Below are 56,155 nucleotides of genomic sequence, written 5' to 3' on the forward strand. Positions count from 1 at the left end.
CCGGGCTGGACACCGCCGCCGGTTCCGCCCGCCGGGCCCGAGGTCGGTCAGGCGCCGGCCGGGGCGCCGCCGAAGCCGGTCGACCCGCTGTGGGCCAACGGGCAGCCGCAGGTCTGGGACGAAGGCTGGCAGCACTGGGGGGTGTGGCTCAACGGCGTGTTCGTGCCCACCTACTGATCGCGCAGCCGCGGCCCCCGCAGAACCGATGGGTTCTGCGGGGGCCGCGCCGCGTTCGCCGTCCCGGTCCGGGGATCAGGCCCCGAGCACCCGCTGGATGTCGGGCTTCATCGCGTTGAGCTGGGAACCCCAGTAGCCCCACCCGTGGGTGCCGTTGGCGGGGAAGTTGAAGACGCCGTTCGTCCCGCCGGCCGCCTGATAGGCACGCTGGAAGTTCCGGTTGCTGTCCAGCGTGATCGCTTCGAGCACCTGGCCAGGCACATCGCCGCCGCCGCCGAGCTCTCCCGGCCGACCGGTGCCGCAGTACACCCAGATCCGGGTGCCGTTGGCCACCAGCTTCCCGACGTTGAGGGTCGGGTCGTTACGCTTCCACGCCGGGCCTCCGCCGAAGCCCCACATCGCCGTCGAGCTGAAGCCGCCCGCGTCGCGCATCGCGATGCTGACCAGCAGCGGCCACAGCCCCTCGGACAGGTTCAGGTAGCCCGACAGTGACGCGGCGTAACTGAACTGTCCCGGGTGGTAGGCGGCCAGGATCAGCGCCGCACTGCCCGACATCGACAGGCCGACCACGGCGTTGCCGGTGGGGGAGATGCCCTTGGTGGCGGCCAGGTACGCCGGCAGCTCGGAGGTCAGGAAGGTCTCCCACTGGTAGTTGTAGGTGGTGCCGTTGCCGACGGCCGGGCCCTGCCAGTTGGTGTAGAAGCTCGACATGCCGCCCACGGGCATGACCACCGACAACCCCGACTCGAAGAACGTCTCGAACGCCGCGGTGTCGATGTCCCACCCGCTGTTGTCGTCGCGGGCCCGCAGTCCATCGAGCAGGTAGACCGCTTTCGGGCCACCACCCTGGAACCTGACGGGGATGTCGCGGCCCATGGCCGCCGACGGCACCATCAGCGTCTCGACCGGCAGACCGGGGCGCGAGTACGCCGCGGCTGTCGCCGACCCTCCAGCCACCGCGATCAGACCGGACAGAAGCAGTGTTATCAATGCGCTGACCGACAGTCGTCGGGCTGCATTTCGTACCGGTTGCATTCGTTACCGCCGTCCTCTCGGCGCCCGGAGGCGCGCGTGCCTGGTCGAGCACGACCGTGTTGGCCTCTTACTTACCCACACCGCCGGTGCCCATACCGCTACTTCGTCATGTGACGATTCGGCGTTACGTCCGTGCTGTTTCGGCTGGCGAGAGACGGGCATTAGCCTCGTCGTGATGAGCCGGAGTCGTCCCAGAGTGTTGATCATCGGCGGGGGGTTCGGCGGATTGTTCTGCGCCCGCCGGCTGGCCCGCAGTGCGGTGGACGTCATCATGCTGGATCGTTCGGCGGGGCACCTGTTCCAGCCGCTGCTCTATCAGTGCGCGACGGGGACGCTGAGCATCGCGCACATCAGTCGCCCCCTGCGCGAGGAGTTCGCCCGGTACCCCAACATCAGGACGCTGCTCGGCAAGGCGGTCGAGATCGACCCCGACCGCCGGGTGGTGACCGCGATGAGACCGGACGAGTCCACGTTCACGCTCGACTACGACGTGCTCGTCGTCGCCGCCGGCATGCAGCAGTCCTACTTCGGCAAGCGTCATTTCGCGGAGTGGGCGCCAGGGATGAAGACCCTCGACGACGCGCTGGGCATCCGGCAGCGGATCTTCACCGCCTTCGAGATCGCCGAGACCCTGCCACCCGGCCCCGAGCGGGACGCGTGGCTGACCTTCGCCGTCTCCGGTGGTGGCCCCACCGGTGTCGAGCTGGCCGGCCAGATCCGGGAGATGGCGACCCGGACGCTGGCCAACGAGTTCCACAGCATCGAACCGGAGGAGGCCCGGGTGCTGTTGTTCGACGGCGGGGACCGGGTCCTCAAGACCTTCGCCCCCGACCTGTCGGAGAGGGCCGCGCAGGCCCTGCAGAAACTCGGGGTCGAGATCCGTCTCGGCGTCCACGTCACCGATGTGCGCCGCGAAGGGGTCACCGTCACCCCCAAATCCGGTGCTGCCGCACAGGATTACGCGGCGCGCACCGTCTTCTGGACCGCAGGCGTCGAGGCGGTGCCGTTCGCGCGACATCTGGCGCAGGTGTGCGGGGTGGAGACCGACCGAGCCGGCCGGCTGGCGGTCGCACCCGACCTGTCCGTGCCCGGATACCCCGAGATCTTCGTCGTCGGCGACCTCGTGGGCCGCGACAATCTGCCCGGGGTCGCCGAGAACGCCATGCAGGGCGGTCTGCACGCCGCGGCGTGTATCCGCCGCGACCTCGCCGGCCGGCCCCGCCGCAAGTACACCTACCGTGACCTGGGGTCGGCGGCCTACATCAGCCGCGGGAACGCGTTGCTTCAGGTCGGTCCACTCAAAGTGTCCGGCTTCGCCGGCTGGATCGCATGGGGCCTGCTGCACATCGCGTTCCTGACCGGCGTGGGCAACCGGATCAGCACCGTGACAACGTGGTTGGCCACCATCGCGCGCTCCGGCCGCTATCACCGGGCGTTCATGCTCGGAAGCGCGAGCACCCCGGAACAACGCTATACGTGGTCGAGCCGGGAGGACCTGCCGACGCCGCAACCCGGCCGAGGTTCGAACAACGGCAGACCGGGCATACCTGGGCGCATGACCATTTCCCCGGAGGACGTGCGGCGGCTCCTCGACTCCGACGACGGCGCCACGCTGGTGCTGATCGAGGGACGTGCCGAGGTGATCACCGACGACCAGAAGGACAGCGACGCCTACCGTGGTGCGCTCGAGGTGATCACCCGCCAGGAACTGCTCGATCGCATCGGTGGGGACGGCGGGCTCAGCGACGACCGGTTGGCCGCCCAGGCTGCCTCGCTGGACACGGCGGTCAACGAACTGGGCGGCTGACAGCAGCCGGTCACCCCTGGCCGGCGCGCCACTTGTCGAGCACTCGGCGGTCCCGCTTGGTCGGCCGACCGGCACCACGGTCACGGACCGCGACAGGAATGGACGGGACCGCGGGCGGCGGTGGAGTCCGGTCCAGGTAGCAGGTCACCGCGTCGGCAGCACCGACGCGCTTCTGGATGATCCGGGAGACCTCGACGATGCGGGTGTGCTCGCCGACCCTGGCGCGCACCTCGTCACCGGGGGAGACCGTAGTGGACGGCTTGGCCGGTTTGCCGTTGACCTTCACCTGCCCGCCTCGGCACGCCGACGCGGCGTCGGGACGGGTCTTGGTGAGCCGGACCGCCCACAACCAGCGGTCCACGCGCGTGGACTCCATGGGTCCATCTTGGACTACGGCTCTGTGGCGCCAGACCCTGTACCGAGGCCGGCGTATGGGCTTGGATGAGGTCAGAGTTGCCTGACCGGCGGCATTTCCAAGATGAGGACGTTCCCATGCTCGGAGACCTGACCCCCGACGAGATCGAACGGCTCCTCGAGGATGAGGTTCTCGGACGTATCGGCTGCCTCAGCGGTGGCCGGCCCTATGTGGTGCCGGTGTGTTACGCCTACCTCGACGGATGCGTGTACGGGCACACCGCCAGAGGTGCCAAATGGCAGGCGATGCGCGCCGAGCCGTCGGTGTGCTTCGAGGTCGAACACGTCGACGATCTGTCGTCGTGGCGCAGCGTCATCGCCTGGGGTGTCTTCGAAGAGCTCGACGGCGCTGACGCCGAACGCGGGATGCAACTTCTGGTCGACCGGATCCTGCCCCTTCTGCACACCCCCGCCACGCCACAGCCGCGACCGCACAGCAGCACCGCGACGGCGACGGTCTACCGGATCCGGTTGGGGGAGAAAACCGGCCGGTTCGAGAATCACTCGGCCAATCCACATCCGTCGGCGGCGCCGTCCTGACCGGTCTCAGCCGACTTCGACCGGGACGGCCATCTCCCGGCCGCCGGCACGTGCGGCGCCGGTGCCCGCGGCGACCACCGCGATGATGCCGAGCACGCCCACCGGGCCGGGATTCTGGTCGAGGAGCAGGAAGCCGACCAGCAGCGCGAAGGCGGGTTCGAGGCTCATCAGGATGCCGAAGGTGGCGGTGGTCAGCCTGCGCAGTGCCAGCAGTTCCAGCACGTAGGGCAGCACCGGCAGCAGCAGCGCCATCCCGAGCCCGATCAGCAGCACCTCCGGGGTCAGCTTCGAGAACGCGGCGCTGTCGACGAAGAAGCAGGCCACCAGGCCGGCGATCGGCATGGACACGGCCAACCCGTTGACGCCGGCGACCTCGTCGCCGACCCGCTGGGTGAGCAGGATGTAGAGCGCCCAGCAGACGCCGGCCGCTGTCGCCAGCAGCGCGCCCGTGGGATCGATGCCGCCGCTGAAGGGTTCACTGAGCAGCACCACACCGACGGCGGCCAGCGCGGGCCACAGATACCGGTGCCTGCCCCGGCCGTGCATGATCGCCAGCACCAACGGGCCCAGGAACTCCAGCGCGGTGGCGGTACCCAGCGCCAACCGGTCCAGCGAGGCCATGAAGAACAACGTGATGGCCGCGCTGACACAGCCGAGCACGACACACATCCCGAACGTGCGCCACGTGAACGCCGACGGGCGGGGCCGCACCACCACCAGCAGCAGGATGCCGGCCAGCGAGAGCCGCAGCCATGCGGTGCCGTCGGAACCGATCTGATCGATCAGGCCGATCGCGACGACCAGGCCCAGCTGGATCGAGATCTGGGCCGCGATGGCCATCAGCACACCGGTGCGGGCGGGATCGGAATTCACCTCTGCATTGGACGGTACGAACCGGCGTCTCGCGTACCCGGGCGGCAAACTGATTCCGTGTTGAGATAAACCCGTCAGCGGCGTCGGACCCCGGTGACTGCCGAGGGTGGCAACCGGCCGGCGCGGGAGTGACCGCTGAGTCGGTCTCCGTCGACGGACACCTCGAACTCAAGCCGTAGACGCATCGGTCTGGACACCGTCTGCTGCCAGGTCACCCGGCCTGCGTCGGCGACGATGCCGGTGAGCGGCATCGTCTCCCGTTGGCCGGTGGCCGTGCCGCTGAGCGTGCCGTCGCGCTCGACGAACGAGTAGAGGATCTTCAGCGAGCCGATCGGGGTCTTGATGGCGACGTCCCAGTCACCCGCGATGGCCGGTGTCACCATGCTTCCGGCTCCCGGCCGCCGCCGCCGCTCCAGACCGTGCCGCGGCGCTCGAAAGCAAACATCTGCTCGACGGCCAGGGCGATGCGCGAGCCGTACGTGCGCTCCAGGAGGTGCAGTGCGAGATCCAGGCCAGAGGTCACACCCCCGGCAGTGACGAGGTCGCCGTCGTCGACGACCCGGGCCGCCACGGGCACCGCGCCGGCGGCTTCCAGCATCTCGACACCGAGGTGGTGGGTGTTTGCCGGCCTGCCCTCGAGCAGACCCGCCATCGCCAGCGCCAGCGAGCCGCCGCACACGGCCGCCACCGTCACCTCAGGATTGGCCAGCGCCGCCCGCATCAGCGGGACCGCCGCGGTCTCGCCGAAGCGTGCCAGTAGAACCGGGATCGTGTCGATCTCGTCCGGGTCTCCCGCCAGCGGGCCGCTGGCTCCGGGGACGATCACGTACCCGGCCTTGGCCGGGTCCAGACCGGCGGTGGCCTGCAGTGTCAGGCCGCGGGAGCCGCTGACGACCGTGCGGGGCCCCTCCGCGGTGACCAGTTCGACGTCGAGTTCACCCCCGACATAGTCGCTGCCGGCGACAAGGACCTCGTACGGGGCGATGACGTCGAGCGGGTCGAACCCGTCGAACAGAACGATTTGTGCGTGCATGTCCTCATCGTCTGCGACGCCCGGCGGTCTCCGACAGTGGCTGTCGGGTCACCATCCGCTGTGATCTGGCCACGAAATCGGTTCATACGGCCTGCTTTTCGCGGAAGGTGTTGCGATAGGTCTGCGGCGCGACCCCACTGAGCCGGCGGAACTGTTCCCGGAAGTTGGCAGGGGAGGCGAAGCCCACGTCTCGGCCGATGCGTTCGATCCCGCGCGGGGAGCGTTCGAGGAGTTCCTGGGCATGGCGGATACGCACCCCGGTGAGCCACTGCATCGGTGTCTGACCGACCTCGGCCTGGAATCGGCGGTTCAGGGTGCGCACGCTCATCGCGGCGTGGTCGGCGATGTCGGCCAGGGTCAGGTCGCGGTGGGCATTTCCCTCGATCCAGGCCAGCACCCCGTCCAGTTCCGTTCTGTGCCCGATCCCGTTGGTCGGCAGGGTGTTCCGGACGATGAACTGTGTCTGGCCACCGCTGCGGTGCAGCGGCGCCACCGCGATGCGGGCCGCAGTGGCCGCCGCGGCGGCGCCGTGATCCTGTTGGACCATGTGCAGGCACAGGTCAAGCCCGGCCGACGCTCCCGCCGAGGTCAGGATCTGACCTTCGTCGGCGTAGAGCACGTCGGCATCGAGGTGGACCTGCGGGTAGCCCTCTCGGAACAGGTCGGCGGCCATCCAGTGGGTGGTGGCCCGCTTACCGTCGAGCAGTCCGGCCGCGGCCAGGATGAACGCGCCGGTGCAGATCGACGCGATTCTGGTTCCCCTGACGTAAGCGGCCTGCAGCGCACGAATCACCGGCAACGGGACCTCGGCCGCGGCGTCGTTGCGTCCGGGCACGATCACGGTGTCCGCATCGGCCAGCCCCTCCAGGCCGTGATCGGTGCCGATACGCAGCGGACCGGCGGACACCAACTGCTCACTACCGCATACCATTACGCGATACGCGTTGTCCCCGTTGGCCAGCGAGACCCGACCGAACACCTCCACCGGGACACTGAGGTCGAATGCGATCACGTCGGGCACCGCCAGGATGGCCACCTTGTGCATGTGCGGACCTTAACAGCGGCTGTTCACCGGACGGTCGCCCCACGGGGAGCCCTCCACCACGTCCCAGAAGGTGACCGCCGGGCCGTTGAGCAGTTCGTGGATGTGCGCGGGAAAGGAGAACGGGGGCGCCTTCATCGGGTTGGCCTGAATGTCGCGTCCGATCCGCTCGGCGATGGCGTATCCGAGGTCGTGACGCGGCCAGCGCGCGTGCACCCGGTCGACGAAACCCTGCGGCAGCGCCGCTTTCGCGGCACCGTCGATGTCCAGCGTGATCCCGTGAAAGGACACCGCCGGCACCGGCCCGAAGCGGTCGGCGATCCCGAGGCTGGTGTGCAGCGCAATGGCCTGCCATACCGGGGTGGTCCGCTCTTCGCTCACACCGTGCTCACGCAGGAACGTCGCTGCGGCGTCGGCACCGTCCACCTCGAAGCGCTGATCGCCCCGTCCGAAGTCGGTGATGCCGAGGTCGTGCAGGAGGCAGCTGAGGAAGACCAGCTCCTCGTCGTAGTGGACACCTGCCCGCAATCCCTGCGCCGCGGCCAGTTCCCGCCCGTACAGGAAGCTGCGGACACAGTGGTTGGCCAGGAACGCCGGCGACTCGTCCATCACCAGTTGCATTGCCGCAGTGCAGATATCAGAGTCGGGCAGGTTCCATTGCGCAGCATCGTCAGCCATGCGCTCACAGTGCCGGACTGCGAGCGTGGCCGATAGTGGCCAGATGGACATGAACCGCCACGATCTGGCCACACATGCGAATTTGACCGCACGCATCATTCCGCTATCGTGACGATACGTACCGTATCGATAGAAGAAGAGGGAAATGATGAAGGGCTATCTCGACAAGGACCTGCAGGGCAAGGTCGCGATCGTCACCGGCGCCGCGAGCGGCATCGGGCGCGCCACCACGCGACTGTTCACCGACTACGGCATGTCGGTGGTCGCCGAGGACCTGAATCCCGACGTCGAGCGGGAATTCGCCGACATCGAGTCGGTTCAGGCACTCGTCGGCGACGTCGGGGAGGAGCGCACCGCCGTGAACGCCGTGAACACGGCGCTCGACCGGTTCGGGCGGGTGGACATTCTGGTCAACAACGCCGGCACGATCGTCAACAAGCCCGTGGTGGACACGACTCTCGACGACTGGAACCGGATTCTGTCCACCAACGTGACGGGGGCGTTCCTGCACACCCGCGAGGCCATGAAGGCGATGATCCCGCACGGCTCGGGTTCGATCGTGAACATCGGCTCGTATGCGTGCTTCCAGGCGTTCCCGACGATCTCGGCCTACGCCGCATCCAAGGGCGCGCTGGCACAACTGACGCGCACCGCCGCGCTCGAGGGAATCGACCACGGCATTCGGGTCAACGCGATCGGCGTCGGCGACACGGTCACCAACATCCTCGGCGATCCCGGCGCGCTCAGCGAGCACGGGAAGGGCGCACCGATCGGCCGGGCAGCGGACCCGCGGGAAATCGCCGACGCGGTAGCGTTTCTCGCGTCCGGGCTGGCGGCCTACGCCGTCGGCGCGGTATGGATGCTCGACGGCGGCATGAGTGTGGCCGTGCCGAACTGACAGAGGGAAGGCCGATGGAAGCCGAAGCCAAGGGTGCCAGCCCGACGGTCCGCCCACGCGGCGCGGCGGTGACCGGATCCATCCTGCGCTGCGCGCGGGAACTGATCGCGCAGCAGGGATTGGACTCGCTGACCGCCGAGGCCGTGGCCGCCCGTGCCGGCGTCGGCAAGACGACGGTGTACCGGCGGTGGCCCAACGTCTGGGCACTGGTGGTGGACGCGTTCCTGGAGGACGTGAGCGAGCTGGCGCCCATCCGGGAGCAGGCCAGCGTGCGCGAGAGCTTCCGGTCCTCGATGCGCTTGTTGGCCAAGGCTTATCGAGGCCCGACCGGCGAGTTGCTCCGGGCGGTCATCGGCCGCGCCCAGGTGGACAACGTGCTGCGGGAGGAGGTCCGCAACCGATGGGTGGAGCCTCGCCGCGAAGCGGCGCGCGCGCTTGTCCGGCGGGGCATCGTCAGCGGTGAACTGCGCAGCGACCTCGACCCCGACGTCTTCCTCGACACCCTCTACGGACCGATCTATCACCGGTTCCTGGTTCCGTACCGCAGCGCGAGCCTGTCCGACACGTATGTCGACCGAGTCGTGGACCAGGTGTTCTCCGGGGCTCAGCGCGTGGCGTCAGCCGGTGACTTCGAGGATCTTGATCGCGAAGATGAGTGAGTCGCCGGGCAGGATGCCCGCGCCGGGCTGCCCGTCGGGGTAGCCGTCGGCGGAGGTCATCGCGACCGCGACGGTCGACCCGACATTCTGGCCGGCGATGGCCTTCTGGAACCCGGGCACGACGCCGTCGAGCGGGAATGCCACCGGGGCGCCGCGCAGGTAACTGCTGTCGAACACGGATCCGTCGCGACCGTTCACGCCCATGTAGCAGACCGACACCGTCGCGGTGTCCGCGACGACGGGTCCGCCGCCGGGCTGCAGGGTGTGCACCTGGGTCTCGGTGACGCTGAACGGCGGCGTGACGGTGACCAGGGGCGCCGCAGTGTCGGTCGACCCGGTGACGGCGACGCTGCCGGTCGCACCGGACAGAGTCCACTCGGGTGTGGCGGCGGCGTCGGGCAGCGCCGTCGGGCAGCCGGGCGCCTGCGCCCCGGAGGAGGGCACCACGCTGGAGCCGCACGCAGACAGGGTCAGTGCGGAGGCCGCGGCACCGACGGCGAGGACGATCGACGGACGCAGGCGAAGGGAAGTCACCGTCGTCACGCTACCGTTTGCGTGCCGGCACGCTGGACGCGGCACCGGCGGCCTGTCATTCGCCCAGTGCCGCACAGACTTTCCGCAGCAGAGTGGTCAGGGTCTCGCGTTCGGCCGGGGTGAGCCCCGCGATCAGCTGTTCGTCGTCGGCCAGGCGGCGGGGCATCTCGTCGTCCACGACTGCTCGACCGTCGTCGGTCAGCGCCAGCAGGACCACCCGCCCGTCGCGTTCCGACCTGTGCCGGACGAGCAGGCCACGCCGGACGAGGCTCTCGGCGATCTTGGTGATCGACGCCCCGCTGAGCATCGTGGTGGACACGACCTCGCTGGCGCGTAGCGGCCGATCGGCACGCGCCAGGGCACTGAGGACGCCGAACTCCGAGCGTGTGATGCCGTGCTGTTCCAGGTCGAGGTCGAGCCGGTGGTTGCAGATCGACGCGATGCGCTGCACTCTGCCGAGCACGTCGATGGGGGAGGTGTCGAGGTGGGGGCGTGTTTGCGCCCACTCACTCCGGACCCGATCCACGGTGTCGGCGATCGGCGTCTCGTCGGATCGGCTGGTCATGGCGGGAGCCTACCCGCATTTAGTTCACTAGTAAATTAGTGATAAAGTTTTTTCGGTGCGTGCCTCCTTCCTTTCCCGACGGTTCAGCGATGGATACGCGGCGTTGACCCACGCGGCGTCGCCGACGGGGTGGCGTGGGGCGCTGCGGATCGATACACACCGCGTGGGCCTCGCGGTCCCGCTACGTGTCGGCGCGGCGGCGATGTTCGTGTTCGTCGCCGGCGGCCTGGCGGGGCAGCGCGATGTCGCCGGCTTTGCAGCGCTGGGCGCACTGATCGCCGCGTTCTGCAGACCTGATCCCTACCCGGTGCGCGCTGGACGACTGGCCGTCCTCGGGGCCGGCATCACCGCGTCGATCGGCATCGGCGCCGCACTGGGTGTCGGCGGGAGCGGCGTGCTGGTCGAGACCGCGACGATATCGGTGCTCGCCGGGGTTGCGGCATACCTGATGTGGGCCCTGCACATCGTGGGTCCGGGCGCGGTGGTCTTCGTCTTCGGTGCAGCGGGTGCGCAGGCCTTCGCGCACGACGGTGGAGACGCGATCCGGGCGGTGACCTCGACGGCCACCGGAGCCGTGATCGGCGCGATCGCTTCACTCGCCCCGTGGCTGCTTCAGGCACTGCGACGCGAGGGCGCCGAACCCGCTCCACCACAGCGGGAATCGTTGTGGACCACGCTGACCCGGGCACCGCATCGCACGCTGGCGTCGAGGAGCCTGCGGATCACGGTCGCAGGCGCTGCCGCCGCGGCGCTCGCGATGGGCCTCGGATTCGAGCATCCGCTGTGGGCCACGATGGGCGCGGTGGCCACCATGCAGGGCGTGGGTTACCACCTCACGGTGCACCGGGGCGTGCAGCGCCTGCTCGGCAATGTCGGTGGCGCCGCGCTGGCGGCGGGCCTGTTGGCCCTGCCGCTGGGATACTGGGGCGCGGTCGCGGCGATCGTCGTCTTCCAGACCGCCGCCGAGATCGCCTCGACGGTGAACTATGCGCTCACGTCGCTGGCGGTGACGCCGATGGCGTTGCTGCTCACCGGACTTCAGGCCGGGCTGGCGCCGGCGGTGGCGGTGGACCGCGTGCTCGACACCGCCGTCGGCATCGTGACCGGCATCGTCATCGCCGCGGTCACTATCAGCGGATCCGACGCGGGGCGCCTGCGGACGACCCCGACCGGCAGCTGACCGGTACGGTTCAGTCCCGCCACGACGGTCAACACTGACGGTCATGGTGACATCCGAGGACTCCGAGGTGGCGGCCGGTTCGAGGTGGGCCACGGCGGCGGGGGTCATCGTCACGGCGGCCGTCGGCGTGGCGGGCCTGACCTGGGCGAAGTGGGTGCCGTATGTGGGTAAGGCATTCGACGCTGCTCGTACCCATGAGTGGGCGGGCTCGGACATCCTGACGGCGGGTGGGGTCGCGGCCGGCGACGCTCCCAGCTGGCACGCGGCGACGACGTTCTTCCACGCCTATGTCGGCGCGGTCTGGCCCGCACTGCTGGTGGCGCTGCTGCTCAGTGCGTGTGTGCAGGCGTTCATCCCGCGCAGTTGGCTGCCGCGGCTACTCAACCGCTCAAATCCGTTCGCCAGTGCGGCCAGTGGCGGGGCGGTGAGTACGCCGTCGATGATGTGCGCGTGCTGCGCGGCTCCCGTGGCGGTGTCGTTGCGCCGCGGAGGCGTCAATCAGGCGGCCGCAGTGGCGTATTGGCTGGGCAACCCGCTGCTCAACCCGGCGGTGTTGGTGTTTCTCGCCCTGGTCGCACCCTGGCAGTGGACCGCGACCAGGGTGCTCGTCGGTGTGGCGGCGGTCGTCGGCGGATCCGCGCTCGTGGCTCTGGTGACACGACAGCGCGACGACGGCGCGCCGCCGGAGCCCGCACCCGTCGACCCGGGCAGCGACGCCGGAGGCGTGGCACGCTTCGGCACCGCACTCGTCCGGCTGTGCGTCGTGTTGGTCCCGGAGTATCTGGTGATGGTGCTGGTGATCGGCGCCGGACGCGGATGGCTGCTCACGCTGATCGAGCCGTCGAATCGGGGCGTGCTGATCGTCGTGGTCGCGGCGGTACTCGGCACCCTGATGGTGATCCCGACGGCGGGGGAGATCCCCATCCTGCACGGGCTAGCGCTGCTCGGCGTCTCGTCAGGTGTGTTGGGTGCACTGCTGATCACCTTGCCGGCCGTCAGTCTTCCCGGTATCGCCATGGTGGCGCGCAGCTTCGGCTGGCGCACGACCACGGCCACCGCAGCGATGATCATGGTCGCCGGGCTGGCCGGAGCGACGCTTCTCAGCGTGATCCGAACTCCCCGTTAGACGTATTCCTTGACAGGAATATGTCAGCGGTTTAAGTTCGGCGGTATGCAGTCCACGGTCTTCGCGGCGCTCGGTGAGCCGAGCCGTCTCAGGATGGTCGAGTTGCTGCGCACCGGGCCGCTGTCGGTCGGGGAGATCGCCGACAAATTGGACATTCGTCAGCCGCAGGTCAGTAAACACCTTCGGGTACTGGGCGAGTCGGGGATCGTCACCGCGGAAGCACAGGCCCGGCAGCGGATCTACCACCTCACCGCGGAGCCGTTCGAGCAGATCGCCCAGTGGGTCGAGTCCTTCGAGACCCTCTGGGACGTCCGCCTGGACTCCTTGGGCAGCTACCTCGAATCGCTCAATGACAGCAATGACGCTGTGCCGCAGAGTGAATGACACGCACAGCCACAGACAGACAGATCGGAGATCACCATGCTCTTGCAGATGCTGAAACCCAAGAACCTCAACTTCGAACGCACCTACCGCGCGCCGGTCGACACGGTGTGGCGGGCGTGGACCGATCCCGAGATGCTGCGGCAATGGTGGGGTCCGGAGAAGACAGTCGTGCCCGAGTGCCGCGTCGATCTGCGCGTCGGGGGTGAGATCTACATCGTCATGGAGGCCGGTGAAGAGATGGGCAAGTACCAGGGCACCCGCTGGCCCATGGCAGGCACGTTCACCCGCATCGATACCGGCACCGGGTTGACCTATGACGCCCGCTCGTGGACCGAGGGCGAAGAAGCGGGCTCCACGATCCAGCACACCAACGACGTCACACTGACCGAGCACGACGGCAACACCACAGTGCGGCTTCGCGTAACCATCACCAAGATCGGCCCGAAGGCGAAGCTGGCCGCATTCGGCATGAAATGGGGCTACAAGGCACAGCTCGACAAGCTCGAGAAGTACCTCGCCGGCACCTCCTGACCACCGGCAACGCTCACAAGCGTGGGCGGGCGCCATCCAGGAACAGGGCGACCAGCCGGCTCACCCCGTCGGAGGCGGGCGTCCGATTCCTCGACCCGTCGACCAGCAGGCCGGCGATGTGGCCGATGTGCAGGCAGGGCGAACACCACATCGGGCTGATTCGTACATCCTGCGCAACCTCAGCGCATCGAGTAGCGGATCGGTAGGTGCTTGAGGCCCCCGACAAAGGTGGTGGCCAAGAACTCGGGCCTGCCCGCCAACTCGATGTGGTCCAACCGGGGGATCAACCGACTGAAAAGACTATTCATCTCCATGCGCGCCAGCGGCGCGCCCAGGCAGAAGTGGACGCCTCTACCGAAGCCAAGGTGTCTATTCGGTACGCGGCCAACGTCGAACCGGAACGGATCGTCGAAGACCTCCTCGTCGCGGTTGCCGGACGCGTATGCCAAATACACCGATTCTCCCTTGGCTATCGGGATTCCGCGAACCATCGTGTCGGCGGCCGCGGTCCGCATGAACTCCTTGACCGGCGTGGACCATCGGATCATCTCCTCAACGGCGGTGCCCATCAGCCCCGGGTCACTCTGGAGCCGGGCCAGCTCGCCGGGGTTTTCGATCAATGCCAGCAGGCCGCCGCTCAGGGCGGCCTTGGTGGTGTCGTGGCCGGCGACGGCGATGAGTAGGTAGTAGGACGCGGCGTCAGCGTCCGACAGCAGCGCGCCGTCGATGCGCGCGTTGGCGATCGCCGATGCCATGTCCCCGGTCGGAGTTCTTCGTCGCGACAGCGTCAGCTCGGAAAAGTACTGGAAGAAGTCGGCGATGATCGCTACTCGTCCCTGAGGATTGTTGTTGCGTCGGTACTCGGCATCGTCCCCGCCGACCATCTCCCTGGTCAGTCGGAGCATGCGGGGGAAGTCGCGCTCAGGGATGCCGAGCAGCGACATGATCACGTAGAGAGGGAAATTGACCGCGATGTCGGGGACAAAGTCGCACTCGGGGCCGATGTCGTGCATGCGGTCAACGTAGCGTGCGGCGAGCGTGTCGACGCGCTCCTCGAGGTCACGCAGGGCCTTCGGTCGGAACCAGTCGGCGGCGATCGCCCGCATCTTGCGATGGCTCCGACCGTCCATACGCATCAGTGTGCGAAGACCGATGCCGGCCTCGAGGTCAGCTGCAGCGAGATCGTCCTCCTGGCTGGCGGCCAGTACGGCGCGGGATGAGGAAATGAACAGGTCGCTGTCGCGTTCGATACCACTGATGTCAGCGTGTTTGGTGACCGCCCAGAACGGCCGGTACGGCGCCTTGTCGACCCACGCCACGGGGCGCTTGTCCCGCAGGTGAGTCAGCGCCGCGTGCAGGCGGTCCTCGTCGGCGTACGCCGTGGGATCTGCGAACACGTCGGCGACGGCGCCAGTGGCATAACTCTTCATCCAAACTCCTCTGTCGAATTCATATCTGGTTGCGGATCGATCGCCACCGCAACACTGGCCTGGCGCTGTTCTGCCACACCGGTTATGCGTAGATCGCCTTGACGTGCATGTAGTTATCCATTGCGGTAGGGCCCAACTCGCGTCCAATCCCACTGCTGCGCACGCCACCGAACGGTGCTCCGATATCGGGTTGGTAGCGGTTGACGCCGACGGTGCCGGTCCGGATCCGGCGGGCGACGGCCTTGCCTCGGTCTGGATCGGAGGTCCAAACGGTCCCACCGAGCCCGTAGGCCGAGTCGTTGGCGATGCGCACGGCGTCGTCGATGTCGGTATAGCCGATGACCGACAGGACCGGCCCAAAGATCTCCTCCTGCGCGATCGTCGCGCTATTGTCCACATCAGCGAAAAGTGTTGGCTGAACGAACCATCCGCTCTCATAGTCTCCGGAGTTTCCGCCTGCGACACACCGCGCCCCTTCGTGTATGCCCTTCTCGATGTAGCGCTGGACCCGGTCACGGTGTGCGCTAGAGACCATGGGTCCGATCTGAGTAGCGGGATCGAGTGCGTCTCCCACCTGAAGCGATGAGATTAAGGCGGCAAGAGTGTCGATGACCTCGGAATAACGACTTGCGGGGGCGAGGATGCGCGTGCACAGGAAGCAGGTTTGACCGTTGTTCAGCAGCATCGCTTCGAAGAGTCGCTCGCCGATCACGGAAAGGTCGAGGTCGGCATCGTCAAGAATGATTGCTGCCGACTTTCCCCCCAATTCCAGAGTGACCGGTCGGAAAAGGCGACCACACACCTGGCCGATCTGGCGTCCGATCTCTGTCGAGCCCGTGAACGCCACCTTGTCTACGTCGGGATGCTCGACGAGGTGAGCACTCGCCTCGGCGCTACCACCCACGACATTGACCACACCCGGTGGAATATCGGTTGCCGAAACGGCTTCCGCGAAGGTGTAGCTGTCGAGCAGCGTCTGAGGGGAAGGTTTGAGCACCACGGTGCAACCCGCGGCAAGCGCTGGGGCGTACTTGAACGCAGCGAGGGATTGCGGATAGTTCCATGGCACGATGGCCGCTACGACTCCCATCGGTTCGCTCCGGACCAACGTGGTCCCGCTCATCAAATGAGGCTGCGCGGTCTCAAAATCGCTATTGCGCAGGGTCCTCGCGTAATAGCGCAGTATCAGAGGGGGTGTGACCGCCTCTACATTGCGTGAGAAAGTGATTGGCATCCCGTTCTGTGACGAGACACGGCGCGAAAGTTCATCGGCGCGTGCCGCCAGTTCATCGGCCAACTGTTCGAGAGCAGCGGCCCGCCGCGCCGGTTCCCAACTGGACCACCCCTGGGCATCGTCGAATGCAGCGCGAGCGGAGGCGACCGCGGCATCCACGTCACGTGGACCGGCGGACGGCACCACCCCCACGGCTTCCTCGGTGCTGGGGGACACCAGTGCGATGGTCTCATTGGACGAAGGCTTCATCCAGCCACCGCCGATGAAAAGCGAGTCGTAGGAGAACATTTTGCTCCATTCTTACGAGCGGGACAGAACCCGGGATGTTCCGGTGGATCCCTGCGGACTGCGGGACACCGTCAGGTGATGCTCAGGGTGGACCCGAGGGACCCTCCGTAGAAGAGAGTGTCGCCGCGTCTCGATGTATTACCGCCGCGTGCGTTCCCGCACAACGACGTCCGACGCCCGCGGGTCAGGGGCGGGTGGGGTAAGAAGAGATTTCGCCTCACGTCGTAAGATCCGCAGGGCCACGGCTGCAAAGGGTTCGAATCCCGGTCGTTGAGGCCTCACCGACCTACAGCGATATCACGGGGGCCAAAGGCAGCGATGTCGTGGTCAGAGACTCCGCCCTTCCGCTGGTCCTCATCTGATCGCGGCCTCGAATGCGAGACCAACTGAACGAGCTCGACGACACAAGGCATGTTCTGGCACGCGTGACCCTTTGAACGGGTGCAGCGGCCGGATCCCCGATTCGACAACTGGCGCTACGACGCCGGCGATCAGGGATGCCGGCGCGCGCCGACGTCGAAACGAACAGGAGAACAACAATGGACAGCGCCAATCATTCCGTTGATGTGGCAGGTGGGGGAGAACAGGATGTCGCGGCGTCAAACACACCGACAGGTCAGGATCGGAGCCGCGGCTCGGTCGAGCAACGCTTCAGCGCCGAAGCCATACCCGTACGCGAGGACCTTTTGCGGATCGCCTTCCGCTACACCGGGAACACCTATGACGCGGAGGTCCTCATCCAGGAGACCTACCTCAGAGCGTGGACAAGCTTCTCATCGTTCGAATCCGGAACAAACGTCCTGGCCTGGATGGCGCGAATCATGAGGCACATCTGGATCGACATGCATCGACGGGCGACGCGGCGGCCGCAGGAAACGCTCGTCGGATCCTGGGACGGGCATGCGGCTCACGGTGTGGACGTTGCGCAATCCGCAGAAGCAGTCGCGCTGCAACGCCATGGGGACGATTCGCTCAAGGAGTGCATCGCTGGGCTACCGAGGAGCTTTCAGACGGTCGTCTTCTACGCGGATGTCTGCCAATATCCCATCAGCGAAGTTGCTGCGATCGAGCGCATTCCGGTGGGTACAGCGGCGTCGCGCCTTCATCGGGCACGCAGGCATCTGCGCTCACAGCTCACCTCGAATGGTGACGTCGTTGTTTCCGATGTGCCCGGCGACAGCCGCGGGGGTGCGGGCACGGCTCCGACGCACCACGTCGGGGTCCATGCCACGTCCTGATCGACGCAGAAGACTTCAGTTCTCACCCAGAACCACGCCTACGCAACGCCATTGGCAGGGATGATGCCGCCAGGCCGTCAGCCGCCGGCAATGAAGTTCGGTCAATGAGTCTCGGCGGACGAAGCTGCCACCCGGCTACCACAAAGAACACCAGGTTGACCCGCCCCGCGCGTCAGCCTCAACGTCGCGGAGCGGGTCGTCCTCAGGTACGACTTAAAGCCTGTGCGCATCCTTGAGCAGTTCAGCTGCGCGCTCGCCAATGACCACGCAAGGTGCCATGGTGTTACCGGTGGTGATGCGGGGCATGATCGAACCATCGGCGATGCGCAGCCGATCCACTCCATGCACCCTCAGTTGGCCGTCGACTACCGACATCTCGTCGCGCCCCATTTTGGCGGTGCATGTCTGGTGCCAGTAGGTAGAGGTAGCGTCTCGGATGAACCGTTCAAGTTCCCGGCCCTTCAAGTTCCCTGGCATCACCTCGCGTTTAACGAACGAACGTAGCGGGGCAGCGTAGGCGATCTCGCGAGATAGTTCCACGCCGGCCACCGCGGCGGCCATGTCGGCGGGAGCGGACAACATGTTGGGGTCGATGCGAACGGGGTCGGTCGGATCGGCGCCAGTCAAGCGCACGCTACCTCGACTCTCTGGCCGCACAACGCCTACGCCTAATGTCCACCCGTTCTCGGGGAGACCGAATTGCGCGGCGGCTTCCGGACTGGCCATCGCGCGCTCGATTTGGCAGGTCTGAATATCTGGCGTGTCGAGAGCCGGATCGCTCTTCCAGAAGTAGACGGCCTCTCCCGCGTTATTGCGGGGCACCACCGGTTCCGGCGACTCCCACACTGAAGCTACGGCAGGATGGTCCTGCATATTCTGGCCCACACCGGGAAGGTGTCGGACGGGAGTGATACCGAGGCGACTCAGTTCAGGGCAATCACCGATGCCGGAAAGCATCAATACCTTTGGCGTCTGGACGGCGCCGAGAGACAGGACGACCTCCGAACCGGCCCGGATCCGGTGCGTCGTGCCTCGGTAGCGGAACTCCACGCCGATTGCACAACTATTCTTCAGCGTCACCCGCGTCACGAGGGCATGGGTCAGCACGGTGAGGTTGGGCCGGTCCATGTACGGGTAGGTGTACGAACGGAATACCGATTGCCGTAGACCATCACAGACGCGAATCTCAGCGAGCGACGCTCCACCCCCGCCCTCCATGATCCTTCCGTTCTGGCTGTCGAACGTTGGCAAACCCACCTCCGCCGCGGCAGCCACGAGCGCGGGAGCTACCGGGTGTGGGTCCGGTGCCGGCTGTACGTACACGACGCCGCCGGTACCGCGACGTTCGGGATCAGGCGCGCCGCGCCAGTCCTCGACCCGCCGATAAATATCGAGCACCGCGTCGTATCCCCAGGCTTCGTCGCCCGCCTCAGAGGCAAAGTAGTCCCAGTCGTTCTTGTGCCCACGTGCCCACATCATCACGTTGATACTCGAGCCGCCACCAAGAACCTTTCCCATGTTCATCGGAATCGACCGGCCGTTGAGGTTGGGGCTGGGTTCGGCGGTGTAGTTCCAGTCCGTCGCGCTGCCGATGTTCAGAGGCCACAAATGCGCCTGCGAGACAGCTTCCACATCATCGTCACGGCCTGCTTCGAGTAGCAACACACTCACAGTTGGGTCTTCGGCGAGGCGACGGGCCACCACCGAGCCTGAAGACCCTGATCCACAGACGATAAAGTCATACTGCGCCTTCAATGCTGAGCGCAGTTTGGCCTGATTGACCCGGATACGTTGTGCCAATCCTCGATCCGCCGAACGGGCACTGATCCCGAAGATCTCGCGTTCCGGTATCAAGCCACCGGTGCGCGGGTCTTCTACTCCTCTGTTGTCAGCCATACCGTTCCACTCCTCGCGATAGCTCTCTCGGTGCTTACATGCCGGAACACGATGGCGCCGTAATGCGCTGTACCTCTGACGTTTTCATCAGGACATCCCGCTTCTTGGCGTCGTCGACTGTTGAGTTCTTACCGACCGCGCCGGCGAGTCGTCATCCCGCCGACGGGAGCCAGGCAGGTCTCACCTACTGCCTTTTGAACCGGTCCGCGGCTGCGCCGCTCGATAGGCTCGGATCGTTCGATCTCCTTGCCGTTATCCCGTTTCGGTGCCCCTTTGCCTCTTGCGATGGCGATCGCCACCAAAGGAACGATCGGGCGATCCCAGTTGAACCACTTTCAGTTCGGTGAGGTCTTTGACGTGGCGCACGCCGTTGCGATCGCCGGGCACAACTAGACGGGGCTGTTCAAGTGGTGTGCCGTCCTCGGCCCAGGCAATGAGCGCTGGTGACGGAGTGTCCTCCGCTAGCACCTCGGTCCACGCGAGAGTTGCGGCGTATCCGTCGGCACCGGTTGCCACGACTGCAATGGTCAAGAACGGATGCGACCTGCCATCGACGCCGCGCGGATTTGCCGTGAACAGCAACGACTCCACGGTGGCTCCGATGTAAACATGGCGCCGCGTTCCGCCATCTGTCGCGACTGTGACCGGCTGCGTGTGGTGCTGGTAGCTCTTTAGGGTGGCAACGCTGAGCGTCATGGGCGTGTAGACGTCGCCGGATATCCGCACCTCGCCGGGGGTTCGGCCGGCAGGGCTGGCGGGAGAGTCGGCGCCATTCCCTCCCGCGCATCCGACGACGAGCGCGAACGCCGTCATCAGTACCGAAAGATGCCTGCGGCGGCGCCTTCTTTGTGAACGAGTTACGCAACGCATCGCGCGCCTTACGCCGTTACCGCTCACGTGACGGTCCACGGACGTGGCAGCCTTGTCAGAGAACATTTCGCTCCAATTCTTGAGTGATCACAGTCGATGTGCCTTCCGCTGGATTCGCAGACTGTGCCGACGAATCCTTCGGCGGACAGCAGAACTCGGGCTACGTGGGTCCGGGCCTGTCCGCTGGCTGAGTGTCGCCGGCAGTCGATGTATTACCGTCCCCGAGTCCCACGCAGCCCTGCATTTTTCGCGGCCCGAATGCCGCTGGAAGCCAGAGTGTGCCGGCGCAGCCGTTGACATACGCCCAGGCCGTCCAATATATTGCATATCGAACTGACGTTCACAGGTCCGAAAATGGGCGATAGTTCACCTTTGATCAGCGCCCAACACACGTGGGCTTCTGATAGCGATGCGCGTCAATCGGTGGTTCGCACCCGTCTACAACGCCCGCAGGCGAGACGACCGGGTGAGAAGCGAAGGGGTTCAGAGGCAATGAGTAGCCACCTACCTACAGAGCGCCGCGACGGCGACTCAGTGAAATGGTTGCAAGAGCTCTTGGACCAGAGCTGCCCCGGGCACCGCTCCGCCGTGACGCGGATGCATGAGTTCTTGTTCACCGCCGCCCGTCGCGAGCTGTATCGCAGAAGTGGGACCTTCACCGGCAAGGAGGTCAATGACCTCGCCCATCAAGTGGCAGCGGATGCGCTGTTGGCATTATTGGCGAAGCTGCCCAGCTTCCGAGGCGAAAGTCGGCTCACCACGTGGGCATACACGTTTGCTGCCCTCGAGTTGTCGAACAAGCTCAAGTGCCGTCGTCGCCATTCGTGGACACCCCGCGCGCCGATGGACCGCGACGACTGGGACAACTTTCCCGACCGGGTCCACCACAATCCGAGCCGTTACGCGGAGGCTCGCGAGATGATGACAGCGGTGACACAGGCGGTGACAACCGAGCTCACAGACCGGCAGCGGGACGTGTTCATCGAAGCCGTAGTCGAGGGAAAGCCGCCGAACGTCGTTGCTGACAAGTACGGAATGTCACGAAACACCCTGTACAAAACCATCTTCGACTCGCGCCGTAAGATCCGCAGATTCCTGGCAGCGAACGGATTCGACGTCGATGGTCCCGCGCTGACCGACCCACGTTGAGCTCAGTGGGGTGCACGGCGCACCCGCGTGGCCGCACGGCGATATGCGCCGCGGTAATTCGCGCCGAGATCTGAGCCTCCCGGCGGTTGCGCGATCGGGGGAGCAGCATAGGCGTGGGTGAATGGATAAGCCGGCTCGCCCAATGCTACTTCGTGAGGTAGTCGTGCACTATCCCTCTCCATCCCAGCATGAAGTCCATGTGGGTGAATGTTGCGCTCAGGACCTCCTTGACGTGAAGGGCCCGTCCTGTATCGAGAGTTATCCGATTGTCTGCGAAAGTGATGTGTGCGCCTCGGCAGTCATGAACGTCATAGTTGTCCGACGTTTCGAGCGGTTGGCCCGCCAGCTGCAATACGTCCCATCCCGGGCCGTCGGCCTTCGGAATCGCCTTGAGGACGAAGGCAACTTCCTCGACCATTCTGGCCAAGGCCGTGGGTTCAGCCGGCGCGCCGCCCTTGACGATATCGGCGTTGACGATGTCAATCCCGTGACGCCTGACCTGGATCGCCACCGCCTCGTCGAAGTCGCCATTGACAGTGAATTCGCCTTCTCGCTTTGGCATTCCGAGGAGATGGTGACCCGCCATGATGGGGGAAACAGCGCTCTCTGGTGCGGCGCTGCCCAGGAACATCTGGATCACGTAATGCCCGGTGACCTTTCGCGCTGGTGTTCTCAGCATCGCCGGCGTCCCGATGGTGAGTTCGTTGTAGGGCCTGATGTTGCTTTCGGGCGCCGCGAACTTGTTGAAACCGATGGTCACAACATCTTCGAAGCCGGGTAGGGGATGGAGGTCTTGAGGCAGGATGCCCTTCAAGTCGCGTGCGTCGACACGAATCGACGCGGTATACATGCGTGCGTCTTGGAACATATAGGGCGGCAATGGATACGCAGATGTAACCTCAGCGGGATCTGAATTTGAGCTTCGCCTTGTCTTGTCTCCTGCAACACTTTGTCATCTCTTCCCAGTCAGCATGGTTTCGATTGAGTAATGCTGCGGCCCAGTAGATTCGTAGGTCGCCGCGTCAGCTCCCCGTAGTGTGAGTCGCCGTACAAGTTCAGTGTGGCCGGCTCGGGATGTCTTACCTCATATCGGTTGTGGGCCGGCCGAAGGCCGAACCTGCCGGCCGCAGCATGGAGATAACCGGAGCGTGAGCACTGGCCTCCCATCGGGCGGACAGCCCTCACGCTTCTCGTCGGACACGGAGGCCGGCGAAGCGACGGTCAGATACCGGGGCACTCGCGGCCCCTAACGGGGACCTACACCCCATCGATGTGGGCCCGGATGACCCGCGCCGCCCACTCGAGGAACGGGGGCCAAGCTGGCCGCGTTCGGCCTGAAATGGGGCTACAAGGCACAGCTCGACAAGCTCGAAAAGTACTCGCGGCCACCTCCTGACCACCGGCAACGCTCACCGGCGTGGGCGGGCGCCATGTCCGTGGCCCGCACGAGATGCAGGAATGCGTTGGTGAGGAACTGGGGATCACCGACGAGCTCGCACGCGTCCACCGCGTCGGAGAACATTCCGACCACGGGATCGAGGATCCTGCTGACGTAGAGCTGCGACATGTGGTCCCTGGCCGGTTCACTCACATGATCCAGCGCGTCGTAGATCCGTTGTTCGAAAGAAACATTCGACCGCGCATGCTCTCCTCATGCGCGCGCCAGCGCGCCGAGCCGATCGCCGAGGGCGCCTTCGGTGTCGACGGCGACCTGCACCCGGCGGTGGAGCGTGTCGATGTACCGCTCGGCGACCGCCACGTAGAGGTCCTGTTTGCCGCCGGGGAAGTGATGGTAGATCGACGGCTTCTGGATCCCGACGGTGCGGGCGACGCCGGCCAGCGAGATGCCCGAGTAGCCCGTGGCCGCGAGTTGGTCGCCGAATGCGTCCATGATCAGTTCCCGGGTCCCGGTGTCGGCGGTCATCGTTCCCTCCGTCGTTGTGGGTACCGAGTCAGCCAACCCACCGGTAGGTAGCCCGGACAATCCGATGAGTTTACCGGCGCACCGCAGTCAGAATGAGGGTCACCGGGATCGCCAACGGATCGGAGACGCTGTGCCCAGAACCAATCTTTCGATGTCGATCTCAGCCGACGGATATGTGGCTGGGCCCGATCAAAGCGAAGACCACCCTCTCGGGGTCGGCGGCCAGAGACTTCACGGCTGGCACCTCGGACCTGAGAAGGACCACCCGGTCAATCGGCAGGTGGTGTCGGACATGATGGACGGCATCGGGGCGACGATCATGGGGCGCAACATGTTCGGCCCTGTCCGCGGCGACTGGGGGAATTCAGACTGGAACGGGTGGTGGGGTGAGGTCCCGCCCTACCACTGCCCGGTGTTCGTGCTGACCCACCACGCGCGCGACCCCGTCGAGTTGGGCGGCGGAACGACCTTTCACTTCGTCACCGACGGGATCGAATCCGCGTACCGCCAGGCCGCGGCGGCCGCCGCAGACAAGGCCATCTCGATCGCCGGCGGCGCGTCCTGTGCCCGCCAGGCGATCAAAGCCGGTCTTGTCGATGAAATCGATTTGCAGGTCAACCCCGTGATTCTCGGCTCCGGCGAGCGCCTGTTCGATGGTTTCGGGCCGGGCGAGCCCGATCTCGAGCTCGAACGGGTCCTTCAGGCACCCGGCGTTGCGCATCTGCGCTTCCGCGTCCTCCGGTGACTGCGACCGGCGACGTTGCCGTATCGGGAAACCTTCGGCAGTGTGGAGACCATGAGCGACGATGCAAAGGTCACTGTCGAACGAGCCATCACGGCGCCCGTCGACGTCATCTTCGACGTGCTGTCCAACCCCACTCGGCACCCGGCCCTCGATGGCTCCGGGTTCGTGCGCAGTGTGGACCACGCCGATCGGATACAGAAGGTCGGCGAGGTGTTCACGATGAACATGCAGGGCGACCACATGGGCGGCGAGTACAAGACCGACAACCACGTGTCCGGTTATGCGAAGGACAAGCTGCTGGCCTGGAAGACCGCGCCCGCGGGCACCGAGCCGCCCGGATGGGAGTGGCTGTGGGAGCTGGAGGCCCAGGGCCCCGACGAGACGCTGGTGCGCCACACCTACGACTGGTCGAAGGTCACCGATAAGAAGCTGCTCGAGAAGGTGAAGTTCCCGTTGGTCACCAAAGATCAACTGTCCGACACCCTGGCCCGACTTGCCGCCGAGGTCTCGTCCTGACCGAGCTCCCCAAGTCGTGTGCCGGGCGTGAATTCCGTGGTGTACCGCGACTTCCCGGAAGCGTCAGTCAGCCCTGCTCGTCGCGCCACCTCAGCATCTTCTCCAATGTGGAGAAGTCGTAACCCTCTTCCGTAGGCCAGATCTCGGTGAGAAAGAGCGTCGCGCCGGCGGCCAGGTACTCCTCGGCGCCGCGCTCGTCCTGCCAGTTCACTGAACGCTCGATGTCGCTGTCGGGGCGACCCGATTCGTCCGCGAGTTCTGCCAGCCGTGCCGTAGCGACGCGGTAGTCGTCGATCGGCAGCAGGGCGTGCCACAGGTCGGCGTGTCGCGCGACAGCGGGCAGTGTGCGACTGGCGCCGGAGCCGCCGATCAGGATGGGGATCTTGCGCACCGGGGCAGGGTTCAATCGCGTGAGCCGATTCTCGATCCGCAGCAGGCTCTCGTCGAACAGGTCCATCCGCGATTTCACCGTGCCGAAGTCATAGCCGTAGGAGCTGTAGTCCTTTTCGTACCAACCGGCACCCACGCCGAGAATCACTCGACCGCCGCTGATGTGGTCGACGGTGCGGGCCATGTCGGCCAGTAGGTCTGGGTTGCGGTAGCCGATCCCGGTGACGAGCAGGCCGATCTCGGCACGAGTGGTGATCTCGCCCCACGACGCCAGCGCGGTCCAGCCCTCGAAGTTCTGCACGTCGTCGTTCTCGGCGGGATCCGCCACCCTCGGGGTGTGAAAGTGGTCGTACCCGAAGATCACGTCCGTGCCCAGTTCTTCGGCATACAACACCGCTTGACGCCAGGTCCGATAATCGGGAGTGCCCGCCGGCATCAGCTGCACACCGACTCGGATCGGTCGTGCCATCAATCGTCTCCTCAGTTGAACGTAGCCTGCGCAACGCTGCCCTCGGTGGTTTATTCCTGGGCGCTCTTGATTTCCCGGACACGCAAACCCCGCCCATTCCAGCCACGTGTGTGCTTACGATGCGTTCCGGTGCCATCACGGCTGCGCACCGTAGGAGGGCGAATGAACCTCGAGAAGGTCGTTTTCGGATTCTTCGTGCTCTTCGCCGCGACGTTGAATTTCGGCTTCTTCATCGGCGACATCGGCGACCCCGCACTGCACAACAGCTACGAGCTCTACGCCGCGGTGGTCGTGAACCTCATCGCGACCGTGCTCAAGTTCGGTGACCGTACCCAGATCGGGGCCGTACACCTGGCCACAAGCCTGGTCGCCGACCTCCAGCTCATCTCCGCAGCGCTCGTGTGGGGATATGCCTCCTACGTCGCCACCGAGGGACTGACCAGGGAGGCCACCGCCAGCGTGGTTTCGCTGTCCGGCGGCGCGCTGATCGCGAACATAGTGTCGGTCGTCTTGCTGGTGGTCGAGACCGTGTCTTTTCAGCGCCGTTAGGAACCAGCCGTGAGCAACCCGCTGCTGCTGTTCTGGTATCGCCTGTTCGGCACCGAGCCGGCGCGTCGCGCGCCGCGCTGGCGGGTGCCGATGGCGACCTCCAGGAATGCCTCGGCCACAATATTTTTGGTGATGCGCCGGATGCGGGTGCCGCTGATCGTTCTGATCGTGATTTTCGCGATCACCACGCTGGGCCTCACACTGATTCCCGGCCAGGATGCGCAGGGCCGCCCGTGGCGCATGGGCTTTTTCGACGCCTTCTATGTGATGAGCTATACCGGTTCCACGATCGGCTTCGGTGAGATCCCGTACCCGTTCACCTACAACCAGCGCATGTGGTTGACCATCTCGATCTACCTGACGGTGGTGGGCTGGGCGTACGCAATCGGGTCACTTCTGGCCCTGTTGCAGGAACGTGGCTTCCGGCAGGCGCTCGCTCTGCAACATTTCACGCGCAAGGTCGATCGGATGCGAGAACCGTTCCTGCTCATCGTCGGGTACGGGCGCACCGGTGAACTCCTTGCCCGCTCCCTGGATGCGCTGGGGCGGCGCTTCGTGGTGATCGACAGTGATGACGAGCGAATCAACGACCTCGACATGGACTCGTACCGGGCGGACGTGCCCGGCCTCGTTGCCGATGCCGGCGACCCCGGACACCTCGCGGTCGCCGGCCTGGACCTGCCGTCCTGTGAGGGCGTGTTGGCGCTGACCGACGACGATCAAGCCAATCTGGCGGTCGTGCAGGCCACGGCGTTGCTGCGGCCCGACCTCCTCGTGATCAGCCGAGCGGTCTCGCCGACGACCGCGGAACGGATGCGCGCTTTCGGCACGCCGACGGTCGTCAATCCGTTCGACCGATTCGGCGATCACCTCCGGGTGGCGCTGCGCGCCCCGGCCTCCTGTCAGCTCATGACCTGGCTGGAGAGCGGACCGGGCGCCCGCCTGCCACCCCGTGGCTCCCCACCTTCCAAGGGGCACTGGGTGATCTGCGGTTACGGGCGCTTCGGCCGGGAGGTGACCCAGGACCTGCGCGCGGAGGGTTTGGACGTGACGGTGGTCGAGCCCGAAGACGTGGCCGAGCATGGCCCGGACACCGTCGTGGGATACGGCTACGAACCAGGTGTACTGACCCGGGCAGGGATCGAACGCGCCGCGGGGTTCGTGGCCGGCACCGACAACGACACCACCAATCTCTCGCTGATCGCTTCGGCCCGCCGGGCCAACCCCACGTTGTTCGTCGCGGCGAGGCAGAACAAGGCGGCCAGTGCGCCGCTCTTTGCAGCCGTGCAGGTCGACTCGACACTCGTCCCGGCCGACGTTGTCGCGCGCGAGGTGTACGCGCTTCTGGCCACGCCCCTGATGTGGCGGTTCCTGCGTGAGGTGCCCCGGCACGACGATGCCTGGGCCGCCGCCATCGTCGACCGACTGACGCTGCTGTGCGGAGAGCGGTTGCAGGCGGTGTGGAAAGTACGGCTGACCGCGACGGAGGCCCCGGCCTTGACGATGTGGCTCGCCGAGGGCGGGGCGCGACTGGGGGACCTGCTGCGCAACCCGGATGACCGTGATGAACCGCTGCACGCGGTCCCGTTGCTGCTCGCCCGCGCAGCCGGGGGTGGCGACGAGGCGGGCTTTGTGCTGGCACCGAACGATGATGTCGTGCTGGCTCCGGACGACGAGCTGCTGCTGGTCGGCTGGCCGTCTGCACGTCGCCTGCTCGACGCCACGCTCCTGGTCGACGCCACCAGGGAGTACGTCGTACACGGACGGTACGTGCCCTCCAGCTGGGTGTGGCGCAAGCTGAGCCGCCGAACTACCTAGGGCAGGAACGTCTGCTCTACTTGGATGCGATGTCGCTGACGTTCTTCGTGAAGTCGCCGCGGCGCAATCGACGACCTCGTCGGCACCGAGGTTTCCGAAGAATTCTCACTCTCTCTCGCATGCAGTCGCAATCACCTTGGCGCCAAGCATTTTCGCGACCGATAAATGGACGGTGGTCGTGCTTGCGGGCCTCGGCGAAAGACCCGGTACGGCACCGCCCCAATCCGATCAACCCTTCTGCGAAGCCAACCGCTTGATCAGTACGGCGGCAGCTTCCGCTGAGGACCCGGGGTTCTGCCCGGTGATCAGAAGGTCGTCGGTCACGACGTACGAGCCCCAATCCGGCCCCTTGGAGTAGACGCCCCCCAGGGCCTTGAGTTCGTCTTCGACCAAGAACGGCACGACGTCGGTGAGGCCGACTGCTTCTTCTTCGGAGTTGGCGAAACCGGTGACCTTCATGCCCTCGACGAGCGGCTCTCCGCCGGGCTTCTTCACATGGCGAAGGACGCCGGGCGCGTGGCAGACGAGCGCCACGGGTTTGCCGGCGGCCAAGAACGATTGGATGAGCGCGACCGAATCCGGATCCTCCGCGAGGTCCCAGAGAGGCCCGTGACCACCGGGGTAGAAGACGGTATCGAAATCCTCGGCCGAGACGCTGTCCAGGCGCACCGTGGAGGCGAGCTGGGCGTTGGCTGATGCGTCGGACTCGAAGCGACGCGTGAGGTCGGTCTGGGAGGAGGGTTCATTGCTCTTCGGGTCGAGCGGGGGCCGGCCACCCTTCGGGGAGGACAGAACGATCTCGGCGTCGGCGTCTTTGAATGCGTAGTAGGGGGCAGCAAGCTCTTCGAGCCAGAACCCCGTCTTACGCCCTGTGTCACCGAGTTCATCGTGCGAGGTCAAGACGATCAGAATTCTCATATTGCTTCTTCCCTCCGAGGTGTGACGGTCGGACCATCAATTGTCCGCCGGGGTCACCGTTCCGCGTGGCGTATGAGTAGAGACCCAAGCCGACGTAGGGAGCCGGCCCGTAAACAAACGTTGGCGCGGGAAACTGACAGAATCCCGGACATGGAGCACGTGCTACTTCGGGCGTACCGCGAAGGGCATGCGGCCTGCCCCGACACACTCGACAACCCGTATGCCGGTCACCTCGCCGCCGCCCGCATGTGGCGGCTGGGCTGGCAGAAGGCACGCGCCGAACACCGGGGCGAGCCGTTCCCGCCCAACACCGAGTTGGACCTCAACGGCTGACGCAGGCGCAGCTCAGATCAGCCGGTGGTCCCGGAGAGTTGCTGTGCCACTGCGTCGAACGCCCGCAACATGTCCGACAGCATCCGCGGGTCCCCGGCGTCGGGTTGGGTGGACAACTTGGCGGCGACCACCTCGGCGGCGCGGTTGACGTAGATCATCTGCCCGTGCATACCCTGGCACAACACGACGTTGTTGCCCGGATAGGGAAACCACACCTGGTTGCGGTACATCCCGCCGGGCATCGTGTTCTCGCCCGGGCCGGCGGCGAACGCCTCTCGCGAGTCGGGCCCACCCTGCAGGGTGTCGGCGATCCACGCCGCCGGAACCACCTGGCGGCCGGTCAACGAGACACCGTCGTGCAGGAACAGCGTCCCGAACCGGATCAGGTCGGTCAGACACGCGCTGATACCGCCGTCGAAGAAGCCGGTGCCGTCGGTGTCGACACCGATGGTGGCGTCACTTCCGGCGCCGAGACTGCTCCACAACAGTTCCGACATCAGTTCGGGCATCCGCTGACCTCCCGCGATTTCGCAGATCCAGCCGAGGACGTCGGTTTCGCACGAGCGGTACTCGAACGGCCCTCCGTGAGCTGACTTCTGTCGGAGGGTGAGTAGGAAGCCACGCAGCGTGGACGGGGCTTCCGGATCTCTGCGCGGTGCCCATCCGACCGCCTGGTCGAGCAGGTGTATCTCGGCGGTCGGGTGAAGGTAGTTGTCCGAGAAGGCGATACCCGACCGCATGTCCAACAGCTGGCGTACCGTGGCGCCGGCGTAGCCACTGGTTCCCAATGCGGGAACGTAGGACGTGACCGGCGCGTCGAGATCGATCGCGCCGCCGCCGTGCAGGGCGCCCACCACGGCCGCCACCAGCGATTTGCTCACCGAGAACAGCAGATGCCGGGTGTGGGCGGTGAAGCCGTCGAAATATGCCTCGGTGATCATCGAATCGCGGTGCGCGACGGCCCATCCGTCGGTCGCGGTGCGGGCCAGCACCGCGCCGACGGTGGTGTGCGTGGCCTCGCTGTCGGTCACTTCGATGCCGGCGATCGGCGTACTGACCGAGCGCAACGCCGCGACCTTCCCGGTGCCGCGGGAGATCACCGCGGTCGGCACGAAGTCCTCGACGTGCTGGAACGACCAGTGCGCGTAAGGTTGCGACAGCCAGTTGGCCAGGGAGATGCCGGCCGGGGCGCTGCTCACGCTCGTGCGACGAGCCGCGACACCATCGTCGTGGCCGGCGTCAGGGGAGTCGAGGCGAACTGTGCCTTGATCCCGTTGATCCAGTGCCGGCAACGCTCGGTGAGTTGGTAGTCCTCCGTCTGCAGGTGTCCGCGGGTGACGAGCACTCCGAGCTGCGCTCCCACACAACGAATTTCGCCGGGCGCGGCGACCCGCATGTAGAAGGCCTCGGACTCGTCGAGCAGCGTCGCCCAGTCGTTGCCGGGGCGCGCAAAGGAAACGCGCCCGTCGTCATGGAGGTGCCACACACCGGTGCGCGGGGTGGCGGTGAAGAGCTCCACCTCCGGTGAGGTCTCCGAGATGATCAGCTGACCCCAGACCTCGTGCTCGCCGTAGCCACGCTCCCAGCGTGCGTTGATCTCGTCGATGTCGACTTCGTAGTCGACGTCCAGGTACTCGAGCAGGTGGAAGAGAAACAGCGGCATGTCGGCGTAGGCCTCGGTGGTCAGATTCGTCATCGGGCTCACGCCGCTCAGGCGCGGGTTCACCTCGCCGAGGTACAGCTGGTCGGAGTCCAGGTCGTGCAGCAGGTCCACCTCGAAGTAGCCGCGGTACCCCTGGCGGTGCAGAACGTCGCCCAGTTTGCCGACCATCTCCCGGGCGGTGCGCGTCTGGGCAGGCGGCAGTACTTCGCGCCAGATGTCGTTCCCGCACCAGGTGCCCTTGCCCGGGGTCACCTCCGGGTAGCCGACCAGACTCGTCATCGGGGGGCCGATCACGGTGCCGTGGCGGGTGACGGCGCCCTCCAGGCACACCTCGACGTTGCGGATACGCTTCATCACCTTGATGTCGCGCCCGCCGAGGTCACCGGCGCACCGGTCCCAATCGCCATGCCCGCGAACGAAGAAGGTGCCGCTTCCGGCGTTGCCGTAGGGGATCTCGATGACGAGGTCGTCGCCCAGCCCGGCGTTGTGCGCGAGCGTCGCCAGTTCATCGTAGGAACCCACCCGCCCCATCACGTGAGGCACGCTCGGCACGCCCGCCTCGTCGGCCAGGCGCGTCATGACGAGCTTGGAGTCCAGGCGATGGCGCAACTCCACCGGTGGGTGCATCACCTCCAGCCCGGCTTCGTGAGCAAGGGCCTGGGTCTCTTCGTCCAGCATCACGAAGCAGGCCTTGCCGCCACCCTGTTGCGCGACGAAATCCAGTGTTTCCGGATCGCGCAGGAGGTGGTTGCACACGTCACCCATCGACCCGAAATCGATGCGCTCGCGCCGACGAGGCACGAACACCCGCGGGTGCTCGCCCTCGAACGAGTCAAAGTAGTTCAGGTAGAAGAAGTTTCGCACCCAACGGTCGATACCCAGCAGGTTGAACGGAGTCGGCGAGATGAAGTACAGCGGTGTGGTGTTGGTGTGGAAGAAAGCGCGGATGTCCGACAGACCCCTCAGCACGGGACGCGGCCCGTCGCCCGGTCCACCCGCCACGATCACGCCCGCCGAGTCGGTGTCGGGTCTACCTCCATGGCACCAGTGTGCGCCCGGCCCGTCGGCCGTGTCGACGTATGACGCGCCCGCGGGCCGGCATCTGAGTGCATCCGCAAGTACTTCACCGCTACTGCGGGCCGGTACCGTCCACCCGACTCAACTGCCATCGTCCTTCGCCCAACAGTTCCAGGCGTTGCTGGTGATGTCGGTCGACGGTGCTGCGATGGGTGACGCTGACGAGCACGGTGTCGGGGAGTTCGTGGCGCACCAGACTGTAGATCATGAATTCGAGCGGCTCGTCGAGCGCCGAGGTGGCCTCGTCGAGAAACACCGCTTTGGGCTTGGCCAACAGCACCCGGGCGAACGCGAGGCGTTGTTGTTCGCCGGGGGAGAGCACCTTGGCCCAGTCCAACTCGTCGGAGAGCCGACTGGTGTAGCGCGGCAACGCCACGTCCTCCAGCGCGCTCTGCAGGTCGCCGTCGGGGATGTCTCCGGACTCCCGCGGATAGGACACGACCGTCCGGAGGTCTCCGAGCGGCACGTAGGGGAGTTGGGACAGGAACATGGTCTCGTGCTCGCCGCCCGGGCAGTGCATGGTGCCCGAGGTGTAGGGCCACAGCTGAGCCAGGCTGCGCAGCAACGTGGATTTGCCCGTGCCTGATTTCCCCGTGATGATCAGCGATTCTCCGCGGCTCAGGCTCAGGTCGAGGTCGCTGAGCAATTGTCTTCCCGCTGGATCGCGCACCTCGACGGCGCTGAGATCGACACCATCACGATCATCGGCGACGACCGCCAGCACCGGCAGTTCCCGGCTCTGCTCGTCGGCGGTCACCAGTCCGTGGAGTCGCAGGATGGCGGCGCGGTAGCCGGCGAAGACGTCGTAGGAATTGCGGAAGAAGGACAGGGCGTCCTGAATGGCCCCGAAGGCCGACACCGACTGGATCACTGCACCGAGCTGGATCTGGCCGGCGAAAAGCCGAGGTGCCTGGATCAGCCACGGCAGCGGAATGATGATGTGATTCATCGACAGATTCCATCCGGTGAAGACGATGGTCCTGTTGACGAACCTCTTGTAGTTCGACACCACCGGTGAGAACCGGGCGCGAAGCTCGCGGCGTTCCGGCTTCTCACCTCGGTACAGGGCAACGGCTTCGGCAGCATCGCGCAGCCGGACCAGCGCGTAGCGGAACACCGCGTTGAACTTCTCGTTGTTGAAGGAGAGCCGGATCAGCGGACGTCCGAGCCAGAATGCGATGACGGTCGCGAACGTGACGTAGACGAACACCGACCAGAACAGGGCGCGTGGCAGCTCCACACCGAGCAGAGACACCGAACCCGAGAGATTCCACAGGATCTGGGTGAACGACACGACGGACACGATCGAGGAGATCGCCCCGAACAGCAGGGTGCCGTTACTGGTCTGGTGCGGGGTGTTGGGTTGCGGTCCGGAGATCGCGGTGAAGACATCGATATCCGACTGGATGCGCTGATCGGGGTTGTCGATGGTGTTGTCGATGAACCTCAGCCGGTAGTAGGCGCGCCCGTCCAGCCAGTCGTCGGTGAGCCGGTCGGTCAACCACGCTCGCCAGGCCAGCATGAAACGCTGCGTGATGAACAGATCGACCATGATTCTGGTCACCAGAATTGCGGCCAGCACCGAGAACACCAGCAGCGAGAGCCAGAAGCCGGATATCCCAGACCCTTTCACCGCCTGATTGCCGAGCGCGTGGCCCTCCACCGCGGTCTGCGCGGCGGAGTACAGGTCATTGCCCTGATAGCTGAACAGCACGCTCAATCGCACACCGATGACCACTGACAACAGCATCGCGGCGAGTGAGAGCCAGGGTCGCACGCTGCGGCGCCCCGTGAAGTACGCGCCGGTGACGGCCCAGAACTGCCGGCCCCAGACGGTGAACCTGGCGACGAGCGCCAAGGCGGTGACCGTGCTCAACGCGGCGATCGCCCATGCCTCGCCGATCCAGATCAGGGAGTCGGCGAGGGCGTTGCTCCAGTCGACCGACGGTGTGAACGGTTGGACCTCATCCACGGGACACCCCGATTGCGTGTTGGCTGCAGCGGACGCGTCCGCAGGTATCGATCAGGTGCCGCCCCATGCAGGATCCCGCCGGATCGGCACCGATTCGGCTGTGCGCCGTCGCTGACGGCGCCGTCGTCACCGCACTCTGCTGGCCGTGTGCATCAGACCACCGTAACTTCTGCGAGCGCCACCGCTCGGAGGTCGACGATGCCATGGCCGCCACCACACTGGACGAGGCGAGAGGCCAAGGCCACACCCGGCAATCAATGAGTCGGTGGCCGCACGTTGCCGGCGGCCGCGCCCGACGATCTTTCTCAGATGGACAGGGCGCGGGCTGTCAGCCCAGGCCACACCGGGGCCGGACCCGCAACCGCTCAGTTCGGCCGGGGCCGAGACTCGGAGCGGCGGAACGCACACATCAAAGACGGTCGCGCACCCCGCTGCCGCTGAAAACCGCCTCTGCCAGAGGGGATTTCGACGACGTGCATCAGCGCCCTAATAGGCCGGAGGATCGCTTCCCTGCGGCTCTGCGCACCGACGCCATGCGCGCTGCGGGCCGTGTCGCCCCGTCCCGTCGCTGCGGCATTCCGGCGATGCGGCTGTTCGAAACTCCGTCCGCGACCGTTACGCCATGTGACTACCGCCACCTAGCCGCTCGTTTGTTTTAAGTAGACCATCTGTATAACTTGGGTCGGTCGATGGCATATCAGCGCAGGAGGAACCTCGGGATGCAACTGCTCAAGCGGGTGTGGCTGCCTCTTGTGATGGCCGTCGTGGTCGCAGTCGCGGCGTTCGCCGTAGACCGTGTGCGAGGCGTCTTCGGGTCCGAACCACCCCTGGTGACACCGATCGAGTTCGCGAACGATCCCGAGCCCTTCGATCCAAAAGTGGTGACCTACGAGATCTTTGGCCCGGAAGGGGCGGCAGTGGATGTGAACTACGTGGACCTCGAGGGCGAGCCGCAACGCGTTGACGGTGCGGTCCTGCCCTGGTCGCTCACGCTCGAGACGATGAAGCCGTCAGCTGCGGCCAATATCGTGGCCCAGGGCAAGACGAGCTTCCTCGGCTGCCGGGTTCTCGTGGACGGCGAGCTGAAGGACGAACGCAGCGTCCGCGGCACCAACGTCCAGACCTTCTGCATCGTGAAGTCCGCGTGAGCGCGCACAGCGCCGATGCGCGCACCGGCCCTATCGTCACTGCCGGTTCCGCACCCCACGAGACAGCGCATTTCGGCCGCATCGCCCGCGTCTTCCGCAAGCTCGCGATCCCGATCATCCTGGTCTGGATCGCCATCGCCGCCTTCCTGAACATCTCGGTGCCACAGCTGGAAGCCGTCGGCAAGATGCGGTCGGTGTCGATGAGTCCCGAAGAGGCGCCCGCGGTCATCGCCACCGAGCGCATGGGTGAAGTCTTCGAAGAGTACGAGTCGAACAGCTCGGTGATGATCGTGCTGGAGGGGGAGGAGAAGCTGGGTGACGACGCCCGGCGCTACTACTCCGAGCTGATCGAGAAACTGGAAGCCGACACCGTCCACGTCGAGCATGTCCAGGACCTGTGGAGTGATCCGCTGACCGCGTCGGGCGTGCAGAGCGGCGACGGCAAGGCCGTCTACGTCCAGGCGAACCTGGCGGGCAACCAGGGCGAGGCGCTGGCCAACGAGTCCATCGCGGCGGTGAAGAACATCGTCGAGGACATGCAGGCGCCTGACGGTGTCTCCGTGTTCGTCACCGGCTCCGCGGCGATGACGGCCGAACAGGAGGAAGCCAGCCACGGCAGCATGCGTCTGGTGGAGGCGCTGACCTTCCTCGTCATCATCATCATGTTGCTGATCATCTTCCGGTCGATCATGACGACGGTGATGATCATCGGCATGGTCGTGGTCAGCCTGCTGACGGTCCGCGGCGCGGTGGCCTTCCTCGGATACCACGACATCATCGGTCTCTCCACCTTCGCAACCGGCCTGCTGGTCACCCTGGCGATCGCGATCTCTGTCGACTACGCCATCTTCCTCGTCGGTCGCTATCAGGAGGCCAGGGGCAGTGGTGAGGACCGAGAGTCGGCCTACTACACCATGTTCGGCGGTACCGCACACGTCATCGTCGGCTCCGGTCTGACGATCGCCGGTGCCACGTTCTGCCTCAGCTTCACCCGGTTGCCGTACTTCCAGACCCTCGGCGTGCCACTGGCCATCGGCATGCTGGTACTGATCGTCACGGCCATGACGTTCGGTGCGGCAATGGTCACCGTGGCAGGTCGGTTCATGGATCCCAAGCGCTCGATGCGGATCCGGGGTTGGCGCAAGGTGGGTGCGGCCGTCGTGCGGTGGCCGGGGCCCATTCTGATCACCACCATCGCCGTGTCCCTGATCGGTCTGTTGGCACTGCCCGGCTACAAGACCAGCTACAACGACCGGCTGTATCTGCCCGATGACATCAGCTCCAACCAGGGGTACGCGGCCGCCGAGCGGCACTTCTCCCCGGCGCGGCTGAACCCCGAGATGCTGATGATCGAAAGCAACCGGGACCTGCGAAATCCGGCCGACTTCCTGGTCATCGAGAAAATCGCCAAGGCCATCTTCCAGGTCGACGGCATCGGACGGGTGCAGACGATCACCCGGCCGGACGGCACCCCGATCGAGAACACCACGATCCCGTATGCGATCAGCCAGCAGGGCACCCTGCAGCGGCTCAACGAAAAGTACAACGCCGACCGCACCGCCGACATGTCCAACCAGGTCGCGGAGATGCAGAAGACGATCGAGAACATGGACAAGATGAACGCCATCACCGTCGAGATGGCGGACACCACCAGCAAGATGGTGTCGTCCATGGACGGCATGGTGCTCAACATCGAAGAGTTGCGCGACAACATCGCCAACTTCGACGACTTCTTCCGCCCGATACGGAACTACCTCTACTGGGAACCGCACTGCTACAACATCCCGATGTGCTGGTCGATCCGTTCGGTATTCGACGTCATCGACGGCATGGACGTGATGACCTCGGACATGAACGAGATGATGCCGCAGATGCACCGGCTCAACGAGCTGATGCCGCAGATGGTCGCGATCATGCCCGAGATGAAGCAGACCATGGTGAGCATGAAAGAGATGATGCTGACCATGCAGCAGACCCAGCAGGGTATGCAGGAACAACAGCGCATCATGCAGGAAACCTCGACCGAAATGGGCAAGGCCTTCAACGATGCGATGAACGACGACTCGTTCTACCTTCCTTCGGAGGCGTTCGACAACCCGGATTTCGCAAGAGGTTTGGAGCAGTTCCTGTCGCCGAACGGGCATGCGGTGCGGTTCATCATCAACCACGAGGGTGATCCGATGTCGGCCGCGGGCATCGAGCGGATCGATGCGATCAAGACCGCTGCCGCGCGGGCGATCAAGGGCACGCCGTTCGAAGGCTCGACGATCTACCTGGGCGGAACCGCGGCCACGTTCAAGGACATGGCCGACGGAACCAAATATGACCTGTTGATCGCCGGGATCGCCGCGATCGGCCTGATCTTCCTGATCATGCTTTTCCTGACCCGTGCGATCGTGGCTGCCGCGGTGATCGTCGGTACCGTGATCCTCTCCCTGGGCGCATCGTTCGGCGTATCGGTGCTGCTGTGGCAGCACATCCTGGGCATCGAGTTGCACTGGATGGTGCTGCCGATGGCGGTGATCATCCTGCTGGCGGTGGGGGCGGACTACAACCTGTTGGTCGTCGCCCGCCTGAAGGAGGAGATCCACGCCGGACTGAAGACCGGCATGATCCGGACGATGGGCGGCAGCGGTTCGACGGTGACCGCGGCCGGCATGGTGTTCGCCTTCACGATGATGGTGATGACGGTCAGCGACCTGACGATCATGGGCCAGGTCGGCACCACCATCGGCCTGGGCCTGTTGTTCGACACCCTGGTGATCCGCTCGTTCATGATGCCCTCTGTCGCAGCACTTCTGGGCAGATGGTTCTGGTGGCCGCAACACGTCCGGTCCCGGCCGAAACCGCAGCCCTGGCCACCGATTCAGCGTCAGCCGCAGGAGGCCCTGCTGTGACGAGGATGGCGAAGGTGACGTCCGCAGTGATCGTCGGTGTGATGGCGTCGGCAGTCGCCGCTGCGCCCGTGGCGCACGCCGATCCCGATACGGCGTTCGCCGCGCAGTTGCACACCTACGGCATCTACGGGCAGAAGGACTACAACGCCTGGATTGCCAAGATCATGTGCAAACGCCTGCGCACCGGCCTTGATGCAGACCCCTTCAAATCGGCCGAATTCGTCCACGCGCAACTCAACACCGGCACCACCACCGAACAGGCCTGGCAGTTCGTCGGCGGCGCGGTTAACACCTACTGCCCGGAGCAGATCGAGGGGCTACGCCTTGTCACGCAATAGATTCGCCGGTGCCGGCCTGGCCGTCATCGCCGCAGTCGCCACGCTGACGCTGACCCCGGCCCTCGCGAATGCCGATGCCACCGACGAGTATCCGATCCCGAGCAATATGCTCAGAACCACCTGCACCGTCGACCAGTACATGGCCGCCGTGCGCGACACCAACCCGGTGTACTACGAGCGCTACATGATCGACTACAAGAACAAGTCCCCCGAGGTGCAGCGGTGGACGCGGGATCGCATCACCTGGTTCTTCTCGATGGACTACGCGGGGCGGCGCGCCTATTCGGAGGAGACGGCCACCAACGCCTTCTACGAGCAGCTCGCCTGGAACTGGCCGAACTGGGCCAAACTGTTCTTCAACAACAAGGGCGTTGTCGCGCACGGCACCAAGAACTGCGCGAAGTATCCGCCCGCCGATCCCGGCGTCTGGACGTGGTAGTCCGGGCCGGTGACGACGGCCGACTCACTCGAAATACGATGCGGTGCGAAGCAATTGCTGCGCGGCTTCCAGCAGAGTGCGGCGTAGGTCGGCGTCGCTGACATCCTCGACAAACTTGTCGGTCGCGGCAGCATAGATCCCATTGGTGACCATGGAGATGACTACCCGGCCGGCCGGCCCCTGATCGCCGCCGAGGAGCAAGTCGGTGAGACGGTCGACCAGATCAGTGAGATCCCCGCGGGACTGGATCAGATGCTCAAGGGCCGGATCACCGTTGAGGACGGCTGCCAGCCGGCGGTGCCGCACGATCGTCTCGATGAGCCCGCTGATGGTGATCTCCCGGCGGGTGCCGGTATCCGGAACAGCCTCCGCGATCGCCACCACGCGAGCCATATCGTCGAACATGGGCTGAGCGGCGGCCGCGACGATGTCTTCCTTCGAGCGGAACTGGTAGTAGACCGACGCCTTACCGACGCCGATGCTGTCGGCGATCATCTGGAAGGTGGTACCGCTGACACCGTGTTCAGCGAACTGCGCCACCGCGGACTCCAGCACGCGAGCGCGGGCGGTACCCCGCCCCAACACGGATTTCGCCACTCGTCAGCCCCGGGCGTGGCGGCGCAGCAAGGACGTCTCAGGGGTAGGCACGACGGTCAGAGTACCCGCGGCGGCATCGACTACACGCATCTCGCGTGACTGTGCGCCTCGTCTTGTTCACTGCGATGGCGCTATCGCACACCGCCTGAAGAAGCAGGATCGCATCGCCGCGATTTCTCGTGATCGCTCGACCTGTGGGGCTATGCGCCTGCAATCCAGTCGAATTGGCGGACAAGGCGCCGTCCGATCATCCTGGCTCATCACCGGCAGTGCCAAGAACCCTCTGAGCATGTCGTCGAACACCGTTGTCGGACTGCACAATATGGATCGCACACCGGCGGCACGAGGACGTTCGATTCCTCTACACACCCCGAACCGAGGGAGAGGCAGTCCGCAGAACTGCAGTCGGGAGGCCGCGACGACGCCTCGCCTGAGTCCGCTGTCACGTGACCCCCGACACTGACTGAACTGAACTACGTTCTCCCAACCGATGCAGCATCGCCGCCAGCCAGCAAACACCAACCCGGCGATCGCTCCCGCGTGGGCACACCGCTGCTGGCGAGTCAATCCCCGGACTTTGCCGGATAACGAAAACTGGAATATGCTTAGACCAGCTTGTTACCGAGCAGTATCGCCAGGTAGATGGCATATATCACAATATAGCAACAGATGAGTCAGTCGCCACACGCGTGACCTGCCGCCGAGAGGCCCACTTGGCGCCATCGCAGCGGTAGCGCACACAGCAAACTTTCTCTGGCGTGCATCCGGCCGGGTTGGCGCTCAGTCGCCCCCAGCCCACCCCGTCGGCAGTTCAACGCTGCCGTCGTCAGCGCCGAGAGGGAGGGACCGTGTCCGACACGGTTCCACAAGTACAGAACGCAACGAAGTGAGCAAGACCATGCCGAAAGTCGGCCAATCCACCACGATGTTCCGAGTTCAGAAGCACGGAACGAAGATCGTCACAACCCTTCTCGTCATCACCGGCCTCGGCGGTGCAGCTGTGGTTCTTTCGCCGGCGCACCGGCATACAGAGGTCGCGGTAGAGCAGCGTCCGGCGGATGATGCAGCGGTTACCACGGCTGGAGCCGCCCCCCAGGCACCCGTGGCTGTAGCCGATGCAGCTGCGGTCGTGCCCGAGCCACCGGCGGTCGTGCCCGCGGCGCCGTTGGTGGTGCACAAAGACTCCAACGCGCAGGACATCGTCAAGGCCATCGTCGACCATGGTCACGCCGCCGGTCTGAGCGAAGAGCAGATCACCACAGTCATCGCCACTGCGAAGATCGAATCGAGTTTCCGCCCAGCCGTATCCGGTGGTGTGCAGGCCTACGGGGGACGCGGCACCGCGGCTGACGAGGTCATCGGCCTGTTCCAGGAGAAAGCCAGCTTCGGCACCGTCGCCGAGCGCCAGGACCCGAACACGTCGATCACCCGCTTCATCGCACGGTTCCTCGAGGCGTACAAGAAGCACGGCATCGCCGGCGACCACGTGCAAGCGGCCACGCTCGCCCAGAACCCGCAACTGCGCAAGCGCAACGGTGGCGTCGGGACTCATTACTACAGGACCATTCAAGCCGCGATGGGCGCAGCCTCAGACCTGTACCGGCAGGCCATCGCGCGGCGGCCTGCCTGATCGCAGGACGTTCGTCGCCGTCAGGGAAGCGCGGGGCCCGGTTGGGGGAGTGGATGCGCCCCCTCCGGGCGCAACCCGTCGAAGATGATGGCGAGATAGCGCTGCCACAGCAGAGGTGCTGGGGCAGCGAGGTTCTCGACGACGTGCACCGGCGCGCACATCAACAGGAAGACGTCCATCATGGTGACGTCGGGCCGGAGCGCGCCCGCGTCGTGGGCCCGGTCGACGAGCGTCCCCAGTGCGGTCTGCAGCTCCTTGCGCACCTCCGTGACCCGTGGATCACTCTCGCTGGCCGACTGAAGAAATGTCAGATCGTGCCGTTGGCGTTGGTCTGCTGCAATCGTCAGGAACTCCAGCAGCGCGGACCCCGGATCGGGCGCGTCCGCCAGCCGCCGGGCGGCAGCGGTGAGGGCAGCGGTATGGGTGCAGACAATGGCCGCGATCAGATCCTCTTTGGAGGCGAAGTGCCGGAACACCGTGCCCTTCGCGACGCCCGCCCGGCGGGCGATGTCGGCGACCGAGGCGGCCGGACCCCGCTCGGCAAACTCCTCCTCGGCCGCGGCCAGTAACAGCTCGCGGTTACGGGCCGCATCCGCACGCAGAATCACCGCCCCAGACTACCAAGTTGACCGATCGGTCATCTTCTGGCATCGTCGCGAAGACAAGTTGACCGCACGGTCATCTTAGTTGAAATGTCGAGAACAGCTGGAGGACAGATGAAGTTACAAGGCTCCACAGCCCTGGTGACGGGTGCGAACCGGGGGATCGGGCACCACTTCGCGTCGGAACTCCTCCGCCGCGGAGCGAAGGTGTACGCGACGGCCCGGCGACCCGAGTCGGTGGACCTGTCCGGCGCCGAGGTGCTGCGGCTCGACACCACCGACCAGTCCTCGGTCGACGCGGTCGCCGAACGTGCCGGCGACGTCGACGTCCTGATCAACAATGCCGCCGACACCGCAGGCGGAAACCTCGTCACCGGCGATCTCGCCGCCATCCGCTCGACCATGGACTCGAACTACTACGGCACCCTCGCGATGATCCGGGCGTTCGCACCGATCCTGGCCCGCAACGGCGGCGGCGCCATCCTCAACGTGTTGTCCGCGGCCGCGTGGAACACCGTCGACGGCAACACCGCCTATGCCGCAGCCAAATCCGCGCAGTGGGGGCTGACCAACGGCGTGCGCGTCGAACTCGAACGTCAAGGCACGCTGGTCGCCGCCCTGGTGCCCGGATTGGTCGGTACCCAAACGCTTTTCGACTTTGCCGAGCGCAATGGCATCGAGTTTCCCGACGGCGCCGTGATCGATCCCGCCGATCTGGTGCGGTTGGCGCTCGACGGACTCGAGGCCGGCGAAATCGAGATCCTGGACCCCATGGCCGTCGAAGCGAAGGCAACGCTGGCCGGCCCACCCCAAGCCTTCGCCCTCTAGTCGCGAGCGTGCGTGTCTGCGGCCAACACACCGGGCCACAACGGGATTCGGCGCACGCTCGTCGGGCTCCCGGACGACGCGCCCGGCGTCATCGCGGCCCCGCTCGGGCGTGACGGCGATCCAGCAGGTGCTGCGCGGCGAGCTTGGCCCGGTCCTCGACGAGGAACCAGACCAGGGCATAGCCCCAGACGACCCCGGCCCACGCCCAACCCAGCGGGGTCATCAACACTCCGTAGACCGCGATCAGTGTGGCGATCACCTGAGTGGCGATCACCGCGACAAGTAGTACCGGCGCCGGGCCCGGCCGCGACCAGAATGTCCCGCGGGTACGGGTGACGAACACCGTCAGGTGTCCCGACACCGACAACTTCAGGTAGATCAGAGTGCGGATCAGGTCCTCGTCGAGCCCGAAGGCGGAGTGCGCTATCGCCAACAGCAGGAAGGTCTCGACGACACCCATCACGCCCAGCGTGGTGGCGATGGTGAGCACACGACGCATGTCCCAGGAGACAGGTTGGTCCGAACCCCGAACACGGTCGTAGGCGATCGTCAGGATCGCGGCGTCGTTGAGAAGCGCCAGGAACACGATCATCACCGCGGTGACCGGAAAGAAGTTCAGGACAACGATCGACAACGTGATCAGCAGCAGCACCCGGATGGTCTCGGCGATGCGGTAAGTGGCGTAATTGGTCATCCGGGCGAAGATCTCTCTGGCCTGCCGGATCGCCTCCACGATCACCGACAGTCCCGGCGCCAGCAGCACCACGTCGGCGGCGGCGCGGGCGGCCTCGGTTGCCCCGGCCACCGCGATGCCGGCGTCGGCTTGTTTCAGGGCCGGCGCGTCGTTGACCCCGTCGCCCGTCATCCCGACGATGTGCCCGCGCGCCTGCAGCAGTCGCACGATGCGGTACTTGTGTTCCGGAAACACCTGGGCGAAGCCGTCGGCCGTGCCCACCTGCGCGGCCAAGGCATCGTCGTCCTTGGCGGTGTCCAACGCGGCGGCGTCCACGATGTGATCGCCCAAACCGACCTGGCGGGCGATCTCGCGGCCGATGGCGACCTGGTCGCCGGTGACCATCTTGACCTCGAGGCCGAGCCGCTGCGCCGCGCGAATGGTGTCGGGGGAGTCGTCCCGGGGCGGATCGGCCAGGGCCACCACGCCCATCAGACGCCAGTCGCCCCGGCCGTCGGTGCGCGCCACCCCCAGCGATCGGTACCCGCGGTCAGCGAAGCGCTCCACCACGTCACCGACCTGACTCGTCGCAGCGTCCTGCGCGCACAGCGCACTGATGACCTGCGGGGCCCCCTTGCTGACCTTCACAGAGCGGCCGTCGGCACCGCGAATCGTCGCCTCGGTGCGCTTGCTGACCGGATCGAACGGCGTGAAGTCCTCGACCACCGCCGGGGGCGTCTGGCCGGCGGTCCCCAGCACCGTCATGTCGATGGGGTCGTTGTCCTCCGCGCGCGACGCCGAGGCTGCGGTCCGCAGCAGGTCGGCCTCGTCGGTCGCAAGTGCCACCCAGGATTCCGCGACCGTCAGGCGGTTCTCGGTCAGCGTGCCGGTCTTGTCCGAACACAGCACATCCACCCCGCCGAGTTCCTCGACCGCGGGCAGGTGACTGACGACGGCCTGGTGGCGGGCCAGCTTCCGGGCACCGACGGCCATGGTGACCGACAGCACCGCGGGGAGCGCGACCGGCACCGAGGCGATCGTGACGACCAGGGCGAACTCCAGTGTCTCCAGCACCGCATTGCCACGGATCAGCGACACCACGACCGTCAGTGCCACAAGGGCCGCCGACAGCACGATGAGGTAGTTGCCGATGCGCAGCACCGCTTGTTGGAAGTGGCTGACGGTGCCCGCAGTCTGCACCAATGAGGTCGTGCGCCCCATGAACGACGAGGCCCCGGTCGCGTAGACGACCGCGTCGGTTTCACCGCGCACGAGTACCGACCCCGAGTAGAGCACCTCACCGCGGCCGCGGGACACCGCCAGTGACTCCCCGGTCAGCGCGGACTGGTCCACCTCCACCGTCGTGTCGTCGAGCACCCGCAGATCAGCGGGCACCACGTCGCCCAGTCGAACCCGCACGACATCCCCGGGCACCAGATCCCGCAGCTCCACGGTCACCCACACGCCGTCCCGCAATGCCCGCGCCGAGGTGGCCAGACGCTGTCTGAGCGCGTCGATGGCGTTGGCCGCCTGGTGTTCCTCGACGAAGCCGACCAACCCGTTCATCACCAGCAGCACGGCGATGATCGCCGCGTCGGCCCAATGCCGCGCGAGCAGCGACAACACCAGTGCCGCTTCGATCATCCAGGGGATGGGCGCCCAGAAGTATGCGAGGAATGCCAGCACCGGATTTCGGCGGCGCTCGGCGATCTCGTTGGCCCCGTACTGCTGCTGTCGCCGCTGCGCCTCGGCCGTGGTCAGCCCGTGCGCCGAGCTGTCCAACTCGCTCAACACCTGTTCCAGCGGCTTCTTGGACAACGCGTCGTCGGCCTGCTGCATCTTCACGCCCCCGCCCGAAATCAACGGGGGCGGCCGAGGGGCGACCTGCGGTCCGCAGCGGTGATCCCCGACGTCCACTGTCACACCGGTTCGGAGGGTTGTAAAGGGCAGTCGGATCGGCCCCTCGGCGATCGCTGCCCGCGGCGTCGGCTTCATCGGGCGAACACAGGAGGGGAAGGTCCGTGCGACTCATTGTCGTATGAGGTCAACAAAAGGATTCACGAGCGCGCCGCGTTCGATCCTGCCTACCCGACTGCCACGAGCGCTGCCGACATCAACGCCACGCTGAGCGCAATCTGGACCGATGAGGCAGCCGCGCCGACTAGCTGTCAAAAGATGAGGACCATTCTTGCCCAGCAGATTTGGCCACACCGGATCCGTTCGGGATTTCCGTTCGCCGACGTCGTTGTGGCGGGGAAGACCGGAACGATCGGCCCGATCCGCAACGAGGCAGCCGTTGTCAAGATTCCAGGTGAGGTACCCATAGCCGTATCAGTGTTCACTCGCGCAGCACGCTCGGATCTGTCGTTGCCGATCGTCGATACCGCGATCGGCCGTGCCGCCTATCTCGCAGTCACCGAGGTGCGTGCCTGGTCCGGTTAGATGCGCCTCTGGTCGAGCTCGCATCGGTACGTGACGGCCCGTCGGAGTCGGGGTCTCAGTGGGTGGCCGGATCGGTCAGGATCTCGACCATGGCCGGCCCCGGGTGGCTGAGCGCTTCCGAGATCGCGTGACCGAGATCCCGTGGATCGGTGACGCGTCTGCCGTAGCCGCCGCAGTTGCGGGCGTACGCGGCGAAGTCCGGGTTCTGCAGGGAGGTCTGCCAGACCGCGTACTCGGCGCTGCGCTGTTCCTCGCTGATCTTCGCGAGTTCGCCGTTGTTGAGCAGGATGTGCGTGATGTTCATGTCGTACTTCACCGCGGTGGTGAAGTCGGCGAGGTACTGACCGAAGCCGCCGTCGCCGGTGATGGCGACGATGGGACGGTCCGGTGCGGCGGCCCAGGCGCCCATCGCCGCGGGGAATCCGAAGCCGATGGATCCGAGATACCCGGACATCAGCACCGATTGTTCTGCGGCTTCGAAGTACCGACCGAACGAGTAGGCGTGATTGCCGACGTCCACCGTCAGCACCGCATTCGGCGGTACCAGTCGGTCGAGCTCCTCGAATACGGTTGCGGCAGCGACACGTCCGTCGAGACGCTTGACCGCACGCCGGGTCTTTTCCTTGCGCCACACCGACCAACGTTCGGCAATTTCCGGACGCTGATCCACCAGCACGGGGTTCGGACGGAGGCCGTCGAGAAGGGCGGCGGCGGCAACCCCTGCGTCACCGAGTACCGGCACCGTGACGGGGCGGAAGCGGCCCAGCATCATGGGGTCGGTGTCCACCTGGATGATCGGCTTGTAAGGCGATATCCCGGTGTGATTCGAGAAGGACGCGCCGAATACCAGCAGCAGGTCGGCCTTGTTCATCATCCACGATGCGACCGGTGTACCGGAGCGGCCCAGCACTCCGCAGGCCAGCGGGTGGGCGTCCGAGATCTGTCCCTTGGCTTTGAAAGTGGTCACCACCGGCGCATTCAGCCGTTCGGCCAGGGCGATGATCGCCGGCATGTCGAACTTCGCTCCGGCACCGACGACGACCAGCGGTCTGGTCGCGGTGCTGATCAACGCGAGGGCCTGGTCGACCGAAGCCGGCGGGGGAGACACCCGAAGGTCGGGCATGCGGCCTTCGGGGCCGGAGGTCGATGCGGCGGGGGCCGCGAGGATCTGCACTTCGTCGGGCAGCACGAGATGGCCTACCCCGCGATCGATGATGGCGTGCTTGAGGGCCATCGTCATCAGCTCCGCATGGTCGGAGCCAGAACGCACCATCGCCGAGTACACCGACACGTCGGCGAATGCCGCGAGCAGATCGATGTCCTGGAACGCGCCCTTGCCCGCCACGGAGGAATCGACGTTCCCGGATAGAGCCAGAACTGGTGCGCGGTCGGATTTTGCGTCATAGAGGCCGGTCAGCAAGTTCGTGGAGCCTGGACCGGCGATACCCAGGCATGCGGCGGGCCGACCGGTGAGCTTCCCGTACGCGGCAGCTGCGAATGCTGCGGCACCCTCGTGGCGGATGCCGAAATACCGGATCTTCCCGGCGGTTTCGGCGCGATGCATGGCCTCGGCGATGCCGAGGTTCGAGTGTCCGACCATGCCGAAGACCGTGTCGACGCCCCAGTTGGTCATGGTCTCGACCAGTACGTCACTGACCGTCCGCACGTGCGGGGCAGGTTCAGGTACACCGACGTAGACGCCGTCGGCGCGGACATCGACGGGGTAGGTGCGGACGTTGAAGTCGGGGCCACCTGCGGCCTCGCCAGTGAACGGATCGAAGTCGAAACCGTGCCACGGACAGCGGATCTTGTCGTTCTCGAGGGTGCCCTGACCGAGCGGGCCACCCTGATGGGGACACCGGTTGTCGATGGCACCGTAACGACCGTCGAGTCTGGTCAGCGCGACTGTCTTGAGTCCGACCGGGCAGGTGGTCACTTCGCCCTCGTCGAGATCGCCGGCGTCGACGGCCTTGTGCCAGGTGAGACCTTGATCAGTCACAGCGGTATGGCTCCTGCGTAAGGGACCCCGCTCAGATAGGCGAAGTCGCGGTCGAAGGTGACGAGGTCGTCGAGTTCGAAGTCGGCAAGACGCTGGTGACCGCACGCCCGGGCAAGGACCACCATCAGGTCGACCGTCGCCCGCAGGAACCGGTTCAACCGCTCTGCTGCTGCGCTCACGGGAAGCCGGGCCCGTAGGCGTGGATCTTGCGTGGCGATGCCGGCCGGGCAGGTGTTGGTGTTGCATGCGCGCATCCCGACGCAGCCGATTGCCTGGAGCGCCGCGTTCGACAGACCGATGGCGTCGGCGCCCAACGCCAACGCTTTGACCATGTCCGCCGGTGTGCGGATGCCCCCCGTGACGGCGAGCGTCACGTGGAGCTCGCCCGCCTTGTCCAGATGCCGCCGGGCACGTGACAATGCCGGGATCGTGGGCACCGATATGTTGTCCCGGAACAGCGTGGGCGCCGCACCGGTGCCGCCGCCGCGGCCGTCGAGGATGAGGTAATCCACGCCGATCTCGAGTGCGGCATCGATATCGCGCTCGATCTGCTGCGCACTCATCTTGTAACCGATCGGGATTCCGCCGGAGACGTCGCGGACCTGCGCGGCGAAATCCTGGAACTGGGCCAGGGACGTCCATTCGGGAAACCGTGCCGGGGAGATCGCCGCCGTGCCCGGCGGAAGGCCCCGGACCTCGGCGATACGGCCCACCACCTTGGGGCCGGGGAGGTGGCCGCCGGTACCGGTCTTGGCGCCCTGGCCCCCCTTGAAGTGGAAGGCTTGGACTTTGGTCATGTGCTCGAAGCTCCAGCCGAACCGGCCGGATGCCAGCTCGTAGAAGTACTTCGAATTCTCTTGCTGCTCTTCGGGTAACATGCCGCCTTCACCCGAACAGATTCCCGTCCCAGCTAGTTCAGCACCGGCCGCGAGCGCGGTCTTGGCTTCCTGGGAGAGAGCGCCGAAGCTCATGTCGCTGACGAACAACGGAATGTCGAGCACCAGCGGACGTGCCGCGTTCGGGCCGATCACCGTCGTGGTGCTCACGGGTTCGTCGTCGATCAGCGGCAGCCGGGCGAGCTGCGCGGTGACCACTTGGATCGAATCCCACGACGGCAGGAGCTCGCGTGGCACGCCCATGGCCGCCGTCGGCCCATGCCGGCCCACTCTGCTCAATCCATGTGCGGCCAGTTCGTGAATCTGTGTGACGAACGGTTCCTCGGCGGTATCGGACGCGCTGATCCACCGGCCCTGGTAACCGTCGTCGGCGTAGGTCTGCGGATTACTGCGTGCGAACTCGGCGATGGCCGACTCGTCGACGTACACCGAGCCGTCGGACACCCACGCGGGGAAGGTGGCCAGTGCGATTGCGGGGTTGACCGGTGACACACCGGAATCGATCTCGTAGCGCCACCCGTGTACGCCGCACACCACGAGCCCGCCTTCGACGCGGCCGTCCGACATCAGCGCGCCGCGGTGCGCACACCGGCCGGACAACGCCGATACGTCGTCGCCCCTACGGATCAGCACGACGTCGACACCTGCTGCGACGATCGCATACGGGACGTTTTCAGGGATTTCAGACAGCGAGGCGACGCGCAGCGTCTTGCCCGTTTCAATTGTCACGCGCGCCCGTCCCCATCGTTCAACTGTCAATCACCGACGATCGTACGCGTCGGTCGTCGGCATCCTGTTGAATGCGTGCAGCGATGACATTGGGCGCCAATAGAGGTCACCCCATCTGTACGAACAAACTCAGTTTCCATGAAGGAGCGTCGATGCCGCGCACCCGGGTCCATAACCTCAATGTGTCTCTGGACGGCTATGCCGCCGGCGACCACGTGTCTTTCGACCATCCGATCGGTGATGCCGGTCAACTTTTCGAGCAGTTCGACGGTCGCGTCATCCATGGCGTCGACAAGGTGCAAGAGCCTATTACCGTCGACCGCGCGTTGACCAGTATGTGGAGTCAGGGCATCGGCGCCGAGATAATGGGACGGCGAAAGTTCGGGCCTCAAACCGGTGAATGGCCAGACGACGGATGGCAGGGATGGTGGGGAGACGAACCGCCGTTTCAGACGCCGGTTTTCGTCATGACCCATTACGAGCATCCGCCGATTGAGTTCGCCAATGGAACCAGCTTCCACTTCGTCAGCGGGTCGCCGAAAGAAGTTCTGCGCCTTGCCCAAGGCGCGGCTGACGGCCGCGATGTTCGCCTCGGCGGTGGGCCGACGACGGTACGTCAGTTCCTTCAAGCTGATCTGGTGGACTTCATGCACCTGGTGATCGTGCCCGTAGTGCTCGGGCACGGCGTCGCTCTGTGGGACGGACTGGGCGATCTGCGGGGGAGGTTCGTCGTCGAGTCCGTTGCCACCCCGAGTGGCCTCACCCATCAATTCTTCAACCGCGTAGCCACCCTGTAATTGCGCGTGCCGACCGGCGAACGGCGGACCGACTCATTCCATGATCGCCCGCGCTGCGCGCTCGGCGATCAGCATGACCGGCGCGTTGGTGTTGCCGGAGGTGATGGTGGGCATCGCCGAAGCATCGACCACTCGAAGCCCGGCGACGCCGAATACACGGCAGTCGGTGTCGAGCACCGTGCCGGCCGACCGCGGCCGACCATGTCCGTCGAACGCACCCATCGCAGCGGTGCCCACCGGGTGGAAGATCGTGGTGCCCAGTTCACGGGCTGCCGCCTGCAGGTCGTCGTCGCTCACCAGTTGCGGGCCGGGAAGTGTCTCTTCCGGCTGGTAGCGGGCCAGCGCCGGTGCCGCCATGATCTGCCGGGTCATCCGCAGGCCACGCACGGCGATCTCACGATCGGCGTCAGTGGACAGGTAGTTGCACAGGATCTTCGGGTGGGTCAGCGGATCCGCATCGGCCATGCGCACATGGCCACGCGACGTGGGCCGCAGATTGCAGACCGACGGTGTGATGGCCCCGAAGGGGTGCAAGGGTTCGCCGAACTTCGGCAGCGACAGGGGCTGCACATGCCACTCCAGGTTCGGACTGGGCAGTGCGGGTTCGCTTCTGGCGAAAGCCCCCAGCGTGGACGGCGGCATCGTCAGCGGCCCGGACCGCAGGAGCAGGTACTGAATTCCCATGCCCGCGCGGGTGATCCAGTTCCGGTAGAGCGTGTTGACCGTGCGCGCGCCCCGGACGCGGTAGACCGTTCGGAGCTGTAGATGGTCCTGGAGGTTTTCGCCGACGCCTGGCAGATCGACGACCACCGGGACTTGATGCTGGGCGAGCAGCCCTGCTGGCCCCAGCCCCGAGACCTGCATCAGATGCGGCGACCCGACCGCACCCGCGGCCAGGATGACCTCCCGGCGGGCTCGAACGTCGACGAGTTGGCCGTCTTTGAGCAGCCGCACGCCGTTGGCACGGTGCTGCGCCGTGGTCCAGGCGCCGCGGCGCTGACCCTCTGCGACCTGATCGTCCATCAGTAGTTTCACGGCCTGGGAGTGGGTGTACACGGTGAGATTGGGGCGGTGGGCGACGGGGTGCAGGAAAGCGTCGGCCATCGACCAGCGCCGACCGCGTCTTTGGTTGACGTGGAAGTACGCGCTGCCGGAGTTGTCGCCGCGGTTGAACTCCTCGATCGGCTCGATGCCGAGTTGAGCAGCGGCCGCCTGCCAGGCGTCCAGGATTTTCCAGCGCACCCGCGGCCGCTCGACCCGGATCTCCCCATCGGCGCCGTGCCAGTCGTCAGCACCGCCGAAGTAGTTCTCCAACTCCTTGTAGATTTCCAGTGTCTCGCCCGGACGGTCTGCGCCACCCCAGAGCCATCGCTCGTCACCGGTGGCCTGCGCCCACTGTTCGTAATCACTTGCCTGCCCACGCATGTGGATCATCGCGTTGATCGACGAGCAGCCGCCGATCACGCGGCCGCGCGCGTAGAGGATGCTGCGCCCGGCCAGACCTGGATCGGCCTCCGTCGTGAAGCACCAGTCGGTGCGGGGGTTGCCGATGGTGTACAGATAGCCCACCGGCACCTTGATCCAGAACAAGTTGTCTTTGCCGCCGGCCTCGATCAGGAGCACACGATGATCAGGGTTGGCGCTGAGCCGATTGGCGAGCAGGCAGCCCGCGCTGCCCGCCCCCACAATGATGTAGTCGAATTCGGCCACAGGGCTCATTTCCGCACCATTCCTCCATTGCCGTCGGATGCGTGTCCTAGTGTGCGCGATGACAGCCCGATACACGCGCATTCCCGGGTGCCCCATAGCACCGTTTGACGGTGAAGCACCGGCGTGGAATCGGACACCGCGCGGGCAGTTGCGTCGCGGTGTCACAGCGCGTCGTACACCGCGGCAATGAGCCGATAGGCACGGCGATCTCCGGCCAGCCAGTCGCGACGCAGGTTGGGCACAAAGGCGAAAGCGATCTTGTGTTCGAGATCTGCCAGTCCCACCGAGCCACCGGCCCCCGGGTGACCGAAAACGGTCGGTTGCGCAGGTTCGGGCACCACGAAGTTCTGTGACGGCAGCATGTAGCCGAGGCCGAATGCGCTTTCCAGGCGCAGCACCCGGTCGCAGCCGCGTACGCGTTCTGTGATCGCTTCCCGCAGAAAACCCGGAGCGACCAGGGTTCCGCCGATCAGGTCGCCGTAGAAATTGGCCAGATCACGAGCGGTGGCCACTAGGCCAGCTGCCGGCCAGCCGGCCGCCAGTACTTCTGGATCGTTATAGGATGCAACGGGATTCGATGAAGCCCTAATGAACAGCGATTCTGAATCGCCGATCGCGGCCTCCATCTCGGCGACCGTGTCGTCTGGTATCGGCGGCGCGTTCTCGACGCTCCATACACGCTGCTCGGGCGGTGGCGAACTGATCCGGGCAGCCTCGCGCACCGCCGCACCGGAAGCACCGATGAGCAGCTGGTCGCCCAAGCGGCGCCGGGTGAACTCGCCGACTGTCATACCGGTGTGGCGGCGCACGAACTCACCGACCAGCCATCCGAAAGTCAAAGCGTGATACCCATGTTCGGTCCCGGGCCGCCAGAGCGGGCTTTGGCGCGCCAACAGGTCGGCCATCGCCACGGGATCCGCGGCTTGGGCCACCGAGACCGGGCGCTCCAAGACGGGCAACCCGGCCCGGTGGGCCATCAGGTCACTCAGTGTGGTCTCGTGCTTGTCGTGTTGTGCGAATTCTGGCCACCAGGCGCTCACTGGTTCGTCGGCACCGTGGCCGCGTTGCTGGGCGACCATGAGGGCCGCAGTCGCCGTCACCCCCTTGGTACAGGAAAAAGTCGGGCAAGCGGTGTTTCGCGTCCATGGACGTCCGGTCCGTCTGTCGGCAATACCTCCCCACAGATCCACCACCGCACGACCGTCGACGAATACCGCCACCGCGGCGCCGAGGTCGTCGCCGCTGGCTAAACCTGCTTCAAAGACGGCTCTCACTTCCGCAAACGCAGGGTCGGCGTGCCCCGCCGCTGAACTGGACATACAAGGAATGAGAACACGTTCGAGCATCGGTCCAGTTCGGATCCTCGACGCTGGCCGCGACGATACGAGCGACCTGGCCGCTAGACGAGAGCGGGAACCTCAGCTGGCAGATACGGCCCGATGTTGCGCAAGGCTCGGTCGATGTAGTCCTGCTTCTCGCCAACCGGGGCGACGTAGTGCAACGCCGCTACGGCCTCGTCCTTCCCGCACAGCCGCGCGATCACCCAGCCAGCGAGATAGTGCGACGCCAAACAACCGCCGGCGGTGGCGACATTGCCTCTGGCGAAAAACGGCTGATTCAGCACGTCCACGCCGGCAGCTATCACCCAAGGCTTCGTTGTCAGGTCGGTACAGGCGGGCACATCGCGCAGCAGGCCCAGCTCGGCAAGGACCAACGCCCCGGAACACTGCGCGGCGATCAGCTGACGCTGCGGGTCGAGGCCCCGCAGAACCTCCATGATGCCCGGGGTTTCCACGACCTCGCGAGTGGCCATGCCGCTGCCCACGATGACTGCGTCGGCTTGGACCGCTTCCTCCAAGCTGGACATCTGCCTGATGGTGACGCCATTCATCGAGGTCACCTGCGCAGTCGGGGTGGCGATCGTGACCTTCCAATCGTCGTTCTGGATGCGGTTGAGCACGCCGAGTGCGATGAGGGAGTCCAGCTCGTTGTAGCCCTCGAAGGTCAAGATGGCGATGTGCATAAACCGTGTCCTCTCCGTGTGGTGATGCCACCGTAGGAACCCATATGCATGACGGTCAAAGAATTGTTATGCATACAATCCGCAAGTGCCCGCCGCTCGATACAAGCGAATCGTTGACACTTTCGCTGCCAAGATTCGGGCCGGTCAGCTCAGCTCCGGGACACAGCTGCCCACCCATCGCCACCTCGCGCAGCAGGAGGGCATCGCCGTCGTCACTGCCTCGCGCGTCTACGCCGAGCTCGAAGCGATGGGGCTGGTCAGCAGCGAACAAGGCCGTGGAACATTCGTTCGTGATCTGGCGCTTCCCCCCGGGCACGGCATCGACCAGCGCGCCCTCGCCGCCGATGCCATAGACCTGAACTTCAACTACCCCACGCTTGCGGGGCAGGCCAACGACCTACGCCAGGTGTTGCGCGAGCTGGCGGGCTCCGGCGACCTGGAAGCGCTGCTGCGCTACCAACCCCACGGCGGACGTGAACGCGACCGGGCCGCGGTGGCCACGCATCTGCTCAACCGCGGACTCGACCTCACCCCCGATTGCGTCGCCGTGGTCAACGGCGCTCAGCACGGGCTGACCGTCACCGCCCTCGCCGCATTGCGGCCAGGTGACCTGGTCGCTGCCGACGCCATCACCTACCCCGGGTTCAAAGTGGTTTCCGAAGCTTTGCGTCTCGAACTCGCACCCATCCCAACGAATCCCGCCGGTCCCGACTTGGACGCGTTGCAACGCCTGTGCCAGCACCGGCCGGTACGTGCCATCTACACCATGCCCACAATTCACAACCCGCTTGGGTGGGTCATGGACGAGGATGCCCGGCGACATCTGACAACCACCGCCCGCCAACATGAGCTACTCATCATCGAAGACGCCTCGTACGCCTACCTTGCTGGCCGGCCCCCGCCACCGTTGGCCGCCACCGCTCCGGACATCACCGTGTATGTCTCCGGATTATCCAAGAATGTCGCCACCGGACTGCGAGTCGGGTTCATCGCCGCACCGCTGGCACGCATGCCCGCCATCGAACGAGCGATTCGCGCAACCACCTGGAACACACCCGCCCTTACCGCTGCGATCGCCACGCGCTGGCTCGAGGACGGAACGGTCGCCCGCCTCGAAGCCGAGAAACGCACCGACGCCGCCCTGAGGCAGGCGATCGCCTACGAGACATTGAAACCCCTTCAGCAGCATGCTTATCCGACGTCCTACTTCACCTGGTTGCCACTACCTGAAAGCGCCCGCGCCGACCGGATCGCTGCCACTCTGGCGACACACCGGATCTCGGTATCGACAGCCGAGCCCTTCGCGATCACCGAGAATCCGCCGCAGGCAATACGCCTGGCCCTCGGCTCAACCGAACTCAGCACGCTCACCGACGCACTCACCACGGTCCGTCGCACCATCGAGGACGACACTCGTCGGTAGCCGCGCCCATTATTGAAATGCGCTGGGCATCACACGAATCAGAGATGCAATCCGCCGACTTCGGATCAGTGCGTGACGGTCCACGGTTCGCGAGCGAAGACCTGCTCGACCATCGGGCGGAAGAATTCGAGCGGACGATGCGCGAAGTGCGGATCGAAACAGTTCTGGTCGTACTTCTCGCAGAACTCGACACAGTCGTCGAACCATTGGTGGCCGCGATACCGTTCCCGGGCGTCTCGGACGCCACCCATGTGGGGGGCGTAGTAGTACTGCTGGAATTCGGGATGGACCTTCACGATCCAGGCGATGCGCTCCGGTACGTAGGGCGCCAGGACTGCCGCGGCGAACGCGCCATGGGCATGGGGTGCGTAGGTGTCACCGATGTCGTGCAGAAGCGCCGCGACGACGTAGTCAACCGGCCGTCCGTCGTCGAAGGCACGGGTCGCCGACTGCAGTGAGTGGTCCAACCGGCTGATCGGATAGGCCTGCTCGCCGTCGGCGAGCACTTCCACCAGCGACAGGACGCGGGGTACCAGGGCAGCGTTGTTCACCTCTTCGGCGCGACTGATCAGCGCGTAGTCCTCGGCGGTGCCTTCGGCCATCGTGCGGTAGGTGGCACGTGTCGGTGTGCCCATGACCGACTCCTTTCCTGATTCCCGATAAACCTAGCCGTGCGTCGCTGCGACCGCGTGCCCGCCGCACCGGTCACGACAGGCGGTACAACTCCGGCCGCCGGTGACGCAGGTAGTCGACGTCCTCGTCGACACCGGCGCCCAGCGTCAAGCGGGACTGTGCCGTCGCCACTGCACCGCCACACTCCACGATCACGTCTCCGTCACCGCTCACGACCCGGGAGCCGCCCACGAACGTGAGGCCGGCCTCGGCACCCACCAGATTGGAATAGACCAGTGAAGTGCGGTTTTCGAGTGCGCGCGACAGGCACGCCACCCGGTGATCACGGTGGTAGGGCTCCATGTTGGCCGATGCGACGACGAACAGGTCCACGCCCGAAAGTGCCAGTGTGCGCGC

Annotated in this window: 56 protein-coding genes (1 of these 56 cut by a window edge); 24 read left to right on the forward strand and 32 right to left on the reverse strand. The window is 65.7% G+C overall.

The features are described from left to right. Positions 1 to 252: 252 nt before the first annotated feature. Positions 253 to 1,212, reverse strand: coding sequence for an alpha/beta hydrolase (locus tag MVA01S_RS04660; RefSeq protein ID WP_040542390.1), 960 nt, complete (start codon positions 1,210 to 1,212; stop codon positions 253 to 255). 175 nt (positions 1,213 to 1,387) lie between these two features. Here MVA01S_RS04660 and MVA01S_RS04665 point away from each other — a divergent pair, with 175 nt between their 5' ends. Further along, a complete protein-coding gene (locus MVA01S_RS04665; RefSeq protein ID WP_040542393.1) occupies positions 1,388 to 3,019 on the forward strand; it encodes an NAD(P)/FAD-dependent oxidoreductase in 1,632 nt (543 codons plus the stop codon). Positions 3,020 to 3,029: 10 nt separating this feature from the next. Here MVA01S_RS04665 and MVA01S_RS04670 read toward each other — a convergent pair whose 3' ends face one another. Then, on the reverse strand, positions 3,030 to 3,395 hold the full coding sequence (locus MVA01S_RS04670) for an Hsp15 family ribosome-associated heat shock protein (RefSeq protein WP_003932442.1): 366 nt from the start codon (positions 3,393 to 3,395) through the stop codon (positions 3,030 to 3,032). A gap of 116 nt (positions 3,396 to 3,511) precedes the next feature. Between MVA01S_RS04670 and MVA01S_RS04675 the strand changes: the two genes are divergently transcribed. Beyond that, positions 3,512 to 3,973: a pyridoxamine 5'-phosphate oxidase family protein gene (locus MVA01S_RS04675; protein WP_003932443.1), complete on the forward strand. Its 462-nt coding sequence runs from the start codon at positions 3,512 to 3,514 to the stop codon at positions 3,971 to 3,973. Positions 3,974 to 3,979: 6 nt separating this feature from the next. Here MVA01S_RS04675 and MVA01S_RS04680 read toward each other — a convergent pair whose 3' ends face one another. From MVA01S_RS04680 to MVA01S_RS04700, 5 genes are all read right to left on the reverse strand, one after another. Beyond that, a complete protein-coding gene (locus tag MVA01S_RS04680) occupies positions 3,980 to 4,846 on the reverse strand; it encodes an EamA family transporter (protein WP_003932444.1) in 867 nt (288 codons plus the stop codon). A gap of 74 nt (positions 4,847 to 4,920) precedes the next feature. Further along, on the reverse strand, positions 4,921 to 5,229 hold the full coding sequence (locus tag MVA01S_RS04685; RefSeq protein WP_040542397.1) for a hypothetical protein: 309 nt from the start codon (positions 5,227 to 5,229) through the stop codon (positions 4,921 to 4,923). Further along, entirely contained in the window at positions 5,223 to 5,879 is a 657-nt protein-coding gene (locus MVA01S_RS04690) for a DJ-1/PfpI family protein (RefSeq protein WP_003932446.1), read from the reverse strand. Before MVA01S_RS04690 ends, MVA01S_RS04685 begins: the two co-directional genes overlap by 7 nt. Positions 5,880 to 5,961: 82 nt before the next feature. Continuing rightward, complete coding sequence (locus MVA01S_RS04695; protein WP_003932447.1) at positions 5,962 to 6,924, reverse strand: GlxA family transcriptional regulator; 963 nt, start codon at positions 6,922 to 6,924, stop codon at positions 5,962 to 5,964. A 9-nt stretch (positions 6,925 to 6,933) separates the two neighbouring features. Next, positions 6,934 to 7,599: an HD domain-containing protein gene (locus tag MVA01S_RS04700; RefSeq protein ID WP_040542566.1), complete on the reverse strand. Its 666-nt coding sequence runs from the start codon at positions 7,597 to 7,599 to the stop codon at positions 6,934 to 6,936. A 145-nt stretch (positions 7,600 to 7,744) separates the two neighbouring features. On the opposite strand from MVA01S_RS04700, the gene MVA01S_RS04705 reads away from it, so the two are divergent. Together MVA01S_RS04705 and MVA01S_RS04710 are read left to right on the forward strand one after the other, a co-directional pair. Further along, positions 7,745 to 8,497, forward strand: coding sequence for an SDR family NAD(P)-dependent oxidoreductase (locus MVA01S_RS04705; RefSeq protein WP_003932449.1), 753 nt, complete (start codon positions 7,745 to 7,747; stop codon positions 8,495 to 8,497). Between the two features lie 14 nt (positions 8,498 to 8,511). Then, positions 8,512 to 9,156 carry a TetR/AcrR family transcriptional regulator gene (locus MVA01S_RS04710; RefSeq protein WP_003932450.1) on the forward strand — a complete coding sequence of 215 codons (645 nt, stop codon included), beginning with the start codon at positions 8,512 to 8,514 and terminating at the stop codon, positions 9,154 to 9,156. Here the strand turns inward: MVA01S_RS04710 and MVA01S_RS04715 are convergent. Both MVA01S_RS04715 and MVA01S_RS04720 read right to left on the reverse strand, forming a co-directional pair. Continuing rightward, positions 9,115 to 9,690 carry an FKBP-type peptidyl-prolyl cis-trans isomerase gene (locus tag MVA01S_RS04715; RefSeq protein ID WP_003932451.1) on the reverse strand — a complete coding sequence of 192 codons (576 nt, stop codon included), beginning with the start codon at positions 9,688 to 9,690 and terminating at the stop codon, positions 9,115 to 9,117. The two genes, MVA01S_RS04710 and MVA01S_RS04715, sit on opposite strands and share 42 nt — an antisense overlap. Before the next feature lie 55 nt (positions 9,691 to 9,745). Next, positions 9,746 to 10,255 carry a MarR family winged helix-turn-helix transcriptional regulator gene (locus MVA01S_RS04720; protein ID WP_003932452.1) on the reverse strand — a complete coding sequence of 170 codons (510 nt, stop codon included), beginning with the start codon at positions 10,253 to 10,255 and terminating at the stop codon, positions 9,746 to 9,748. Positions 10,256 to 10,310: 55 nt separating this feature from the next. On the opposite strand from MVA01S_RS04720, the gene MVA01S_RS04725 reads away from it, so the two are divergent. Genes MVA01S_RS04725 through MVA01S_RS04740 form a run of 4 tightly spaced genes read left to right on the forward strand, consistent with a single transcriptional unit; the run spans position 10,311 to position 13,476 of the window. Then, entirely contained in the window at positions 10,311 to 11,435 is a 1,125-nt protein-coding gene (locus MVA01S_RS04725; protein WP_040542400.1) for an FUSC family protein, read from the forward strand. 43 nt (positions 11,436 to 11,478) lie between these two features. Further along, positions 11,479 to 12,561 carry a permease gene (locus MVA01S_RS04730; protein ID WP_003932454.1) on the forward strand — a complete coding sequence of 361 codons (1,083 nt, stop codon included), beginning with the start codon at positions 11,479 to 11,481 and terminating at the stop codon, positions 12,559 to 12,561. A gap of 45 nt (positions 12,562 to 12,606) precedes the next feature. Next, positions 12,607 to 12,945, forward strand: coding sequence for an ArsR/SmtB family transcription factor (locus tag MVA01S_RS04735; RefSeq protein ID WP_003932455.1), 339 nt, complete (start codon positions 12,607 to 12,609; stop codon positions 12,943 to 12,945). A 48-nt stretch (positions 12,946 to 12,993) separates the two neighbouring features. Next, complete coding sequence (locus tag MVA01S_RS04740; protein WP_237024178.1) at positions 12,994 to 13,476, forward strand: SRPBCC family protein; 483 nt, start codon at positions 12,994 to 12,996, stop codon at positions 13,474 to 13,476. Positions 13,477 to 13,489: 13 nt separating this feature from the next. Here the strand turns inward: MVA01S_RS04740 and MVA01S_RS31225 are convergent, their stop codons facing one another. From MVA01S_RS31225 to MVA01S_RS04750, 3 genes are all read right to left on the reverse strand, one after another. Then, positions 13,490 to 13,627, reverse strand: a complete 138-nt coding sequence (locus MVA01S_RS31225) for a hypothetical protein (RefSeq protein ID WP_157895616.1) — start codon at positions 13,625 to 13,627, stop codon at positions 13,490 to 13,492. 28 nt (positions 13,628 to 13,655) lie between these two features. Continuing rightward, positions 13,656 to 14,906, reverse strand: a complete 1,251-nt coding sequence (locus MVA01S_RS04745) for a cytochrome P450 (RefSeq protein WP_003932457.1) — start codon at positions 14,904 to 14,906, stop codon at positions 13,656 to 13,658. Positions 14,907 to 14,988: 82 nt separating this feature from the next. Further along, positions 14,989 to 16,428, reverse strand: a complete 1,440-nt coding sequence (locus MVA01S_RS04750) for an aldehyde dehydrogenase (protein WP_003932458.1) — start codon at positions 16,426 to 16,428, stop codon at positions 14,989 to 14,991. Between the two features lie 539 nt (positions 16,429 to 16,967). Here MVA01S_RS04750 and MVA01S_RS04755 point away from each other — a divergent pair. Beyond that, the gene (locus MVA01S_RS04755) at positions 16,968 to 17,666 is read left to right on the forward strand and encodes an RNA polymerase sigma factor (protein WP_157895617.1); all 699 of its coding nucleotides are present in this window, start codon (positions 16,968 to 16,970) and stop codon (positions 17,664 to 17,666) included. A gap of 213 nt (positions 17,667 to 17,879) precedes the next feature. On the opposite strand, the gene MVA01S_RS04760 is transcribed toward MVA01S_RS04755, so the two are convergent. Together MVA01S_RS04760 and MVA01S_RS30200 are read right to left on the reverse strand one after the other, a co-directional pair. Next, complete coding sequence (locus MVA01S_RS04760) at positions 17,880 to 19,562, reverse strand: GMC family oxidoreductase (RefSeq protein WP_081529144.1); 1,683 nt, start codon at positions 19,560 to 19,562, stop codon at positions 17,880 to 17,882. A gap of 252 nt (positions 19,563 to 19,814) precedes the next feature. Further along, a complete protein-coding gene (locus MVA01S_RS30200) occupies positions 19,815 to 20,375 on the reverse strand; it encodes a molybdopterin-dependent oxidoreductase (protein ID WP_081529145.1) in 561 nt (186 codons plus the stop codon). Between the two features lie 654 nt (positions 20,376 to 21,029). On the opposite strand from MVA01S_RS30200, the gene MVA01S_RS30205 reads away from it, so the two are divergent. Beyond that, entirely contained in the window at positions 21,030 to 21,581 is a 552-nt protein-coding gene (locus MVA01S_RS30205; RefSeq protein WP_157895618.1) for a sigma-70 family RNA polymerase sigma factor, read from the forward strand. 145 nt (positions 21,582 to 21,726) lie between these two features. Here the strand turns inward: MVA01S_RS30205 and MVA01S_RS04770 are convergent, their stop codons facing one another. From MVA01S_RS04770 to MVA01S_RS31715, 3 genes are all read right to left on the reverse strand, one after another. After that, positions 21,727 to 22,461: an acetoacetate decarboxylase family protein gene (locus MVA01S_RS04770; RefSeq protein WP_255251676.1), complete on the reverse strand. Its 735-nt coding sequence runs from the start codon at positions 22,459 to 22,461 to the stop codon at positions 21,727 to 21,729. A gap of 465 nt (positions 22,462 to 22,926) precedes the next feature. Beyond that, positions 22,927 to 23,172, reverse strand: coding sequence for a hypothetical protein (locus MVA01S_RS31710; protein ID WP_051015345.1), 246 nt, complete (start codon positions 23,170 to 23,172; stop codon positions 22,927 to 22,929). A gap of 60 nt (positions 23,173 to 23,232) precedes the next feature. After that, positions 23,233 to 23,505, reverse strand: coding sequence for a TetR/AcrR family transcriptional regulator (locus MVA01S_RS31715; RefSeq protein ID WP_051015346.1), 273 nt, complete (start codon positions 23,503 to 23,505; stop codon positions 23,233 to 23,235). 130 nt (positions 23,506 to 23,635) lie between these two features. Between MVA01S_RS31715 and MVA01S_RS04785 the strand changes: the two genes are divergently transcribed. Both MVA01S_RS04785 and MVA01S_RS04790 read left to right on the forward strand, forming a co-directional pair. Beyond that, on the forward strand, positions 23,636 to 24,250 hold the full coding sequence (locus MVA01S_RS04785) for a dihydrofolate reductase family protein (protein ID WP_040542409.1): 615 nt from the start codon (positions 23,636 to 23,638) through the stop codon (positions 24,248 to 24,250). 51 nt (positions 24,251 to 24,301) lie between these two features. Continuing rightward, entirely contained in the window at positions 24,302 to 24,766 is a 465-nt protein-coding gene (locus MVA01S_RS04790) for an SRPBCC family protein (RefSeq protein ID WP_003932466.1), read from the forward strand. A 67-nt stretch (positions 24,767 to 24,833) separates the two neighbouring features. Here the strand turns inward: MVA01S_RS04790 and MVA01S_RS04795 are convergent, their stop codons facing one another. Further along, entirely contained in the window at positions 24,834 to 25,625 is a 792-nt protein-coding gene (locus MVA01S_RS04795; protein ID WP_003932467.1) for an LLM class F420-dependent oxidoreductase, read from the reverse strand. A gap of 162 nt (positions 25,626 to 25,787) precedes the next feature. Here MVA01S_RS04795 and MVA01S_RS04800 point away from each other — a divergent pair, with 162 nt between their 5' ends. Continuing rightward, on the forward strand, positions 25,788 to 26,174 hold the full coding sequence (locus tag MVA01S_RS04800) for a DUF6394 family protein (RefSeq protein ID WP_003932468.1): 387 nt from the start codon (positions 25,788 to 25,790) through the stop codon (positions 26,172 to 26,174). 9 nt (positions 26,175 to 26,183) lie between these two features. After that, entirely contained in the window at positions 26,184 to 27,992 is a 1,809-nt protein-coding gene (locus MVA01S_RS04805; RefSeq protein ID WP_003932469.1) for a potassium channel family protein, read from the forward strand. A gap of 228 nt (positions 27,993 to 28,220) precedes the next feature. Here MVA01S_RS04805 and MVA01S_RS04810 read toward each other — a convergent pair whose 3' ends face one another. Beyond that, the gene (locus MVA01S_RS04810) at positions 28,221 to 28,910 is read right to left on the reverse strand and encodes a type 1 glutamine amidotransferase domain-containing protein (RefSeq protein ID WP_003932470.1); all 690 of its coding nucleotides are present in this window, start codon (positions 28,908 to 28,910) and stop codon (positions 28,221 to 28,223) included. Between the two features lie 150 nt (positions 28,911 to 29,060). Here MVA01S_RS04810 and MVA01S_RS04815 point away from each other — a divergent pair, with 150 nt between their 5' ends. Beyond that, positions 29,061 to 29,243: a ribosome modulation factor gene (locus MVA01S_RS04815; protein WP_003932471.1), complete on the forward strand. Its 183-nt coding sequence runs from the start codon at positions 29,061 to 29,063 to the stop codon at positions 29,241 to 29,243. 17 nt (positions 29,244 to 29,260) lie between these two features. On the opposite strand, the gene MVA01S_RS04820 is transcribed toward MVA01S_RS04815, so the two are convergent. From MVA01S_RS04820 to MVA01S_RS04830, 3 genes are all read right to left on the reverse strand, one after another. Further along, a complete protein-coding gene (locus MVA01S_RS04820; RefSeq protein WP_003932472.1) occupies positions 29,261 to 30,442 on the reverse strand; it encodes a serine hydrolase domain-containing protein in 1,182 nt (393 codons plus the stop codon). Beyond that, entirely contained in the window at positions 30,439 to 31,914 is a 1,476-nt protein-coding gene (locus MVA01S_RS04825; RefSeq protein ID WP_003932473.1) for a biotin carboxylase, read from the reverse strand. The genes MVA01S_RS04820 and MVA01S_RS04825 overlap by 4 nt, the downstream gene beginning before the upstream one ends. 121 nt (positions 31,915 to 32,035) lie before the next feature. After that, positions 32,036 to 33,955: an ABC transporter ATP-binding protein/permease gene (locus MVA01S_RS04830; protein ID WP_003932474.1), complete on the reverse strand. Its 1,920-nt coding sequence runs from the start codon at positions 33,953 to 33,955 to the stop codon at positions 32,036 to 32,038. A gap of 719 nt (positions 33,956 to 34,674) precedes the next feature. Between MVA01S_RS04830 and MVA01S_RS04835 the strand changes: the two genes are divergently transcribed. Genes MVA01S_RS04835 through MVA01S_RS04850 form a run of 4 tightly spaced genes read left to right on the forward strand, consistent with a single transcriptional unit; the run spans position 34,675 to position 38,777 of the window. Continuing rightward, positions 34,675 to 35,103 (forward strand): MmpS family transport accessory protein, encoded by a 429-nt coding sequence (locus MVA01S_RS04835; protein ID WP_003932475.1) that lies wholly within the window; start codon positions 34,675 to 34,677, stop codon positions 35,101 to 35,103. Continuing rightward, positions 35,100 to 38,000 carry an MMPL/RND family transporter gene (locus MVA01S_RS04840; RefSeq protein WP_003932476.1) on the forward strand — a complete coding sequence of 967 codons (2,901 nt, stop codon included), beginning with the start codon at positions 35,100 to 35,102 and terminating at the stop codon, positions 37,998 to 38,000. Before MVA01S_RS04835 ends, MVA01S_RS04840 begins: the two co-directional genes overlap by 4 nt. Before the next feature lie 5 nt (positions 38,001 to 38,005). After that, positions 38,006 to 38,338, forward strand: coding sequence for a DUF732 domain-containing protein (locus MVA01S_RS04845; RefSeq protein WP_003932477.1), 333 nt, complete (start codon positions 38,006 to 38,008; stop codon positions 38,336 to 38,338). Then, the gene (locus MVA01S_RS04850; RefSeq protein ID WP_003932478.1) at positions 38,325 to 38,777 is read left to right on the forward strand and encodes a DUF5078 domain-containing protein; all 453 of its coding nucleotides are present in this window, start codon (positions 38,325 to 38,327) and stop codon (positions 38,775 to 38,777) included. Before MVA01S_RS04845 ends, MVA01S_RS04850 begins: the two co-directional genes overlap by 14 nt. Positions 38,778 to 38,801: 24 nt before the next feature. Here MVA01S_RS04850 and MVA01S_RS04855 read toward each other — a convergent pair whose 3' ends face one another. Beyond that, positions 38,802 to 39,317 (reverse strand): TetR/AcrR family transcriptional regulator, encoded by a 516-nt coding sequence (locus tag MVA01S_RS04855; protein WP_435405909.1) that lies wholly within the window; start codon positions 39,315 to 39,317, stop codon positions 38,802 to 38,804. Positions 39,318 to 40,260: 943 nt separating this feature from the next. Here MVA01S_RS04855 and MVA01S_RS04860 point away from each other — a divergent pair. Continuing rightward, positions 40,261 to 41,004 carry a hypothetical protein gene (locus MVA01S_RS04860; protein ID WP_237024179.1) on the forward strand — a complete coding sequence of 248 codons (744 nt, stop codon included), beginning with the start codon at positions 40,261 to 40,263 and terminating at the stop codon, positions 41,002 to 41,004. 20 nt (positions 41,005 to 41,024) lie between these two features. On the opposite strand, the gene MVA01S_RS04865 is transcribed toward MVA01S_RS04860, so the two are convergent. Then, a complete protein-coding gene (locus tag MVA01S_RS04865; RefSeq protein ID WP_003932481.1) occupies positions 41,025 to 41,612 on the reverse strand; it encodes a TetR/AcrR family transcriptional regulator in 588 nt (195 codons plus the stop codon). A gap of 108 nt (positions 41,613 to 41,720) precedes the next feature. Here MVA01S_RS04865 and MVA01S_RS04870 point away from each other — a divergent pair, with 108 nt between their 5' ends. Next, on the forward strand, positions 41,721 to 42,434 hold the full coding sequence (locus MVA01S_RS04870) for an SDR family NAD(P)-dependent oxidoreductase (protein WP_040542416.1): 714 nt from the start codon (positions 41,721 to 41,723) through the stop codon (positions 42,432 to 42,434). Positions 42,435 to 42,522: 88 nt separating this feature from the next. Here the strand turns inward: MVA01S_RS04870 and MVA01S_RS04875 are convergent, their stop codons facing one another. Further along, positions 42,523 to 44,946 carry a plasma-membrane proton-efflux P-type ATPase gene (locus tag MVA01S_RS04875; protein ID WP_040542577.1) on the reverse strand — a complete coding sequence of 808 codons (2,424 nt, stop codon included), beginning with the start codon at positions 44,944 to 44,946 and terminating at the stop codon, positions 42,523 to 42,525. Between the two features lie 192 nt (positions 44,947 to 45,138). On the opposite strand from MVA01S_RS04875, the gene MVA01S_RS31230 reads away from it, so the two are divergent. Next, complete coding sequence (locus MVA01S_RS31230; RefSeq protein WP_157895619.1) at positions 45,139 to 45,549, forward strand: serine hydrolase; 411 nt, start codon at positions 45,139 to 45,141, stop codon at positions 45,547 to 45,549. A gap of 55 nt (positions 45,550 to 45,604) precedes the next feature. Here MVA01S_RS31230 and MVA01S_RS04880 read toward each other — a convergent pair whose 3' ends face one another. Both MVA01S_RS04880 and MVA01S_RS04885 read right to left on the reverse strand, forming a co-directional pair. After that, positions 45,605 to 47,548 carry a thiamine pyrophosphate-dependent enzyme gene (locus tag MVA01S_RS04880; protein WP_003932484.1) on the reverse strand — a complete coding sequence of 648 codons (1,944 nt, stop codon included), beginning with the start codon at positions 47,546 to 47,548 and terminating at the stop codon, positions 45,605 to 45,607. Further along, entirely contained in the window at positions 47,545 to 49,173 is a 1,629-nt protein-coding gene (locus MVA01S_RS04885) for a glutamate synthase-related protein (protein ID WP_003932485.1), read from the reverse strand. Before MVA01S_RS04885 ends, MVA01S_RS04880 begins: the two co-directional genes overlap by 4 nt. Before the next feature lie 152 nt (positions 49,174 to 49,325). Between MVA01S_RS04885 and MVA01S_RS04890 the strand changes: the two genes are divergently transcribed. After that, positions 49,326 to 49,970 (forward strand): dihydrofolate reductase family protein, encoded by a 645-nt coding sequence (locus tag MVA01S_RS04890; protein WP_003932486.1) that lies wholly within the window; start codon positions 49,326 to 49,328, stop codon positions 49,968 to 49,970. Positions 49,971 to 50,003: 33 nt separating this feature from the next. Here MVA01S_RS04890 and MVA01S_RS04895 read toward each other — a convergent pair whose 3' ends face one another. From MVA01S_RS04895 to MVA01S_RS04905, 3 genes are all read right to left on the reverse strand, one after another. Continuing rightward, entirely contained in the window at positions 50,004 to 51,689 is a 1,686-nt protein-coding gene (locus MVA01S_RS04895) for a GMC family oxidoreductase (RefSeq protein WP_040542419.1), read from the reverse strand. 152 nt (positions 51,690 to 51,841) lie between these two features. After that, complete coding sequence (locus MVA01S_RS04900) at positions 51,842 to 52,999, reverse strand: serine hydrolase domain-containing protein (protein ID WP_040542422.1); 1,158 nt, start codon at positions 52,997 to 52,999, stop codon at positions 51,842 to 51,844. An 80-nt stretch (positions 53,000 to 53,079) separates the two neighbouring features. Next, positions 53,080 to 53,703, reverse strand: a complete 624-nt coding sequence (locus MVA01S_RS04905; protein WP_003932489.1) for a DJ-1/PfpI family protein — start codon at positions 53,701 to 53,703, stop codon at positions 53,080 to 53,082. Between the two features lie 85 nt (positions 53,704 to 53,788). Between MVA01S_RS04905 and MVA01S_RS04910 the strand changes: the two genes are divergently transcribed. Next, positions 53,789 to 55,126 (forward strand): aminotransferase-like domain-containing protein, encoded by a 1,338-nt coding sequence (locus tag MVA01S_RS04910; protein WP_003932490.1) that lies wholly within the window; start codon positions 53,789 to 53,791, stop codon positions 55,124 to 55,126. Between the two features lie 65 nt (positions 55,127 to 55,191). Here the strand turns inward: MVA01S_RS04910 and MVA01S_RS04915 are convergent, their stop codons facing one another. Beyond that, positions 55,192 to 55,761, reverse strand: coding sequence for an HD domain-containing protein (locus tag MVA01S_RS04915; protein ID WP_003932491.1), 570 nt, complete (start codon positions 55,759 to 55,761; stop codon positions 55,192 to 55,194). A gap of 70 nt (positions 55,762 to 55,831) precedes the next feature. Then, a protein-coding gene (locus MVA01S_RS04920) for a nitrilase-related carbon-nitrogen hydrolase (protein ID WP_040542425.1) crosses the window boundary here: on the reverse strand, positions 55,832 to 56,155 show its final stretch. The gene runs 450 nt beyond the window's last position; the window shows 324 of its 774 coding nt (coding positions 451-774); the start codon falls outside the window, past its right edge; it ends in the stop codon at positions 55,832 to 55,834.

This window comes from Mycolicibacterium vaccae NBRC 14118 = CIP 105934 (genome assembly GCF_001552715.1).
Taxonomy (GTDB): domain Bacteria; phylum Actinomycetota; class Actinomycetes; order Mycobacteriales; family Mycobacteriaceae; genus Mycobacterium; species Mycobacterium vaccae.

What these genes read in the sequence shown, in the direction of transcription:
- MVA01S_RS04800 (WP_003932468.1), top strand. Translation starts at nt 25,788, where the DNA reads ATGAACCTCGAGAAGGTCGTTTTCGGATTCTTCGTGCTCTTCGCCGCG.
- MVA01S_RS04720 (WP_003932452.1), bottom strand. Translation starts at nt 10,255, where the DNA reads ATGACCAGCCGATCCGACGAGACGCCGATCGCCGACACCGTGGATCGG.
- MVA01S_RS31715 (WP_051015346.1), bottom strand. Translation starts at nt 23,505, where the DNA reads ATGACCGCCGACACCGGGACCCGGGAACTGATCATGGACGCATTCGGC.
- MVA01S_RS04690 (WP_003932446.1), bottom strand. Translation starts at nt 5,879, where the DNA reads ATGCACGCACAAATCGTTCTGTTCGACGGGTTCGACCCGCTCGACGTC.
- MVA01S_RS04795 (WP_003932467.1), bottom strand. Translation starts at nt 25,625, where the DNA reads ATGGCACGACCGATCCGAGTCGGTGTGCAGCTGATGCCGGCGGGCACT.
- MVA01S_RS04900 (WP_040542422.1), bottom strand. Translation starts at nt 52,999, where the DNA reads ATGTCCAGTTCAGCGGCGGGGCACGCCGACCCTGCGTTTGCGGAAGTG.
- MVA01S_RS04710 (WP_003932450.1), top strand. Translation starts at nt 8,512, where the DNA reads ATGGAAGCCGAAGCCAAGGGTGCCAGCCCGACGGTCCGCCCACGCGGC.
- MVA01S_RS04810 (WP_003932470.1), bottom strand. Translation starts at nt 28,910, where the DNA reads ATGAGAATTCTGATCGTCTTGACCTCGCACGATGAACTCGGTGACACA.
- MVA01S_RS04815 (WP_003932471.1), top strand. Translation starts at nt 29,061, where the DNA reads ATGGAGCACGTGCTACTTCGGGCGTACCGCGAAGGGCATGCGGCCTGC.
- MVA01S_RS31225 (WP_157895616.1), bottom strand. Translation starts at nt 13,627, where the DNA reads ATGTGGTGTTCGCCCTGCCTGCACATCGGCCACATCGCCGGCCTGCTG.
- MVA01S_RS04745 (WP_003932457.1), bottom strand. Translation starts at nt 14,906, where the DNA reads ATGAAGAGTTATGCCACTGGCGCCGTCGCCGACGTGTTCGCAGATCCC.
- MVA01S_RS04750 (WP_003932458.1), bottom strand. Translation starts at nt 16,428, where the DNA reads ATGTTCTCCTACGACTCGCTTTTCATCGGCGGTGGCTGGATGAAGCCT.
- MVA01S_RS04675 (WP_003932443.1), top strand. Translation starts at nt 3,512, where the DNA reads ATGCTCGGAGACCTGACCCCCGACGAGATCGAACGGCTCCTCGAGGAT.
- MVA01S_RS04685 (WP_040542397.1), bottom strand. Translation starts at nt 5,229, where the DNA reads ATGGTGACACCGGCCATCGCGGGTGACTGGGACGTCGCCATCAAGACC.
- MVA01S_RS04875 (WP_040542577.1), bottom strand. Translation starts at nt 44,946, where the DNA reads ATGCAGCAGGCCGACGACGCGTTGTCCAAGAAGCCGCTGGAACAGGTG.
- MVA01S_RS04835 (WP_003932475.1), top strand. Translation starts at nt 34,675, where the DNA reads ATGCAACTGCTCAAGCGGGTGTGGCTGCCTCTTGTGATGGCCGTCGTG.
- MVA01S_RS04760 (WP_081529144.1), bottom strand. Translation starts at nt 19,562, where the DNA reads ATGGCTGACAACAGAGGAGTAGAAGACCCGCGCACCGGTGGCTTGATA.
- MVA01S_RS04660 (WP_040542390.1), bottom strand. Translation starts at nt 1,212, where the DNA reads ATGCAACCGGTACGAAATGCAGCCCGACGACTGTCGGTCAGCGCATTG.
- MVA01S_RS04670 (WP_003932442.1), bottom strand. Translation starts at nt 3,395, where the DNA reads ATGGAGTCCACGCGCGTGGACCGCTGGTTGTGGGCGGTCCGGCTCACC.
- MVA01S_RS04905 (WP_003932489.1), bottom strand. Translation starts at nt 53,703, where the DNA reads ATGCACATCGCCATCTTGACCTTCGAGGGCTACAACGAGCTGGACTCC.
- MVA01S_RS30205 (WP_157895618.1), top strand. Translation starts at nt 21,030, where the DNA reads ATGCATGAGTTCTTGTTCACCGCCGCCCGTCGCGAGCTGTATCGCAGA.
- MVA01S_RS04730 (WP_003932454.1), top strand. Translation starts at nt 11,479, where the DNA reads ATGGTGACATCCGAGGACTCCGAGGTGGCGGCCGGTTCGAGGTGGGCC.
- MVA01S_RS04790 (WP_003932466.1), top strand. Translation starts at nt 24,302, where the DNA reads ATGAGCGACGATGCAAAGGTCACTGTCGAACGAGCCATCACGGCGCCC.
- MVA01S_RS04735 (WP_003932455.1), top strand. Translation starts at nt 12,607, where the DNA reads ATGCAGTCCACGGTCTTCGCGGCGCTCGGTGAGCCGAGCCGTCTCAGG.
- MVA01S_RS04665 (WP_040542393.1), top strand. Translation starts at nt 1,388, where the DNA reads ATGAGCCGGAGTCGTCCCAGAGTGTTGATCATCGGCGGGGGGTTCGGC.
- MVA01S_RS04845 (WP_003932477.1), top strand. Translation starts at nt 38,006, where the DNA reads ATGGCGAAGGTGACGTCCGCAGTGATCGTCGGTGTGATGGCGTCGGCA.
- MVA01S_RS30200 (WP_081529145.1), bottom strand. Translation starts at nt 20,375, where the DNA reads ATGACGGCGTTCGCGCTCGTCGTCGGATGCGCGGGAGGGAATGGCGCC.
- MVA01S_RS04755 (WP_157895617.1), top strand. Translation starts at nt 16,968, where the DNA reads ATGGACAGCGCCAATCATTCCGTTGATGTGGCAGGTGGGGGAGAACAG.
- MVA01S_RS04895 (WP_040542419.1), bottom strand. Translation starts at nt 51,689, where the DNA reads ATGAGCCCTGTGGCCGAATTCGACTACATCATTGTGGGGGCGGGCAGC.
- MVA01S_RS04695 (WP_003932447.1), bottom strand. Translation starts at nt 6,924, where the DNA reads ATGCACAAGGTGGCCATCCTGGCGGTGCCCGACGTGATCGCATTCGAC.
- MVA01S_RS04890 (WP_003932486.1), top strand. Translation starts at nt 49,326, where the DNA reads ATGCCGCGCACCCGGGTCCATAACCTCAATGTGTCTCTGGACGGCTAT.
- MVA01S_RS04915 (WP_003932491.1), bottom strand. Translation starts at nt 55,761, where the DNA reads ATGGGCACACCGACACGTGCCACCTACCGCACGATGGCCGAAGGCACC.
- MVA01S_RS04705 (WP_003932449.1), top strand. Translation starts at nt 7,745, where the DNA reads ATGATGAAGGGCTATCTCGACAAGGACCTGCAGGGCAAGGTCGCGATC.
- MVA01S_RS04740 (WP_237024178.1), top strand. Translation starts at nt 12,994, where the DNA reads ATGCTGAAACCCAAGAACCTCAACTTCGAACGCACCTACCGCGCGCCG.
- MVA01S_RS04870 (WP_040542416.1), top strand. Translation starts at nt 41,721, where the DNA reads ATGAAGTTACAAGGCTCCACAGCCCTGGTGACGGGTGCGAACCGGGGG.
- MVA01S_RS04700 (WP_040542566.1), bottom strand. Translation starts at nt 7,599, where the DNA reads ATGGCTGACGATGCTGCGCAATGGAACCTGCCCGACTCTGATATCTGC.